The sequence below is a fragment of the Enterobacter sp. JJBC genome (assembly GCF_036936505.1).
Taxonomy (GTDB): Bacteria; Pseudomonadota; Gammaproteobacteria; order Enterobacterales; family Enterobacteriaceae; genus Enterobacter; species Enterobacter hormaechei_C.
In genome coordinates this window covers 2,748,376-2,806,046 of record NZ_CP136935.1, presented here as the reverse complement: position 1 = coordinate 2,806,046, position 57,671 = coordinate 2,748,376, and the positions used below count along the sequence as shown (strand labels likewise).

At 55.3% G+C, this 57,671-nt stretch carries 49 protein-coding genes (1 of these 49 running past the window's edge); 37 read left to right on the top strand and 12 right to left on the bottom strand.

The window, feature by feature from the left end; genetic code table 11:
• From RY075_RS13575 to RY075_RS13485, 19 genes are all read left to right on the top strand, one after another.
• Positions 1-1,076: the 3' portion of a serine/threonine-protein kinase gene (locus RY075_RS13575; RefSeq protein ID WP_022651404.1), read on the top strand. 358 nt of this gene lie to the left of the window's left edge; only the last 1,076 of its 1,434 coding nucleotides appear in the window; its start codon lies beyond the left edge, outside the window; the stop codon is at positions 1,074-1,076.
• Positions 1,077-1,101: 25 nt separating this feature from the next.
• Entirely contained in the window at positions 1,102-2,568 is a 1,467-nt protein-coding gene (locus RY075_RS13570; protein ID WP_003859977.1) for a hypothetical protein, read from the top strand.
• A gap of 11 nt (positions 2,569-2,579) precedes the next feature.
• Positions 2,580-3,326, top strand: a complete 747-nt coding sequence (locus RY075_RS13565; protein ID WP_045332151.1) for an ankyrin repeat domain-containing protein — start codon at positions 2,580-2,582, stop codon at positions 3,324-3,326.
• Positions 3,327-3,378: 52 nt separating this feature from the next.
• A complete protein-coding gene (locus RY075_RS13560) occupies positions 3,379-3,795 on the top strand; it encodes a hypothetical protein (protein WP_226882826.1) in 417 nt (138 codons plus the stop codon).
• A gap of 83 nt (positions 3,796-3,878) precedes the next feature.
• Entirely contained in the window at positions 3,879-5,837 is a 1,959-nt protein-coding gene (gene tssI, locus RY075_RS13555) for a type VI secretion system tip protein TssI/VgrG (RefSeq protein WP_058659577.1), read from the top strand.
• Positions 5,838-5,858: 21 nt separating this feature from the next.
• Positions 5,859-6,929: a PAAR domain-containing protein gene (locus RY075_RS13550; protein ID WP_023324835.1), complete on the top strand. Its 1,071-nt coding sequence runs from the start codon at positions 5,859-5,861 to the stop codon at positions 6,927-6,929.
• Between the two features lie 24 nt (positions 6,930-6,953).
• Positions 6,954-7,400 carry a hypothetical protein gene (locus RY075_RS13545; protein WP_045332117.1) on the top strand — a complete coding sequence of 149 codons (447 nt, stop codon included), beginning with the start codon at positions 6,954-6,956 and terminating at the stop codon, positions 7,398-7,400.
• 14 nt (positions 7,401-7,414) lie between these two features.
• Complete coding sequence (locus RY075_RS13540; RefSeq protein ID WP_023314297.1) at positions 7,415-8,488, top strand: hypothetical protein; 1,074 nt, start codon at positions 7,415-7,417, stop codon at positions 8,486-8,488.
• Between the two features lie 482 nt (positions 8,489-8,970).
• Positions 8,971-9,054 (top strand): hypothetical protein, encoded by an 84-nt coding sequence (locus RY075_RS13535; RefSeq protein ID WP_230687821.1) that lies wholly within the window; start codon positions 8,971-8,973, stop codon positions 9,052-9,054.
• 209 nt (positions 9,055-9,263) lie between these two features.
• Entirely contained in the window at positions 9,264-10,334 is a 1,071-nt protein-coding gene (gene tri1 / locus RY075_RS13530; RefSeq protein ID WP_045332114.1) for an ADP-ribosylarginine hydrolase Tri1, read from the top strand.
• A gap of 89 nt (positions 10,335-10,423) precedes the next feature.
• A complete protein-coding gene (locus RY075_RS13525) occupies positions 10,424-10,795 on the top strand; it encodes an immunity protein Tsi6 family protein (RefSeq protein ID WP_223237591.1) in 372 nt (123 codons plus the stop codon).
• A gap of 38 nt (positions 10,796-10,833) precedes the next feature.
• Positions 10,834-11,934 carry an ADP-ribosylarginine hydrolase Tri1 gene (gene tri1, locus RY075_RS13520; RefSeq protein ID WP_338627795.1) on the top strand — a complete coding sequence of 367 codons (1,101 nt, stop codon included), beginning with the start codon at positions 10,834-10,836 and terminating at the stop codon, positions 11,932-11,934.
• 159 nt (positions 11,935-12,093) lie between these two features.
• Positions 12,094-14,676 (top strand): type VI secretion system tip protein VgrG, encoded by a 2,583-nt coding sequence (locus RY075_RS13515; protein ID WP_109948709.1) that lies wholly within the window; start codon positions 12,094-12,096, stop codon positions 14,674-14,676.
• Between the two features lies 1 nt (position 14,677).
• Positions 14,678-15,184: a hypothetical protein gene (locus RY075_RS13510; RefSeq protein WP_223831766.1), complete on the top strand. Its 507-nt coding sequence runs from the start codon at positions 14,678-14,680 to the stop codon at positions 15,182-15,184.
• Positions 15,185-15,392: 208 nt separating this feature from the next.
• Positions 15,393-15,833 carry a DcrB-related protein gene (locus tag RY075_RS13505; RefSeq protein ID WP_032658895.1) on the top strand — a complete coding sequence of 147 codons (441 nt, stop codon included), beginning with the start codon at positions 15,393-15,395 and terminating at the stop codon, positions 15,831-15,833.
• A gap of 3 nt (positions 15,834-15,836) precedes the next feature.
• Positions 15,837-20,225, top strand: coding sequence for an RHS repeat-associated core domain-containing protein (locus RY075_RS13500; protein WP_109948710.1), 4,389 nt, complete (start codon positions 15,837-15,839; stop codon positions 20,223-20,225).
• Positions 20,225-20,884, top strand: coding sequence for an Imm43 family immunity protein (locus tag RY075_RS13495; RefSeq protein ID WP_045336435.1), 660 nt, complete (start codon positions 20,225-20,227; stop codon positions 20,882-20,884). The genes RY075_RS13500 and RY075_RS13495 overlap by 1 nt, the downstream gene beginning before the upstream one ends.
• Positions 20,885-21,030: 146 nt before the next feature.
• Complete coding sequence (locus RY075_RS13490) at positions 21,031-21,594, top strand: hypothetical protein (protein WP_045336437.1); 564 nt, start codon at positions 21,031-21,033, stop codon at positions 21,592-21,594.
• 116 nt (positions 21,595-21,710) lie between these two features.
• On the top strand, positions 21,711-22,133 hold the full coding sequence (locus RY075_RS13485) for a hypothetical protein (RefSeq protein WP_008499501.1): 423 nt from the start codon (positions 21,711-21,713) through the stop codon (positions 22,131-22,133).
• Positions 22,134-22,192: 59 nt separating this feature from the next.
• Here RY075_RS13485 and ychF read toward each other — a convergent pair whose 3' ends face one another.
• The gene (gene ychF / locus RY075_RS13480; RefSeq protein ID WP_003856650.1) at positions 22,193-23,287 is read right to left on the bottom strand and encodes a redox-regulated ATPase YchF; all 1,095 of its coding nucleotides are present in this window, start codon (positions 23,285-23,287) and stop codon (positions 22,193-22,195) included.
• A gap of 126 nt (positions 23,288-23,413) precedes the next feature.
• A complete protein-coding gene (gene pth, locus RY075_RS13475; protein WP_006810922.1) occupies positions 23,414-23,998 on the bottom strand; it encodes an aminoacyl-tRNA hydrolase in 585 nt (194 codons plus the stop codon).
• 274 nt (positions 23,999-24,272) lie between these two features.
• Between pth and ychH the strand changes: the two genes are divergently transcribed.
• Together ychH and RY075_RS13465 are read left to right on the top strand one after the other, a co-directional pair.
• Positions 24,273-24,548: a stress-induced protein YchH gene (gene ychH / locus RY075_RS13470; protein ID WP_003856655.1), complete on the top strand. Its 276-nt coding sequence runs from the start codon at positions 24,273-24,275 to the stop codon at positions 24,546-24,548.
• Positions 24,549-24,668: 120 nt separating this feature from the next.
• Positions 24,669-25,727, top strand: coding sequence for a MerR family transcriptional regulator (locus RY075_RS13465; protein WP_022651374.1), 1,059 nt, complete (start codon positions 24,669-24,671; stop codon positions 25,725-25,727).
• Here the strand turns inward: RY075_RS13465 and dauA are convergent.
• The 4 genes from dauA to lolB all read right to left on the bottom strand — a co-directional run bounded on the left by dauA (position 25,713) and on the right by lolB (position 30,067).
• The gene (gene dauA / locus RY075_RS13460; protein WP_003856658.1) at positions 25,713-27,392 is read right to left on the bottom strand and encodes a C4-dicarboxylic acid transporter DauA; all 1,680 of its coding nucleotides are present in this window, start codon (positions 27,390-27,392) and stop codon (positions 25,713-25,715) included. The genes RY075_RS13465 and dauA overlap by 15 nt on opposite strands.
• 124 nt (positions 27,393-27,516) lie before the next feature.
• The gene (prs, locus tag RY075_RS13455; protein ID WP_003856663.1) at positions 27,517-28,464 is read right to left on the bottom strand and encodes a ribose-phosphate diphosphokinase; all 948 of its coding nucleotides are present in this window, start codon (positions 28,462-28,464) and stop codon (positions 27,517-27,519) included.
• 125 nt (positions 28,465-28,589) lie between these two features.
• On the bottom strand, positions 28,590-29,459 hold the full coding sequence (ispE, locus tag RY075_RS13450; protein ID WP_003856664.1) for a 4-(cytidine 5'-diphospho)-2-C-methyl-D-erythritol kinase: 870 nt from the start codon (positions 29,457-29,459) through the stop codon (positions 28,590-28,592).
• A complete protein-coding gene (lolB, locus tag RY075_RS13445) occupies positions 29,456-30,067 on the bottom strand; it encodes a lipoprotein insertase outer membrane protein LolB (RefSeq protein ID WP_003856665.1) in 612 nt (203 codons plus the stop codon). Before lolB ends, ispE begins: the two co-directional genes overlap by 4 nt.
• Before the next feature lie 201 nt (positions 30,068-30,268).
• Between lolB and hemA the strand changes: the two genes are divergently transcribed.
• From hemA to kdsA, 6 genes are read left to right on the top strand one after another with little or no spacing between them, the layout of a single operon-like run.
• Entirely contained in the window at positions 30,269-31,525 is a 1,257-nt protein-coding gene (gene hemA, locus RY075_RS13440; RefSeq protein WP_003856666.1) for a glutamyl-tRNA reductase, read from the top strand.
• Between the two features lie 41 nt (positions 31,526-31,566).
• Positions 31,567-32,649 carry a peptide chain release factor 1 gene (gene prfA / locus RY075_RS13435; protein WP_003856667.1) on the top strand — a complete coding sequence of 361 codons (1,083 nt, stop codon included), beginning with the start codon at positions 31,567-31,569 and terminating at the stop codon, positions 32,647-32,649.
• Complete coding sequence (prmC, locus tag RY075_RS13430; RefSeq protein ID WP_045895425.1) at positions 32,649-33,479, top strand: peptide chain release factor N(5)-glutamine methyltransferase; 831 nt, start codon at positions 32,649-32,651, stop codon at positions 33,477-33,479. The genes prfA and prmC overlap by 1 nt, the downstream gene beginning before the upstream one ends.
• The gene (gene sirB2 / locus RY075_RS13425) at positions 33,476-33,868 is read left to right on the top strand and encodes an invasion regulator SirB2 (protein ID WP_003856669.1); all 393 of its coding nucleotides are present in this window, start codon (positions 33,476-33,478) and stop codon (positions 33,866-33,868) included. The genes prmC and sirB2 overlap by 4 nt, the downstream gene beginning before the upstream one ends.
• A gap of 3 nt (positions 33,869-33,871) precedes the next feature.
• A complete protein-coding gene (gene sirB1, locus RY075_RS13420; protein WP_003856670.1) occupies positions 33,872-34,681 on the top strand; it encodes an invasion regulator SirB1 in 810 nt (269 codons plus the stop codon).
• Between the two features lie 36 nt (positions 34,682-34,717).
• Entirely contained in the window at positions 34,718-35,572 is an 855-nt protein-coding gene (kdsA, locus tag RY075_RS13415) for a 3-deoxy-8-phosphooctulonate synthase (protein WP_003856671.1), read from the top strand.
• A gap of 106 nt (positions 35,573-35,678) precedes the next feature.
• On the opposite strand, the gene chaA is transcribed toward kdsA, so the two are convergent.
• A complete protein-coding gene (chaA, locus tag RY075_RS13410) occupies positions 35,679-36,779 on the bottom strand; it encodes a sodium-potassium/proton antiporter ChaA (protein ID WP_003856672.1) in 1,101 nt (366 codons plus the stop codon).
• A 268-nt stretch (positions 36,780-37,047) separates the two neighbouring features.
• Here chaA and chaB point away from each other — a divergent pair, with 268 nt between their 5' ends.
• Both chaB and RY075_RS13400 read left to right on the top strand, forming a co-directional pair.
• Positions 37,048-37,278 (top strand): putative cation transport regulator ChaB, encoded by a 231-nt coding sequence (gene chaB / locus RY075_RS13405; protein ID WP_023314272.1) that lies wholly within the window; start codon positions 37,048-37,050, stop codon positions 37,276-37,278.
• A gap of 176 nt (positions 37,279-37,454) precedes the next feature.
• Positions 37,455-38,150: a gamma-glutamylcyclotransferase gene (locus RY075_RS13400; RefSeq protein ID WP_017384255.1), complete on the top strand. Its 696-nt coding sequence runs from the start codon at positions 37,455-37,457 to the stop codon at positions 38,148-38,150.
• A gap of 30 nt (positions 38,151-38,180) precedes the next feature.
• Here the strand turns inward: RY075_RS13400 and RY075_RS13395 are convergent, their stop codons facing one another.
• The 3 genes from RY075_RS13395 to RY075_RS13385 form a co-directional block, all read right to left on the bottom strand.
• Entirely contained in the window at positions 38,181-38,420 is a 240-nt protein-coding gene (locus tag RY075_RS13395) for a hypothetical protein (protein WP_003856678.1), read from the bottom strand.
• Positions 38,421-38,614: 194 nt separating this feature from the next.
• Positions 38,615-40,399, bottom strand: a complete 1,785-nt coding sequence (locus RY075_RS13390) for a methyl-accepting chemotaxis protein (RefSeq protein ID WP_045351013.1) — start codon at positions 40,397-40,399, stop codon at positions 38,615-38,617.
• 106 nt (positions 40,400-40,505) lie between these two features.
• Complete coding sequence (locus RY075_RS13385) at positions 40,506-40,859, bottom strand: DsrE/DsrF/TusD sulfur relay family protein (protein WP_015570354.1); 354 nt, start codon at positions 40,857-40,859, stop codon at positions 40,506-40,508.
• A gap of 73 nt (positions 40,860-40,932) precedes the next feature.
• Between RY075_RS13385 and nasR the strand changes: the two genes are divergently transcribed.
• The 7 genes from nasR (at position 40,933) to RY075_RS13350 (ending at position 53,325) form a co-directional block, all read left to right on the top strand.
• Entirely contained in the window at positions 40,933-42,105 is a 1,173-nt protein-coding gene (gene nasR, locus RY075_RS13380) for a nitrate regulatory protein NasR (protein WP_109948712.1), read from the top strand.
• A 227-nt stretch (positions 42,106-42,332) separates the two neighbouring features.
• Positions 42,333-43,580, top strand: a complete 1,248-nt coding sequence (locus RY075_RS13375; RefSeq protein ID WP_063944610.1) for a CmpA/NrtA family ABC transporter substrate-binding protein — start codon at positions 42,333-42,335, stop codon at positions 43,578-43,580.
• Between the two features lie 2 nt (positions 43,581-43,582).
• Positions 43,583-44,461: a nitrate ABC transporter permease gene (ntrB, locus tag RY075_RS13370; protein ID WP_003856687.1), complete on the top strand. Its 879-nt coding sequence runs from the start codon at positions 43,583-43,585 to the stop codon at positions 44,459-44,461.
• A gap of 9 nt (positions 44,462-44,470) precedes the next feature.
• The gene (locus RY075_RS13365; protein ID WP_015570359.1) at positions 44,471-45,259 is read left to right on the top strand and encodes an ABC transporter ATP-binding protein; all 789 of its coding nucleotides are present in this window, start codon (positions 44,471-44,473) and stop codon (positions 45,257-45,259) included.
• A 12-nt stretch (positions 45,260-45,271) separates the two neighbouring features.
• Positions 45,272-49,258, top strand: a complete 3,987-nt coding sequence (gene nirB, locus RY075_RS13360; protein WP_109948713.1) for a nitrite reductase large subunit NirB — start codon at positions 45,272-45,274, stop codon at positions 49,256-49,258.
• The gene (locus RY075_RS13355) at positions 49,255-51,732 is read left to right on the top strand and encodes a nitrate reductase (RefSeq protein ID WP_063855740.1); all 2,478 of its coding nucleotides are present in this window, start codon (positions 49,255-49,257) and stop codon (positions 51,730-51,732) included. Before nirB ends, RY075_RS13355 begins: the two co-directional genes overlap by 4 nt.
• A gap of 174 nt (positions 51,733-51,906) precedes the next feature.
• Positions 51,907-53,325 carry a YchO/YchP family invasin gene (locus RY075_RS13350; protein ID WP_045346345.1) on the top strand — a complete coding sequence of 473 codons (1,419 nt, stop codon included), beginning with the start codon at positions 51,907-51,909 and terminating at the stop codon, positions 53,323-53,325.
• A gap of 1 nt (position 53,326) precedes the next feature.
• On the opposite strand, the gene narL is transcribed toward RY075_RS13350, so the two are convergent.
• Together narL and narX are read right to left on the bottom strand one after the other, a co-directional pair.
• Positions 53,327-53,977, bottom strand: coding sequence for a two-component system response regulator NarL (gene narL, locus RY075_RS13345; protein WP_003856701.1), 651 nt, complete (start codon positions 53,975-53,977; stop codon positions 53,327-53,329).
• Positions 53,970-55,766 carry a nitrate/nitrite two-component system sensor histidine kinase NarX gene (gene narX, locus RY075_RS13340; RefSeq protein ID WP_003856703.1) on the bottom strand — a complete coding sequence of 599 codons (1,797 nt, stop codon included), beginning with the start codon at positions 55,764-55,766 and terminating at the stop codon, positions 53,970-53,972. The genes narL and narX overlap by 8 nt, the downstream gene beginning before the upstream one ends.
• A gap of 309 nt (positions 55,767-56,075) precedes the next feature.
• Here narX and RY075_RS13335 point away from each other — a divergent pair, with 309 nt between their 5' ends.
• A complete protein-coding gene (locus RY075_RS13335) occupies positions 56,076-57,473 on the top strand; it encodes a NarK family nitrate/nitrite MFS transporter (protein ID WP_003856705.1) in 1,398 nt (465 codons plus the stop codon).
• Positions 57,474-57,671 lie beyond the last annotated feature (198 nt).

Genomic DNA, 57,671 nt, shown 5'->3' with positions numbered 1-57,671 from the left:
TTTACAGCGGTACCACGCTGTCGCGTCTGCGCGAAGAGAAACCGGAGCTGATTAACGAGGCGTGGATCCGCCGCATGCTGCCAATGCTCTTCGGCGCCATCAAAACGATCCACGACGAGGGTTATCTACACCGCGACATCTCGCTGGATAACATTCAGATTCAGGATAACGGCCTGCCGGTGCTGCTCGATTTCGGATCGGCACGCCGCACCATCGGTAATCTCTCGGATGAGACGGAAACCATGCTGCGTCCGGGCTTCGCGCCTATCGAGCAGTATACCGACGACAATGAAAGCGAGCAGGGGCCGTGGACGGATATCTACGCGCTCGGCGCCGTATTGCGCACCCTCATCGTCGGCTCTCCGCCGCCGGTCAGCGTGGTGCGTTCGATTCAGGACACCTGCAAACCACTGGTGGAGCTGATGCCGCAGGGTTATTCCATTCCGCTGCTTCAGGCCATCGACAAGGCGCTGGCGCTGCATATGGAAGACCGTCCGCAATCCATTGAGGAGTTTGCGGCGCTGATCGAGATGCCCGTCGCCGGTATCGACGAGGTGCTGACTGCGAAGAAGACCGGCACGATGCTGGTGCCGGTGGAAGAGGAGGCATCTGCTTCCGCGCTGGACTGGCGACGTTACAAGCTTCCGGGGCTGGTGGCCGCGGGCGTGCTGGTTGGGGTGGTTGCCGGTGCGATGCTGTTCGGCGGCGGCAGTCAGGAAACGCCAGAGCAGACGGCGCAAACCCCTGCCGTGAGCCCTCCGGCTGAGACCTCATCCCAATCGGAAACCAGACCGGCAACGGCAGACGTGAGCGAGCCGGTAGCGCCACCTGCTACGGCGCAGCAGAGTGCGCCGCCTGTCGACGCCAGCCCGGTCGCGCTGGTCTACATCCGCATGCTTGATGGCGAGACGCTGAAGGTGAACGGCGAGTCTAAAGCGCTGCGTCCGGGGAATAACGGTTACGCATCGCTGAAATTGCCTGCGGGCGAGACCCGCATTGAACTGGAAGGCAATGGAAGAACGCGTACCCAGACGCTGGATATTGCGAAGCCAGGCACCTGGCTGGTGAATCCGTAAGCCTGCGGGTAACAGGACGGAGCGAATGTATAACATCAAGTTTGTCTATCTGTTCCACGAGAACGTCTCGCCAGCGCTGTTTGCGAAAATAATCCGCCCGTCCGTTGCCGGACAGTGGATTATGTCGGTTCCCGACCATTCGCTGCGCTCACTCTTCACGCGCTACGATCTGCTGCGCACGATCACCGGTGCGAATCCTTATCAGTCCGGGCGCGATACCCGTACGCTGATCGCGCAGGATTTAGAGATGGGCAGAGTGGTTGCCATTGACGAAAGTTTTCGTGACTGGTCATCAGTAACGGAAATTTTTTATATCAACGCCAAAGGGCAACTCCAGGCTGCCTCGCTGGTCGGCCTGGGCTGGTATCCGGTGAGTACAATTGTTGACCGCTACGAAACTATGGTGAGAACGTACGGATCTCGCCCTGCGCCAACGGTACTGCCAAAACAGGTGGTGAAATCTAAAACGGCACAGGTGCCGGATGAACCTACTCCGGGCAAGGACGGTAAAACCTATGCCGGGCAGCTTCAGAAGATGACCAAAGCAGAACGCTGGCAGGCGCGTAAAGATCTGATCGCGAAGGGGAGCAATAGCCTTTATCCGGATGCCCAGATCGCCGCGAAACGTCTGGCGGCGAATAATATCGCGGTGGAAAAAGCGAAGCTTGCGGAAAATATTTATAAGACCGTGAACCCGCTGGAAACCACACCGGGCGTGCCGGAGGGATGGACGGATATCAGTAATGACGATGCGCTGTTAGGAAAGTTCGGGCTGAACAAATCCATGCTCTTTGACGATGATACGTCCCCCAATTTTCTGGCGCGCGTCTATCAACCGAAGCCGGAAGTGTTTGGTGCAGATATGAACCCCACGCTGGTATTCAGGGGATCGCGCGAGCCTGGCTTCGCCTCTCTGTCTGAGAATGTCTCCTCTCTACTGACCAAAGGGGAACTGGCGCCGGTGGTAAACGGGGCTGACTGGTCGAATAACTTCTCACAGGGCATGGGTATGGCTTCAGATTATTATAAAAAGGCCGTGAGTATCGGTAAGGAGCTGGCAAGGTCAGGCCAGAATATTGATATTGCCGGTCATTCCCTTGGCGGTGGTCTCGCCTCTGCAACCTCTATGGGCAGCGGGAAAGCGGGGTGGACGTTTAACGCCGCCGGCCTCAATGCCGGAACCGTAGAAAAATACGGCGGTAAGATATTAGGCAGTACGGATAATATCCAGGCGTATCGGGTTGAAGGTGAACTGCTGACGAAGATTCAGGAAGTTAACCCCTGGGAAGATCTGAAAACGATGAAAGGGCATGTCCCTTCGTGGATCCTCAAAGAGGAAATCTCTGCGCTGAGCCCTAATGCTGCCGGAATACCCCATGACCTTCCCGGTGGAACCGGAAGTGCGCTGGACCGCCACGGGATTAATCAGGCGATTGATTGCATAGAGCAACAGAAGGATGAGGATATTTCGATAATCGGGAGTCGATTGTGAAAAAAGGGTTGATGGCTTTTGTCGCGTTATGTTTTTTATTCATGATTCAGGGGTGTAAGCAGGATATGGACCTTAATCCACAGGACTACTTCAGCGGTCAGCAGCTTGAACTGGCGAAAGCGATTGAAGAAGGCGATGTCGACGCGGTGAAGACGCTTGCACCAGACAGCGATCTTAATAAACCGGGAAAGCAGGATATGACCCTGCTTTTTTGGGCCATCGGCAACGCGATTAATGATAAAAAGACATCGCCCCATTTAAAGGTGATTACGTTGCTTGTTAAGGCTGGCGCAGATCCGCTCCAGCCTCGACCGCAGGGAAAAAGCAGTCCTGCCGAATTTGCCCTAAAGGGAGACAGTGCGGACTGGATCGACGCGATGCTGGACGGTGGCCTCTCACCCAACGTGAAAGATAAGGTTTTCCACGAACCGATCGTCTTCCAGTCGCTTAAAGCGAAAAATACAGAGACGCTGGAAGCCATGCTCAATCGCGGTGCTGACGTCAACTCAACCAACTCACTGGGTAAAACGCTGGTGTTTGATGCGCTGGATAACCAGGCTTACGATCATGTCTTGTTGCTGCTCGATCGTGGAGCGGATCCGTCAATTAAGGCCAAAAATGGCTGGTCGATGAGCAATGCGCTCGCGGACGCGCTTAATGGACTTGAGCGAGGCAGTGAGCAATACGAGAAATTAAACGAAATAAAAGAGAAGCTCATCCAGAAGGGGGGCGAATGGCCACCCGCGCCGGTTAAGTGATTGCTCAACTGTCATGAACGCCAGAGATAAGGTTTTCGTTTTCTGGGGATGCATGGATGCCCTGGCCGTTGTCTTATATTGTGCCCAGTCCATGCGGCATGACAAGATCCCTTTTATTTCCGATATACACGCCTTCAGTACGGTTGTGAACGCGCTGTCTGCTGGTGGGTATAGCGCTCTGGTTATTCTTTTCTTTATTCTCGATTTTTTGTTGTTGCTCTCTTTTATTGCCTCAGCATGGTGCTTCTTCGCCCGGAATTTATACGCGAGCAGACTGGCACTCTACCAGGAAATACTGCGTCTGGTTGGGTTTCGCTACTCAGTTTCCCTTTTTCCCCTGGTGTTAAGTTTCACGGGCGTGATGAATGTCTGGCTAAATGGATTTTTATTCATTTTGTCAGAGTTTCTGAAAATCTATTCCCTGTGGATTTATAAATATGAAGGGGAAAGGCCCCCGGTTAAAGAGTAAGACGGCCAATAACCAGAACATTCACGTTTAAAAAGCCTTGCGTTAAAAATATTCTCAGCATAAACCATTACGGAATAAAGATTATGCTCAACCGAATTACCGTTCAGCTCCCGGTTGAGGGGCTGCTTTTCTGGAAACTCTCCGGCCGCGAGGCGATGTCCGAGTCGTTCGCGCTGACGCTGACCCTGCTCGGCACGGATGCGCGCATTGACCGCAGCAGGCTGCTCGGTCAGCCGGTCACGGTGACCATCCCCACGCAGAGCCTGCTTACTCCCCGCTTTATCAACGGCAAGGTGACGCGCGTGGCGGTGAGCGCCGTTGAGCTGACGGGCACCCGCTACGCGGTGTACCAGCTGACGGTGGAGCCGGACCTGTGGCCAATGAAGCGCGACCGCAACCTGCGTATCTTCCAGGGCCAGACGGTGCCGCAGATTGTCAAAACCCTGCTGGGTGAGCATCAGGTTAACCTCGAGGACAAACTCACCGGCAGCTACCGGGTGTGGGACTACTGCGTGCAGTATCAGGAGTCGAGCCTGGACTTCATCAGCCGCCTGATGGAGCTGGAGGGAATTGCGTACTACTTCAGCCACGAGGCCGACAAACACACACTGGTGCTCACCGACGCCGCCCCCCAGCACCAGCCTTTCAGCGGCTATGAGGTCATTCCTTACCACCAGACGCCGTCCGGCGGCAGTACGGACGAAGAGGGCATCAGCCAGTGGGCGCTGGAGGACAGCGTGACGCCGGGGATTTACAGCCTCGACGACTATGACTTCCGCAAGCCGAACGCGTGGCTGTTCCAGGCCCAGCAGAACCCGGCGTCACCGAAACCGGGCAGCATCGACGTGTACGACTGGCCGGGGCGCTTTGTGGAGACGGGCCATGCGGAATTCTACGCCCGCATCCGTCAGGAGCGCTGGCAGGTGGAGCATCAGCAGATTCAGGCGACGGCTACCGCTGCGGGCATTGCGCCGGGCCACATTTTTACCCTCACCAACGCGCCGTTCTTCAGCGATAACGGCGAGTATCTGGTGACGGCGGCGGGCTACCATTTCGAGGAGAACCGCTACGCGAGCGGTGAGGGGGAGACCATTCACCGCACCGATTTCAGCGTCATTCCGGCGTCGGTGTCCTACCGTCCGGCGCAGAGCACGGCGTGGCCGCGCACCTACGGCCCGCAGACGGCGAAAGTGGTGGGGCCGCAGGGGGAGAGTATCTGGACGGACAAATATGGCCGCGTGAAGGTGAAGTTCCACTGGGACCGCCTGGCGAAGGGCGATGACACCAGCTCCTGCTGGGTGCGCGTGTCGAGCGCCTGGGCGGGCCAGGGCTACGGCGGGGTGCAAATCCCGCGCGTCGGCGATGAGGTGGTGGTGGACTTTATCAACGGCGACCCGGACCGTCCGATTATCACCGGTCGCGTGTATAACGACGCGAGCATGCCGCCGTGGGCACTGCCGGCTGCGGCGACGCAGATGGGTTTTATGAGCCGCAGTAAGGATGGCCACAAAGATAATGCCAATGCCCTACGATTCGAGGATAAGGCTGGGCAAGAGCAGATCTGGATTCATGCTGAAAAAAACATGGACACCGAGATTGAGAACTGCGAGACACATGACGTAGGGGTAGACCGTAAAAAAATTATCGGCCGGGATGAGCACGTAACGGTTAAGCGTAACCGGGACGTGAACGTGGGGGCGAATTCAACCAGCAACACGGGTAATCAGCACAAATTCAATGTAGGTAAAAACCAAACCGTATTGACTATGGATAAAGAGGGAAATGCTCTGCTGGAAGCGACAACCTCGATTAAGTTAAAGGTGAATGATAACTACATTCTTATCACGCCATCGACAATTGAAATTATCGTTTCCGAAGGGACACTCAAGGCTGAGAGTATTACTGTGGCATCCTTCAAAGGGACGGAGTTGACGAAGTTAGGCGGCGGAATAAATGCCGAGATGAAAGCTAATGATACTCTTCATCTCAATGGTACAAACCTGACAGATATTAAAGGCGCTGTTGTTAAAATTAACAGCTAATATGTAGAAGGATTTTTGAACATGGGACAGCCTGCCGCCAGAGCGACCATAGATGTCAGCGCACATTCGGGGCCAATACAGTCCGGAAGCCCGGACGTCATCATCGGTGGTTTTCCCGCCGCTCGAAAGGGTGATACGTTATCCTGCTCGACGCACGGCAGCGGTATTATTGTGGGGGGCTCCGGTACTGTCTTCGTTAACGGTATGCCACTTGCACGTCAAGGAGACAAGACGAAGTGTGATGTTAGCGGCTCACCGGCACCTGCCATACCGAAAGCAGCAGCACCTCAATATTGGGGGGGCACGCTGGCGAAAAATGCCGGCGAAGATGGGATGATGCACGGCGAACATTTTGATGCTCGTGTTCTGGGTGCGTACGCCAGCCTCGAAGATAAAAACCTCAACGGTGATTTTGATACCGCTTCAGCTGGTTTTGCGTTGGCAGATATTACAATTGGGAATATGAAAAGTAAGGATCTGCTACGGGCAGAAATGCGTAATAAACTCGCCGTCGCCAATGCGACGGGGTCTCTGTATGGTGGCGGCAACGATATTTATGGCTTGAATGCGAATGCCGCTGCGACAGGTGAACAATACGGTGGTTCGGTTGCTGCGGGTAAAGAAGGAACGTTGTATGGTGGAGTATCAGGGGATGTAACTATTGGTACAGCAGAAGCTAAAGCCGTATTAGAAGTTTATACCGGCAATGATGGGAAGTATGGTTTGACTGCTGACGCCGGTGCGGAAGCGAAAGGAGTGAAAGGCGAAGTTTCGGGTAACCTTGATATTCTGGGCATCGTTTCCGGAGAAGCAAAAATTGACGGTAGCTTTGGGTCTGCTGGTCTCGCGGGAGGTGGAAGCGCTTTCTGGGACACTAAAGATTATTCCGTTAACGTCAGGGTGACTGGTGGGGCTGCAGGGCTTGTAGGGCTTAAGGGTGATGCAAGTCTGAAAGTGGCATTTAAGCCTATACTGGATTTCTTTGACTATTTGTATGGCGAAGAGGATGAGCCAGCCGTCACCTCTGTTCTGACAGAAAGCGGGGATGGGACAATTATTACCGGGTGTGTTACTGTTTTGATAGGCGATTAAGGGATGTGAGAGGACAATGAAATAATGAAATGGGCTGGCTTAACGATTTTTATTTTAATCACTTTGATCTATATCTGGAATGGAAAAGATCTGTATACAAAAGAAGAATGGCGTGGCTTTGGAATAAAATTCATTTCAGTACTGATTGGTGCATTTGTATTGGTCATTGTTTTGGTTGGCTTTTCTAAGTTCATCCCGTTGCTTACCAGAGAAACTGCACGGTCATTATCAGTAATAATACCAGCTTCCTTTATGGCAGTGCTTCTGTCGAAGTTTTTTGTCGTGATGTTGAATAATATTTTCGATATTATTATGCGATTCCACAAGCGCTATAACACTGCAGCAAACTATTCAAAATTATTATCACTATCTGGTAAGTATGGGGCAAAATTACGCCTGGTAGTAAAGTGTCTAGCCTCGTTAGGCTGTATCTTAATGTTCTATGGTATCTGGTTTGGCAGCACTGTCTGAGTTGAAGAGGTTTTATGAACACTGGTAATAATTATGCTTTTCCCATCGTCTCAACCGCAAGCAATGAAGAGATTAAGGCGAACTACTGGAAATGCCTGTATACCTCTGCTGATAAAAAAATGCTTCAGTACTGGGTGATTTTGCCAAATCGTGTTAAGCCAGCTGAACTGACCCCGCAGCACCTTCCTGAGGTCGGCTTGACTAACTTGGGTCGCTATGCCACCGATGATGCGCAACCCTATATGGAAGTTTGGGCCGCTTATGAACGCTGTCAGTGGGAGATGAATCCCTCTGATTGGCTGTTTAATAAACTGGAACTGATGGGCGAAAAAGTGTTGAATCAGCGCTTGATTGCGCATCCTTCCGGTAGTGGCCTTTTTGCAGATGTGCTAACTCTCAAAACGCACTCGTCCGGCGACGAGGTCATTTCACGTTATACCGTACAGAAAGATTACAATCCGCAAGAAGGAGGCGGAAATTATTTCCTGATTAAAGCGGCCTGTGCCGCTCGCGACTACCCTGCGCTGGCGAATGATATTTACTTTACTGTAGTGAACTGGGATTTACTGCATCGTAGTAACTTGGTTCTGGCTGAACTGCTTAAGACCGTGAACCTCAGTGCTAAAAACAGCAGTGGATTTAAAGTACCGGAATCCTGGCAGGTGAATCCCCTTACAGAAACGCGCCTGGTGGTCGAGCACTCGTTTGATGGCATTAACTACGGTGTCATTAATCTTTGCTTTTTTTCGCAGGAGATGTTGTTTACCGCGCAGGATGTTTTTAGCGTTTCGATTAAACGGTTTCACGATCGAGAACCTGCCGTTACGCTTAAGACTGAAGCACTTGCTACTATTCCAAATGAGTTTAATCCATCCCTCGGAAAAACACTGTGGACATGCCGGGGGGAAATGTTCAGCGCAGAGGAAGAAATGCGCGCTGTTTACCAGTGCTATATTTTTAGCGTGGGCAAAGTCTGGTGCTATGCAGAACTGATTGGCAGACACCGTAACTATCATGATTACCACTTCGAGGCGAATAAACGCTGCCTCGAAATCATCCTGTCAACATTCCATATAGAAAATGTCTAATCTTTGACTCGATATTCAGGACAAATTCATGCGTACGCGTAGCTTTTCTTTTTTTAGATGATCGGTGACTTTGTCGGTTTCCCTGCCCTGTCAATATCATCTCCACCATAAACCGTCACTATCAGGAATCGAGCCTGGACTTCATCAGCCGTCTGATGGCGCTGGAGGCATTGCTATGCCGATATCCGTCAGGAGCGCAGGCAAGTAAGTCGGGCATCAGAAAATTCACACCACCACGGCGGCAGTGGTTACGCCAGAGCACGCTTTCAAAGATTCTTTCAAGTGAAAAGGATATATTTAAGTTGGATCATGAATAAAGAAAATTATACCGCGCTGGATTATATCAATGATGCTATTGATGCAATTAATAGTCGATTAGAGCAATATCCTACATTTCTTTATATGTTATGGAGAAGAATCAGTAAGATTATATTAAATCTATTCTTATTGGTGTTGAAAAATATAAAAGTAAATTACACACATTGAATCTCGGAGTGCGTGCGTCCAAAGAGTTTGATACTACTGATGACGAAATTTCTCAGCATTGTCCAATGCTAGGTATATAGCTTCGCAAATGGGACAAGGATTTAAGATTATTCTTCCTCATGAGCAAGGCGTAGAATACTTAAAAAGGCAAAAAAGATATCGCAAGTGATGCGCAGTCTTTGATTACAATCTCCCTTCTTCAAATTAATCAAAGATTTTTTGGTAAGAGAAAAGATGAATAATGGTCTGTCATATGACCCCCCCTGTTGCTCTATTTAAAGGGTGTGTGATGCAAGATCTTCACAGTAAAGACTCAGTAATCAATCATTATGCCGATCGTTATCAATGTTATATGCCAATTGATGTCCGTAATGGATTAAGAAGCAATAGTATAGATGCGTCGAATTCATCTCTCCCATGGGATGTAACATTACCTTTAGTCACGACTGAAGATGTTTCACGTGATAAAGCGCTTGGGGCGTTTGTGGGATTGGCTGTTGGGGACGCCGTCGGCACCACTCTTGAGTTTAAGAAAAGAGACAGTGAACATGTAGCAGATATGATTGGTGGGGGACCTTTTCAATTAAAACCTGGTGAATGGACAGATGATACGTCCATGGCATTATGTCTGGCAGAGACTTATCTTTCAGAAAACAGAATGCACACCGATGTGCTTAGAAAATATCTCCTGAAATGGTATCTTGACGGAGAGAATAGCAGTAATGGTCGGTGCTTCGATATCGGCAATACGACGCGGTTCGCGCTTGAACAGTATATGCGTGTCGGACCTTCCTGGTATGGTAATACAGAGAAACACACTGCTGGTAATGCTGGGGTTATTCGTCAAGCACCGGTATCTATCTTTCGTCGAAAATCACTGCGTGCGATTTACTTCGAATCACAGGCTCAGAGTCGAGCAACGCATGGCGCGGTAGAATCAATTAACGCATGCCAATTTCTCGGATTGGTATTGCACTATTTAATCAACGGTTATCAAAAAGAAGGAGCTTTTTCGCCTCATGTTTTCCCACTGTGCGCGCGTGTAATGATCATAAACGCGGGTGAGTATAAGCAAAAAACTCGCGACCAGATTCGTTCAAGTGGTTATGTTATCGATACGCTTGAGGCTGCGATGTGGTCCGTATGGAATACGGATAATTTCCGTGATGCCATTCTGCTGGCAGCCAACCTTGCCGATGATGCTGACAGCGTTGCGGCGACGGCGGGACAAATAGCGGGGGCGTTGTATGGTTATTCCGCTATCCCGCAGGACTGGAAAGATAAACTCGTACAACACGAACGTATTGCCACAATGGCGGGTAAACTATTCGATAGAGCACCTGAGGATAATTTTTTATAGTTAGAATTACCAAGGGTAAGCGAGGGCATATGATGACTTGCGATCAGGTATGGAATTTTTAGTTAACTGAATCTACTGCAATGAATGAAATGACAATGTTTGGTTACGTTGATAGAGCATTAACTTTAGCACAGAAAAGATATGCAGACGTCAAGAATCGTGATCCCCAATCCCCGCTTTTGCAAATGTACGACTCTATTGTACAACAATTATTATTTCTACGGGATTTAATCGAAGGCAAGGAAAAGGATAGAGCGAAATTATGGGATATGACGTTCGGTATGTATGCAGGGAAGGAGTTTGATCATTCTGATGAGTTGTTTTTTGAAAGGTTGTCAGATGCCTGGTTTATTGTGGATCAAATCCGCCGAGGGTTAAAGGTTAGGCTGCCGCATGAGGTCGATACCAACTATAATAAAAAGAAACAAAACCTCATGAAGAAATTCCCTGATGAATTTTAGTATTTCATATGAATAATATTTTTTATTATGGGTGAAAGGTGATTGACTTACATGCTGATTTAAATGCCTTGTTAACATATGTTGATAGATATCGTAAATACTTACCCATTAGCAGACCTTCAGTCCAGCGAAGGATGCAGTATACGTATGATAATAAGCCATTAGAGTCATCCTCAAATAGTGATGTACAAAAACAATGGGATTTACCACCACCATGTAATATCTCACTAGCGCAATCACGGGATCGTGCGGTAGGTACGCTTATTGGTCTTGCTGTTGGAGATGCTGTAGGTACGACGCTCGAATTTTTGCCTCGTGACAGAGCATACGTCAAAGATATGACAGGAGGTGGGCCATTTCAACTTCGTGCAGGCGAATGGACGGATGATACATCCATGGCATTATGTCTTGCGGAAACGCTTCTTGAGAAAGGCGATGCTGATACTATAGGTTTCAGGAATAAGCTTCTGGAATGGTATCAGCATGGTTATAACAGTTCAAATGGCGTCTGTTTTGATATAGGTAATACAACGCGATTTGCTTTAGAGCAATATTTAACAATTGGCCCAGGATGGAGCGGCAATACTGCTCCAGTAACTGCGGGTAATGCTTCCATTATCAGACAAGCCCCTGTCTCTATTTTTTTTAGAAAGTCATTAAGCAAAGCGTTTTATGAAGCTAAAAAACAATGTATCGCAACACACGGTGCCGCGGAAGCAATCAATAGCACGCAGTATTTAAGTTATTTGCTTGTGCATATGATTAACGGTAGCAATAAAGATTTTGTTTTTTCTCCGCACGTTATGCCGCTTCAGCCACGCGTAATGATTATCAACGCGGGTGAATATAAGCAAAAAACTCGCGATCAGATTCGTTCAAGTGGTTATGTTATCGATACGCTTGAAGCCGCGATGTGGTCCGTATGGAATACGGATAATTTCCGTGATGCCATTCTGCTGGCAGCCAACCTTGCCGATGATGCTGACAGCGTTGCGGCGACGGCGGGACAAATAGCTGGAGCATTATATGGTTATTCCGGTATTCCGCAGGAGTGGAAAAACAATCTTGTACAACATGAACGTATCGCCAAAATGGCTGGTGAATTGTTCGATAGAGCCCCCGAAGACACTTTCTTATAACTGTTTATCTCAATGAAACTACAGGAAAAGTAGTTTTATTTTGTGGCAAGCGAAGTCAATCTTACAGCTACTCATTATCACATCAACGGCGTTTCCGCTTTGCATACTGAGATGAGTTAACTTCTGGCACTGAGATTCGTCCATAGTGGAATAAAGATTATGCTCAACCGAATTACCGTCCAGCTCCCGGCCGAGGGGCTGCTTTTCTGGAAACTCTCCGGCCGCGAGGCGATGTCCGAGTCGTTCGCGCTGACGCTGACCCTGCTTGGTAAGGACGCGCGCATTGACCGCAGCAGGCTGCTCGGTCAGCCGGTCACAGTGACCATCCCCACGCAGAGCCTGCTTACTCCCCGCTTTATCAACGGCAAGGTGACGCGCGTGGCGGTGAGCGCCGTTGAGCTGACGGGCACCCGCTATGCGGTGTACCAGCTGACGGTGGAGCCGGACCTGTGGCCGATGAAGCGCGACCGCAACCTGCGTATCTTCCAGGGCCAGACGGTACCGCAGATTGTCAAAACCCTGCTGGGTGAGCATCAGGTTAACCTCGAAGACAAACTCACCGGCAGCTACCGGGTGTGGGACTACTGCGTGCAGTATCAGGAATCGAGCCTGGACTTCATCAGCCGCCTGATGGAGCTGGAGGGGATTGCGTACTACTTCAGCCACGAGGCCGACAAACACACCCTGGTGCTCACCGACGCCGCCACCCAGCACCAGCCGTTCAGCGGCTATGAGGTCATTCCTTACCATCAGACGCCGTCCGGCGGCAGTACGGATGAAGAGGGCATCAGCCAGTGGGCGCTGGAGGACAGCGTGACGCCGGGGATTTACAGCCTCGACGACTATGACTTCCGCAAGCCGAACGCGTGGCTGTTCCAGGCCCAGCAGAACCCGGCGTCCCCGAAACCGGGCAGTATCGACGTGTACGACTGGCCGGGGCGCTTTGTGGAGACGGGCCATGCGGAATTCTACGCCCGCATCCGTCAGGAGCGCTGGCAGGTTGAGCATCAGCAGATTCAGGCCACCGCCACGGCGGCGGGCATTGCGCCGGGCCACATCTTCACCCTGACCAACGCGCCGTTCTTCAGCGACAACGGCGAGTATCTGGTGACGGCGGCGGGCTACCACTTCGAGGAGAACCGCTACGCGAGCGGCGAGGGGGAAACCATTCACCGCACCGATTTCACCGTTATCCCGGCGTCGGTGTCGTACCGTCCGGCGCAGAGCACGGCGTGGCCGCGCACCTACGGCCCGCAAACGGCGAAAGTCGTGGGACCGCAGGGTGAAAGTATCTGGACGGACAAATACGGCCGCGTGAAGGTGAAGTTCCACTGGGACCGTCTGGCGAAGGGCGATGACACCAGCTCCTGCTGGGTGCGCGTGTCGAGCGCCTGGGCGGGCCAGGGCTACGGCGGGGTGCAGATCCCGCGCGTCGGCGATGAGGTGGTGGTGGACTTTATCAACGGCGACCCGGACCGTCCGATTATCACTGGTCGCGTGTATAACGAAGCCAGCATGCCGCCGTGGGCGCTGCCTGCTGCCGCGACGCAGATGGGCTTTATGAGCCGCACCAAGGACGGTTCCGTGGACAACGCCAACGCCCTGCGCTTTGAGGACAAGGCGGGCGCAGAGCAGGTGTGGATCCAGGCCGAGCGCAACATGGACACCAGCGTTAAAAATGATGAAACGCACACCGTTGGCGGCGCGCGCAGCCATTACGTGAAGAAAAATGAGCTGCATCGCGTGGAGGCTAATCAGATCCAGGCCGTGAAAGGCGGAACCGAGATCCTGACGGGTAAAGGCAAGCTGGATGCGGCGGTAGAGCAGTACGTCATTGCTTCCGGGACGAAGCTGCGGCTGGTCTCGGGCGAGAGTGCTATTGAGCTTAACGCTAACGGCAAAATTAACCTGATCGGCAAAGAGTTTAACTTCTTTGTGGAAGGGGATGGGTATATCACCACAGGCGGTAAGCTGCATCTGAATACGTCGGGCACCAAGCCGGGCACAACGGCGCCGGGATCGGGGCATAAAGGGGATATTGATGCGGCGGTGCAGGAGAAGTTTTCTCCGAATAAAAGTGCTAAGAATCCGGCTCCCGCAGCTTCAGCGCCAGCAGCAACCAGACCAAAACCAACAACAAAATTTGCATCAGCGCCACCATTAAAAGGGAGTTACGTCTATCAAAATAATTCCTACAACTCTGATGTGATGCCCTTCAGTGAAGATGTAGTTAAGGAAATCAATAAGTCACCAACGCTTCAGACACAATTAAAAGATCTAAAAGATAAAGGGTGGGCTATTCAGCCGGGAGCAGCAGGAGGGGGGAGTTACGCTGATACGAATAACAAATTGATTGTCATGGACCCTGAACACATGGAAGATACAGCCACAACGGTGCAAACTCTGGCACATGAGGCAGGGCATGCAACTTATCCTGTTGCGGTAGATTCTTCGAGTAAGGAAAGCTTCATCAACAGCCAGCTTATGGATGAAGGTGGAGCAACGCTGAATAACATTAAAATACAACGCGAGATCCTTGCAAACGGCGGTATTGATATTGATATAGCGGGAAGTGCCGAAAACCTAAAAGCATATAATTCTGCCTATGATAAAATGGTAAGTGGTGAGTTATCTCGCATTGATGCAGCCAAAGCAATAGGAAAAGTGTATGGTAAAGGCGAAATAGCCTCAGGGACTAATCTAAATTATAATGATTACTATGGAGGATTCTATGGAAAGTAGGATGATTAAAGCTACATTCCTCATTGTTCTTCCACTATTTTCAATATTTACCTATGCAGGGCATAATAAAATGAATCAAGATTCGTTGTGGCAAATGATTAAAGAAATGAAATCAGTGTGGGGTAAACAAGTTGAGGATGTCAGTAAACTGTTTAACCAACCGCTGATTAATAATACACAGGAGAAAGAAGACCGTTATACTTCAGCTCCCTTTACGTTAACTGATGGCACACGGATCAGTAATGTGGATGTTCGTTTATGGGGAAATGGTGATAACAGCGTATCTTTGGTTTCTTTCGTAGTTAATCAACCATGTATTACTCTTGATCAAGTCAAATCTCATTTTCCGGATCTAAAATTGTCTAATATCCCTCGCGGAAACACGCCGGGACAATCAGTTGGATATCGCACCCCTACCGATGAACGCGGGCTGGCATGGGCATTTAGCTTTCCAGTTCTGAATCAGGAATGCCTGGGCAGGGTAGTTATGTCACGCTACGAACAATAAGTTGCGAGGCAATTTTACGGGCTGTGAAAGAAGATAATTATCAAACGGCCAATAATATCGCTGCCCCTAAAGTTTTTGCGAAAAAAAAGAAAGTGCTAACGTTCTAATGATCATATTTCTCTGAGTCGCTAAGCAGTAATTAATATTGGCGGTATAAATTTTAGCGCTTTTAATTTTATTTTTCTAATAAATCATCCCGAGTTCACTTATGAAATACACCCTCCAGGAAGGTTCCTTTACCCTTTTTCCTGCCGCCTGGCAGGACAACAGCATGAACATCATTCGCGATGACGAAAGCGGGCTGTCCGTGGTGGTCAGCCGCGGCGTTATCCCCGATGACAGCGACTACGAACAAGAGTTTCACCGCCAGTGGGACGTGCTGCGTCCTCAGATGGGGGAAATTGCACAGAGCGAATTTCAGCACGTAAAAGCCGGGCCAGACGGAAACATTAGCGGACTGGAAGTTGAGACCACCTTTGACCGTAACGGCCAGCGCCTGTGGCAAAAACAGCTGGCCGTGCAGACGCCGGGCAAACCGGTACTGATGATTTTTACCCTCTCGGCCTTAAAAGCTTTTACGGAAGAGGACGAGGCGCGCTGGAGCGCACTGAAGCAGAGTCTGACGCTAAACGACAACCGGAATGTGTAAGGCATGAGCGATAACAACGCGGCCCGTAAGGGCGACGAGATTATTCACTCCAGCATTTTTGCTGATATTACCAGCATTGTGGCGGAAGGTGCCGCCTATGCGGTGATTGGCGCGGCGGTGGGCGCGGCAGCGACCGTCGCGGCCCCACTGCTGGGAGCCGGGGCCGCAGCAGCAGGCGTGGCGGCGATTGGATCCAGCTGTCTGTTGAGCGGCATTATTGGTGGGGTTCTGGCGAACGTCGCCGGGATCACCGACGATATCAGCAACGCCGCTGAAGGATTAGGCAATGCGCTTTTCCCGCCGTCGCCTGCGGGGAAAATCACCACCGGTTCGAGCAATGTTCTGACAAATAAACTTCCCGCTGCACGCGCAGCCGGGACGTTAACGCCTGCCGATACCCCGTCCCCTGAGCCGCAGTCGCCGGGCAGCTTTGCCGACTACGCGGGCATGCTGCTCTCCGCTGCCGGACAGTTCGGCAGCGAGATGTGGCAGCCCAGCGTCGCCTCTGCCGCCGCGGGGACCTCGCCGCTGGAAGAAGACAAGGTGGCGTGTGATAAACACTCCGGGCCGCAGTATCTGGCGGAAGGCTCGAAAAGCGTCTTCATCAACGGACAGCCTGCGGTGCGCGCAAAAGATCGCACCACCTGCGAGGGCACCGTTTCCGACGACGTCTCCCCTAACGTGATCATCGGCGGTGATACGCTCACGGTCCGCGACATCAAAAGCGGCAAAACGCCGGGTCTGGCGCTGGGGATGATTGCGCTCTCCCTGCTGCGCGGGCGTCCGGGCAAGATCCTGAAAAACATGCCCTGCGCGCTGGCTGCTGCCGGTGGCGGGATGCTGGCGGATATGGCCGTCAACGCCGTGTTCGGCTCCTCGCACCCGGTTCACGCCGCCACTGGCGTGAAGGTGCTGAACGACGACGACGAACTCGATTTCTCGCTGCCGGGGCGCTTTCCGCTGCGCTGGCAGCGCAGCTACAACAGCCTGACCACCCGCGAAGGGCTTTTCGGTCTGGGCTGGGCTACCACCTTTGACAGCTATCTGGCGCTGGAAGAAAACAACGCCACCTGGTTCGATGAAACCGGGCGCGAGCTGAGCTTTGAACTGCCGCCGGTCGACCGCGCGTTTTACAGCATTAGCGAAGGCATCATTATCCGCCGCAATGAGAGCGGCGACGTGGCGATAGCCGACGATGACGGCGCGGTGTGGCGTCTGTATAAACCGACCCGCGCTAACCCAGCCATCATGCGCCTGGCCTCCCTCAGCGACGAATACGGCAACGCGTTGCTGACGGAATGGGATGAGCACGGACGGCTGGTCGGTCTGCACGATGAGCCGCGGGCGATCGATGTCACCCTGCGCTATGACGATGAACGTTTCCCGCAGTGCGTTACCGCTGCCAGCCATTTTGACGGCAACCAGACATGGCCGCTGATGCATTGGGGGTACGACGCGCGCGGTCAGCTGGCCAGCGCAACGGATGCCTCCGGCGTGGTAACCCGTGAATACCGCTACAACGATCACGGCCTGATGGTCTGGCACCGGATGCCGGGCGGTCTGGAGAGCGAATACCGCTGGCAAAAATTCGACCACTGGCGCGTGGTGGAAAACCGCACCAGCACCGGCGACGGCTGTCGCTTTACCTATGATCTAGCCGCCGGGCTGACGACCGTCGAACACTACGACGGTCAGACGCGAAAGCATTACTGGAACGCGCAAAACCTCATTGTTCGCTACGTTGACGAGAGCGGTGAGAACTGGCGCTACGAGTGGGATGACAACGAACTCCTAACGCGTCGCATCGATCCGCTGGGTAATGCCGTTACCTTCGTCTATGACGACATGGGCAACCGGGTGCAGGAGATCGACGCCGACGGCAACACCCGCACCACCACCTGGCTGGAGCACCGCGCGCTTCCCGCGGCCATTATCGAAGCTGACGGCAGCGCCACCCGGTTCTGGTACGACGAACATCACGGGCTGAAGCGCGTGGTGGACCCGATGGGGCAGACCACGCTGCTGCGTCGGGACGAGTTTGGTCAGGTTGTGGAAGAAGTCGATGCCGCCGGGAACAGCCGCTACCAGGAGTACAACGAGGCCGGGCAGATGGTGCGTGCGACGGACTGTTCGGGCCGTGTGACACAATACCGTTATCATCCGCTGGGCTGGCTGGTGGCTGAGACAGCCGCCGACGGTGAAGAGACTCGCTACCGCTACGACGCCGCAGGGCGTCCGGTGCAGCTCGATCGCCCGGAAGGCTGGACGGAATCGCTCAAATGGAACGAACGTGGCCTGCCGGTGAAGCATGCGGGCGCCGACGGGAAAGAGAGCGAGTTCAGATACGACGAAGCGGGGCGCTTAACCGCCACCCGAAATACGCAGGGTGAAGAGGTGCGCCGCCGCTGGGACAGCCGCGGGCGTCTGATTGCCCTGGAAAACGAGAACGGCGAAGCGTATCAGTTCCGCTGGGGGCCAGACTCGCTGCTGCTGGAAGAGGTGGGGCTTGATGGCGTGGCCTCGCAGTATCGCTATGACGCCTGCGGGCGCACGATTGCGCGCACCTTTGCCGCCGGACATCCGGAGGCCATTACCCATTCCTTCGCCTGGAGCGCGAGCGGCCAGCTGGTCGCCCGCACCACGCCGGAGGGGCAGACGCGCTACCACTACACGCCGTCCGGGCTGTTAAGCCGGATTGGACTGCATCCCGCGCTTTCAGCCGATGCCTGGAGTGCCGAGGCCGAGCAGGAGCTTGTGTTTGAGTATGACGCGCTCGGGCGCGTCACGCGCGAAGCTGGCGAGCACGGTGAGCTGGCGTGGGAGTATGACGCGCTGGGCAACCGCACCTCCGTCACGCTGCCCGATGGCCGCGAGCTGAAGCAGTTCTACTACGGCAGCGGGCATCTGCTCAGCATTGCGCTCGATAAGCTGTCGGTCTCCGACTTTACCCGCGACGAACTCCACCGGGAGACCAGCCGCACCCAGGGGCTGCTGACCACCCGCAGCGAATACGATCGTCTTGGCCGACTGCATCGCCGGGACGTCTTTACCGGCAATGCGCAGCGCCCGTCGCCGCGCCGCTGGTCCCGCCGCTGGGATTACGACTATCGCAATAACCTGGTCCGCGAAGAGCGGGACGATAATCCGTTCAGCTGGTACCGCTGGCAGTACGACAGCGCAGGCCGGCTGATGGTTCAGGACGGCACGCTGCCCGGTCAGGAGCAGTGGCGCTGGGATGCAGCCGGTAACCCGCTCGAAGGATCTGTTGAGAAGGTCACGCACAACCGGCTGACGCAGCTGAACGGCATTCGCTGGCGCTATGACGTCCACGGCCGCACCGTGGAGAAAGATAACGGACAGACCCGCTGGCACTACCGCTACGACGGCGAGCACCGCCTGACGGAGGTCATCAGCCAGCCGCGGGACCGCAACAGGCCGCAGACGCAGGTCAGCTTCCGCTACGATCCGCTCGGGCGACGCATCAGCAAAACGCGCCGCCAGATGCTGGGCGGACAGCCAACCGGCAAGCCGGTCACCACCCGGTTTGTCTGGGAAGGGTTCCGGCTGTTGCAGGAGGTGCACGGGGATGTGCCGCTGACCTACGTCTACAGCGATCAGGACAGCTACGATCCGCTGGCACGTATTGACGGCGTTGATGCCCCGGAAATCTTCTGGTTCCACTGTCAGCCCAACGGCACGCCGGAGCGGATGACGGATAGCGAAGGACAGGTGCGCTGGGAAGGTGTGAACAGCGCCTGGGGCAAGCTGCTGCGGGAAAGCGAAACGCAGGTATCAGGATATTCCCAGAACCTGCGCATGCAGGGGCAATACCTGGACCGTGAGACAGGGCTGCACTACAATCTGTTCCGGTATTATGACCCGGACTGCGGAAGGTTTACGCAGCAGGACCCGATAGGGCTGGCGGGGGGGATAAACCTTTACCAGTATGCGCCGAATGCGCTGGGGTGGGTGGATCCGTGGGGGCTATCTAATAGCGGTATATTAGATAAAGCTATGGCTGGTAAAGTTGGTGATAGACTTTCTGCTCACCATGTTATACCCGTTGAGGTGTGGAAAGAGAACCAATCATTCTTCAATAATATTGGTATCGGAAAAGACATGAACTCTGCATTTAATGGTATTCATGTTCCAGGTAGTGCATCAGCGATGAAACAAGATGCAGGGAAAGGTATGGATGTTTTCCATAGTAGTAATCATCATAACTATAGTGACATTGTCCGTCAGCGCATTGCTCGTGTTGAGCAACGATATAATTCTGGAAGATTGGATGCTAAAGGGGCGAGGATAGCTATAAGGCGGATCCAGATTGATATGAAGAATAAAATTTGGATGGGACATGTTCCCACAACAAAATGCAGGAGAATGAATTAATGTCCTATTATGTGATCATGAATGACTTTGAATCATCACTCATGCCAAGAAATTTACAGGGCATGGTTGATGAAAGATTACAGATCAATGAAAACTGGGAAATAGAAGGCTCTGCATTTTCCTTCCCTTATCGAATAACAGACGATGCATGCCCAGACCGTATTTATTTGTTGTGCAATAAAAATGTTGGGGCTTTGAAATTTGACTATTATAAAAAAGACTTTGGACACTTGATGGATAAGTCTTTATTTTCAATTTTTGAAAATTATAAGCACAATGTTTTTTTTGGCCGAGATATAACACCAGTTTCGATTGGGAATGGTCAAGTTCTTCGGGGTGATTTTAAATATGTATATTTTCCAGGCGGCGATGTTATAGATGAGGATAAATCTATTCTCGAAGAGGATAAGTTCGGAGATATCATACCTTTTAAAATTGAATTCAATGATGATGCGCTTGAATATGATATACTTTCGTTGAACGACACATTGTTAGGTGGTTTTATTATTGTTAAACAAGAGGTCAAGGAAGTTATAGAAAGTAAAGGCTTCCGGGGGTTGAAACTTGTTCCACTGGAAAATGCTTTAGACGTTTTCTGTGAAGATTATTTCTACGAAATAGACTCAAATCGTAAAAGAAAGGGCAATAAACTACCTTAATATTGAAGGGTGTCGTGCCATTATTGATTCTTTGTTTTTCTTTTTTAATGGCGCGAAGAAGTTCTTTGGATTATGGGTACATTTTTCAACTATGGGTCATAGTAATTTTAAGAGTAGCCAATAATGTTAACTCTTAAAGAGGAATAATGCATATAAAAAATACTATCCAAGACTTTGTTAACAAATTCAAAATGAATGATTTAAATATGGGAGAGATAGTCTATACAGACGATGAGAATGAAATTTCTTTTCCTGTAAATTTAAATGGTGAAATTCGATTTTTTTATAGCCATTTGATTTTAAATGACCACCCAACATTTGATGGTGCCTTCTTTATACAGATTGTTGAGTCCCAAGAGCTAAAAGAAATGTTATCAGGCTGGAGAGTTCAAAATGATACGGCTTGGCACGATGATTATGTAATCTTTGCTGAAAGAAATGGAGATGTTCTTTTTTGTGATATCAAAAATATAACCTCTCCAGTTTATGGTAGTATCCAAAAAAGAAATTTCATAATTTCCAGTTCCTTAGCTGACTTTTTGGATTCTTTTTGTTCTGCCATTGAGATAGAACAAAGTAAATATGATGGTGATGTTACAGCTGATGATTTTAATTTTAGAGAGGACTTTCTGAAAGATATCGATTTAATGCTAAAAAACAAGCTAAAGGATGTTGAGGCAGAAGGCTTTAAGCAATTCTTTTTTGACTAGGTTAATAATAAAAACTAACACTTTTAGAACCCTCCTTGCTTCTGACAACATTTTTCGCTTAAATCCACTTTTATATAGGCAAGGAGGTCTCTTTTCGATTGATAATGAATAAAAATATGAAAAACGGTTTCGATAAATTTGATGAAAAAGTTACATCTCTTGTACAAAAAGGAAACGAGTTTCACGGCAACCAAAAATACGCCGAGGCTTTAGAGCAATACCAAAAAGCCTGGCAAGCTCTTCCTGAACCAAAGCTCGAATCTGAATTTGCCAACTGGATCTCTGCCTGCATGTACAGCGCATATTTTGATCTCGCGGATTACGCTGAGGCAAAGAAATGGGGAGAGACGACATTACGGACACGTGGATCGGATATAGACACTGCACCCTTAATCGATCTCGGCATGGTCTGTTATGAGTTGAATCAATTCGAGGAAGCGTATAAATATTTTAACGATGCTTATAACTACGGCAAAGAGCGTGCGTTTCAGGATAGACCTAAAAAATATCTAGAGTTCTATCTGCGCAAGAGGGGATAAGTTCGTTACGCAATAAAAAAATCCACGCCAAAGCGTGGATTTTTTTCATTCAAAACAAATCAAACGTTAAACAGGAAGTTCATCACATCGCCATCTTTAACGATGTAATCTTTCCCTTCCGCACGCATCTTGCCTGCTTCTTTCGCGCCTTGCTCACCCTTGTAGGTGATGAAGTCTTCAAACGCGATAGTCTGCGCACGAATAAAGCCTTTCTCGAAGTCGGTATGGATCTTACCGGCCGCCTGAGGCGCAGTCGCACCCACAGGGATGGTCCACGCACGCACTTCCTTCACGCCAGCGGTGAAGTAGGTCTGCAGGTTCAGCAGCTCATAGCCTGCGCGGATCACGCGGTTCAGGCCCGGCTCTTCCAGACCCAGCTCGGCCATGAACTCTTCACGGTCGGCGTCGTCCAGCTCGGCGATGTCGGATTCAACGGCAGCGCACACGGCAACAACCACAGAACCTTCCGCCGCGGCGATTTCACGCACTTTGTCCAGGTACGGGTTGTTCTCGAAACCGTCTTCGTTAACGTTGGCGATGTACATGGTTGGCTTCAGGGTCAGGAAGCTCAGGTATTTGATCGCCGCTTTGTCTTCGTCAGTCAGGTTTTTCAGCGCGCGCAGCATGCCGGCGTTTTCCAGCTGTGGCAGGCATTTTTCCAGCGCAGCCAGTTCCGCTTTCGCGTCCTTGTCGCCGCCTTTGGCTTTCTTCTGCACGCGGTGAATCGCGCGTTCGCAGGTGTCGAGGTCAGAGAGCGCCAGCTCGGTGTTGATGACGTCGATGTCGTCAGCCGGATCCACTTTGTTGTTGACGTGGATGATGTTGTCGTTCTCGAAGCAGCGCACAACGTGGCCGATCGCTTCAGTTTCACGAATGTTGGTCAGGAACTGGTTACCCAGACCTTCGCCTTTGGATGCGCCTTTTACCAGGCCCGCGATGTCCACGAATTCCATGGTGGTTGGCAGAATGCGCTGCGGCTTCACGATTTCCGCGAGCTGGTCCAGACGCGGATCAGGCATTGGCACAACGCCGGTGTTAGGTTCGATGGTACAGAACGGGAAGTTCGCCGCTTCGATACCCGCTTTGGTAAGCGCGTTAAACAGGGTGGATTTGCCCACGTTTGGCAGACCGACGATACCGCATTTGAATCCCATTTCTAAATCACCTTAATCTCTTGATAATCAATCCGTTAACGATAACCGATTGAAGAAAAGTAAATAACTACGCCTATTATACACGTAACCCACGTGCCGCGCGGTAAAAATGCCGCAGGGCCTTGTTTATTGCGCTTTGAAAGCGTGCAGTCGATTGGTGGCTTTCGTCAGGCCGTCCTGAAGCCAAATCTCGGTGCAGCGGGCCGCTTCGTCTACCGCTTCGTCAATCAGCTTCTGCTCAGAAACCGGGGGTTTACCCAGTACGAAACCAACAACTTTGTTTTTATCGCCCGGATGGCCGATTCCCACGCGCAAACGGTGGAAATTAGGGTTATTACCCAGTTTGCTGATGATGTCTTTAAGGCCGTTGTGGCCGCCATGACCGCCGCCCAGTTTGAACTTCGCCACCCCTGGCGGCAGGTCCAGTTCGTCGTGGGCCACCAGGATCTCATCCGGATTGATGCGATAAAACGTTGCCATAGCTGCCACGGCTTTGCCGCTCAGGTTCATAAAGGTGGTTGGCACCAGCAACCGCACGTCAGCACCCGCAAGATTGATGCGTGAGGTATACCCGTAAAACTTGGGTTCTTCACGCAGGGGAGCGCGCAAACGCTCCGCCAGCAGATCAACATACCAGGCACCGGCGTTATGGCGGGTAGCAGCATACTCTGCGCCCGGATTGGCGAGGCCGACAATCAGTTTAATCGTCACGATTTACTTCCTAATGGGTTCCAGATCTGGCGCGTAGTTTACTGTCTGGCGCGCCGCTTGACAAAGTTCTGCCTGCTGTACACCGAAATGCGAATAATTTCTTCTTTGAACAATTAGAATTTCAAGCTGTTCAATGTCTTATTTGTAAATTTTTGTCCGGGAGTTATCAGTAAATGTGATCATTCACGCAACTCATATAAGAGGCGTTGTCTATACTTTACGCACAAGGAGAAGGGGCTTTTCCCCTGACAACCCAAAGTTCCGGAGGTGACATATGAAACGCAAAAACGCTTCAATGCTCGGTAACGTGCTAATGGGGTTGGGACTGTTCGTGATGGTCGCCGGTGTCGGTTATTCAATCTTAAACCAATTACCGCAGCTTGACCTCCCACAATACTTTGCGCATGGCGCGGTGCTGAGTATCTTCCTCGGTGCGGTACTGTGGCTCGCCGGGGCGCGCGTGAGCGGACATGAGGAAGTCTGCGATAAATACTGGTGGGTGCGTCATTACGATAAACGATGCCGCCGCGACCAGCGCAAGCATAGCTAGTGCCCCATAAAGAACACCGAAACGACTTCATCTGAAGTCGTTTTTTTTTGCATGACGCATTGACCCTCACGTAACGTAAGGCTTCAGAGTAACGACACTGGCAGAACAAAAGGAGCCGTTATGTTGATACAGGTGGGAGAACTGGCGAAACGTGCCGGGATCACCGTGCGGACTTTGCATCACTACGAGCAAACAGGGCTGTTGTTACCTTCTGCCAGAAGCGCGGCAGGCTACCGGCTTTATAACCTGGCGGATGTGCAGCGTCTGCATATGATCCAGACGCTGGCAAAAGCCGGGCTGGAGCTTGCCGAAATCAGGGATTTTCTGAAACAGCGTTCGCTGTCATTAGCCGAATTACTCGACGGGCAAATCACTCTGCTGGACAAGCAACTGCGTAGTATCCATACGCTGCGCAACCGGCTGGTGGAATTGCGTACCGGGCTGACCGACGATGCGACGCCGGATCTGGAATCCTGGCTACAGACTCTGGAGTTAATGAATATGTACGATCGCTGGTTTAGCAAAGAAGAGTTGCAGCAACTGCCGTTTGCGGTAGAGAAAGAGGCGCTGGCGGATATCTGGTCGGGGCTGGTGAGGGAGGTTAAACACTTGCTGGAACAGAACGTCAGCGTCACGGACGCGCGGGCGACCGATTTGGCTTCACGGTGGATGGAACGCCTGGAGCAGGATACCGCAGGCAAACCGGAATTTTTGACCCGCCTGAACGAGATGCACAGCGTGGAGCCGCAGATGCAGGAGCAAACCGGCATTACGCCGGAGATAACTGATTACATCACGCGGGCGTTTGCCGAATCAAAGCTCAGCATCTGGGAGAAATATCTCACTGCCGAAGAGATGGCCTTTACCCGGGCGCACTACTTTGACCGGATGATGGAGTGGCCGCCGCTGGTGGCGAAGCTGCATCAGGCGCAGCGAGATAATCTCAGTCCCGCTTCTGACGATGCGCAAAAGCTGGCAGAAAAGTGGCTGGTTTTATTCCAGTCCTATGCGGGAACAAACCCGCAGACCCAGCAAAAATTTCGCCTCGCCATGCAGCAGGAGCCGCATCTGATGAAAGGCACGTGGATGACGCCTGCCGTGCTTGAATGGCTCCAGCAGGCGATCGGGGTGATGATGCAAAGACGCGTCTCTGCATCAGATGACTCACAGATCCGCTAATGCAGCTTCACGGTTAGGGTAGAAGGACAATCGGCCAGGGATCGGCTGCACGCCTGCGCGCGCCATGGTGCGCAGGGGCTGGAATTCGAGGTTACTTATCCGCAGCTCGCAGCCTTCCGGCAGGCGGGCAACAAAGCGCTGGAAGGCATCCAGACCGCCGGCATCCAGCACCGGGACGGCATCCCACTTCAGCACCACAATCCGTTTGCCCGCGATGCGGGATTCCAGATCGCTGAACAAACCTTCCGCTGCGGCGAAGAACAGCGGACCAATCACGCGCAGCACCAGCACATCGTCAGGCACCTCAACGTTAACCGGGGAGAGACGCGTCATCTGCGCGATGCGGCGCATAAACAGCAGCGAGGCCAGCACTATGCCGACGCTGATAGCGATAACCATATCGAACAGCACGGTCAGCGACATGCAGATCAGCATCACGATAATGTCGTCTTTCGGCGCGCGGCGCAGCAGGTTAACCACCTTATGCGCCTCACTCATGTTCCAGGCCACCATCAGCAGCAACGCAGCCATGGCAGAGAGCGGAAGCCATGAAAGCAGCGGGGCAAGGATCAGCAGCGCCATGATCACCAGCAGGGAGTGAATGACCGCCGAAACCGGTGATGTCGCGCCCGCACGTACGTTCGCGGCGGAACGGGCAATCGCAGCCGTAGCCGTAATACCGCCGAAGAACGGTGCAACGATGTTCCCTAAGCCCTGGCCGACCAGCTCGCTATTGGCTTTATGCTTAGTGCCGGTCATGCCGTCGAGCACAACGGCGCACAGTAGAGATTCAATCGCGCCCAGCATTGCCATGGAGAATGCAGCGGGCAGCAGAGCGCGAAGGGAATCCCAGCTCAGGGTGAAGCTGGAGCCCGGCATGTCCCACGGCAGAACCAGCTGCGGCAGCAGCTGCGGAATGCCGCTGCCCTGTGAGCCGTCCGCCAGAACATAGTGGAACTGGGAGCCAATGGTGGCGACCTGTCCACCGAGCAGGTTGACGACGCCCATCACCGCGCAGCCCAGCAGCAGAGCGGGCAGATGCCCCGGGAGACGAATGCCTAAGCGAGGCCAGACGATAAGTGTGCCGAGGGTAACGATGCCAATGGCCGCATCGCCCAGGTTGGCCGTCGGCAACGCCATAAACAGCGCGCCCACTTTCTGTAAATAGTGCTCCGGAACATGGGCCATTTGCAGGCCGAGGAAATCCTTGATCTGCATGGTCCCGATGGTAATCCCTATCCCCGAGGTGAACCCCAGCGTTACGGAAAGGGGAATATATTCAATCAGGCGACCAAAGCGGGCCAGACCAAACAGAATTAAAAAGATGCCGGACATCAGGGTGGCAACCAGCAGGCCTGCCAGACCAAACTGTTGGGAAACCGGGTAGAGGATCACCACAAAGGCGGCCGTCGGGCCGGAGACGCTGAAGCGGGACCCGCCCGTCAGCGCAATCACAATCCCCGCAACGGCCGAGGTGTACAGCCCGTACTGCGGCGCGACGCCGCTACCAATCGCCAGCGCCATCGCCAGCGGGATGGCAATAATCCCGACGGTGATCCCGGCTATCAGGTCACGAACAAAGCGTGACGACGTGTATTTCTCTTTCCAGCAGGCGTCGATGAGGGCGCGAAAGGGCAGAACATGTGAGGAGGTTACTTTTTTCACAATTATCTATCATCCGTGTGCGCATCATCTGTCATATGAATGGCAGGTGAAGGAGGCATAAGTCATACAAATAAATACTATAAACAAAAAAACCCGCCGTAGCGGGTTTTTTGGCCGTGTTCGATCAGTGTTCGAACATTGCAGAGATGGATTCTTCGTTGCTGATACGACGAATCGCTTCGGCCAGCATCCCGGACAGAGTCAACGTACGCACGTTTGGCAGCGCTTTGATCTCGTCGCTCAGTGGAATGGTATCGCACACCACAACTTCGTCAATGACGGAGTTACGGAGGTTGTTTACTGCATTGCCGGAGAAGATCGGGTGAGTGGCGTAAGCGAATACGCGTTTCGCACCACGCTCTTTCAGCGCTTCAGCGGCTTTACACAGCGTACCGCCGGTATCGATCATGTCGTCCACCAACACGCAGTCACGGCCAGCCACGTCACCGATGATGTGCATCACCTGAGAAACGTTAGCGCGCGGACGGCGTTTGTCGATGATCGCCATGTCGGTATCGTTCAGCAGCTTCGCGATAGCACGCGCACGTACCACGCCGCCGATGTCCGGAGAAACCACAATCGGGTTGTCCAGATTCAGTTGCAGCATGTCTTCCAGCAGGATTGGGCTGCCGAATACGTTATCAACCGGCACGTCGAAGAAGCCCTGGATCTGCTCTGCGTGCAGGTCAACCGTCAGTACGCGGTCAACGCCGACGCTGGACAGGAAGTCAGCGACAACTTTAGCGGTGATTGGCACACGCGCGGAACGGACGCGACGGTCCTGACGTGCATAGCCAAAGTAAGGAATAACAGCAGTGATACGGCCAGCAGAAGCACGACGCAGCGCGTCGACCATAACAACCAATTCCATCAGGTTGTCATTCGTTGGAGCACAGGTGGACTGGATGATGAAAATATCACCACCGCGTACATTTTCATTAATTTGTACGCTGACTTCGCCGTCGCTAAAGCGACCTACAGCGGCGTCGCCGAGGGAAGTGTACAGGCGGTTGGCAATACGTTGTGCTAGTTCCGGGGTGGCGTTACCAGCAAAAAGCTTCATATCAGGCACGAGAAGAACCTCAGGCATGCGTCCAGTGGTGGATAGCGTTCGCCGCAAACTGCGGGGCCTAAGCAAACGCTATCCAGGCGGTGTATTAAAGAGCGCGATGCAACGTCTGGAACAGGGTGACGTTGTCACCGAAACTCAGTCTGCGCCAGAATGGCCTGCTGTAGGGGGGAGATGTTCATCCCGCGCGCTACAAAACCATGCAGCCAAACCGGCGCTTGCTCAAGCACCTGACGGGCGGCGGTTTCGGTGTCAAATTCAGCAAAGACACAGGCCCCTGTACCGGTCAGGCGCGACGGCGCGTATTCTAACAGCCAGGAAAGCACCGCATCAACCTCGCGAAAACGTTTTCTTGCGATATCCTCGCAATCGTTGCTGAATTCACAATTTAATAACGTTTTTATTGACCGTACCGGGGTATTTCTTTTCAGGTCAGGATCTTTAAAGATGACCGGGGTAGGAATGCTCACGCCAGGGTGAACGATCAGATACCATTTTTCCGGCGGATCGACCGGCGTGAGGATTTCACCGACACCTTCAGCGAACGCCGCGTGGCCGCGCACAAACACCGGTACATCGGCGCCCAGCGTCAATCCTAACGCTGCCAGTTCGTCCGTCGTCAGACCGCAGTCCCAGAGGTGGTTAAGCGCCACCAGTACGGTCGCGGCGTTCGATGAACCGCCACCAAGACCGCCGCCCATTGGCAGGCGTTTGTCGATACGGATATCCGCACCGCTTCCCGCTGGCAGACGACCCGACGACGACGCCGTTTTCATCAGAAGGCGAGCAGCGCGCACGATCAGGTTATCCTCATGCGCCACGCCGTCGACCGGCGTCAGCAGGTGAATCTGCCCGTCCTGACGCGGTTCGATGGAGATCGTGTCGCCGTAATCGACAAACTGAAACAGCGTTTGCAGGGTGTGATAGCCGTCAGCGCGCTGTCCGGTAATGTAGAGAAACAGGTTCAGTTTTGCGGGAGAGGGCCAGTGGGTCATCATTTAACGATCCAGTTGTCCATTTTCAGCTTGATACGCTGGCTACCCTGCGTCAGCTCCATATTGGACGGCAGCGACGGTTGAGTCTTGCTGTCATACGCGCTGTACACCACTTTCCAGGTTTTACCGCCCTGAGTGTAATTTACCTGGCTCAGACGGTATTGATCGTCGAGCGTGTAGTCGGTTGCGTCACCCGGCAGGCCAAGGATCCACTGGCGCAGACTATTGAGCGGAATCGGCATCCCGGTCAGCTTGCCAATCATCTCTTCGGCGTCGGTTGCCGTGTAGTGCTGGCCTTTGTTATCGGTAATCTGCGCTTCGCCAGGCTTCGCGTTCAGCTCCAGTTCGGTGCTGCCCAGCGGGTTCAGCAGCAGCAGGCGATAGTTGTCCTGACCCGTTTGCTGCCAGAAGAAGCGAGCGTAAACTTTTTGCTCGTCAGAGAGATAAGCAAATGCACCGCGGGTCTGATACTGGCTTAATTTCAGCACGTCCTGCTGGTGCTGGCGCCACTGCGGTGAGTCAGGGCTTTTGCCCGGGCCTTTCGGCTGATGAACGGAACAGGCGGTCAGAACCAGGGCCGCCAGAGGCAGCAGGCGAATCATTCGGGTCATAATGATGACAAATCCTTGAGATACGTTGCAGTTATAACTGTTAATGCTAGCGTTGAAGGGTGCCACCGTCTACGTTCAAATTATCTCAAAGCGTGGCGTAAGCTATTACTCCGAAAGGGGGCAGTCTCTTTTATTGATCTCGCGCATCCTGTATGATGCGTCCTGCTAACCTTATTAACGCTGGTACTACTCCCGCTCAACATGACCCTATTAGCACTCGGTATTAACCACAAAACGGCCCCGGTTTCACTGCGAGAACGCGTTACGTTTTCGCCGGATACGCTCGACCTGGCGCTGGACAGCCTGCTTGCACAGCCGATGGTGCAGGGTGGCGTGGTGCTGTCGACGTGCAACCGTACCGAGCTCTATTTAAGCGTGGAGGAGCAGGACAACCTTCACGAGGCGCTGATCCGCTGGCTATGTGACTACCACAACCTCAACGAAGAAGAGCTGCGCAACAGCCTGTACTGGCATCAGGATAACGATGCGGTCAGCCATCTGATGCGCGTGGCCAGCGGTCTGGATTCGCTGGTGCTGGGCGAGCCGCAGATCCTCGGCCAGGTGAAAAAAGCCTTCGCGGATTCCCAGAAAGGGCATCTGAAAGCCAGCGAACTTGAACGAATGTTCCAGAAGTCATTCTCCGTGGCGAAGCGTGTGCGAACCGAAACCGACATTGGCGCCAGTGCGGTTTCGGTTGCTTTCGCGGCCTGTACCCTTGCCCGTCAAATCTTCGAATCGCTGTCGACCGTCACCGTACTGCTGGTGGGGGCGGGCGAAACCATCGAGCTGGTGGCGCGCCATCTTCGCGAACACAAGGTGAAGAAAATGATCATCGCCAACCGCACCCGCGAACGTGCACAGGTGCTGGCAGATGAAGTGGGCGCTGAGGTGATTGCGTTGAGCGACATCGATGAACGTCTGAAAGAGGCGGACATTATTATCAGCTCTACCGCCAGCCCGCTGCCGATTATCGGGAAAGGGATGGTCGAGCGTGCGCTGAAATCCCGCCGCAATCAGCCGATGCTGCTGGTGGATATCGCCGTTCCGCGTGATGTCGAACCGGAAGTGGGCAAACTGGCGAACGCCTACCTGTACAGCGTGGATGACCTGCAAAGCATCATTTCGCACAACCTTGCCCAGCGTAAGGCGGCGGCTGTGCAGGCGGAAACTATCGTTGAGCAGGAAACCAGCGAATTTATGGCCTGGCTGCGCGCGCAAAGCGTCAGCGAGACCATCCGCGAATACCGCGGTCAGGCGGAGCAGGTGCGTGATGACCTGACGGCCAAAGCGTTAGCGGCCCTTGAACAGGGCGGCGACGCGCAGGCGATTATGCAGGATCTGGCCTGGAAACTGACCAACCGCCTGATCCATGCCCCAACCAAATCTCTTCAGCAGGCTGCCCGTGACGGGGACGATGAACGCCTGACAATTCTGCGCAACAGCCTCGGGCTGGAATAGCGCCCTATACCCATTTTCTAAGACAAGGTGCATTTACGCCTATGAAGCCTTCTATCGTCGCTAAACTGGAAGCTCTGCACGAGCGCCATGAAGAAGTCCAGGCGCTGCTCGGCGATGCCGGGACCATTGCCGACCAGGAACGTTTTCGCGCGCTGTCGCGTGAATACGCGCAGTTAAGTGATGTTTCAAAATGCTTTACCGACTGGCGACAGGTCCAGGAAGATATCGAAACCGCGCAGATGATGCTCGACGATCCTGAGATGCGCGAGATGGCGCAGGAAGAGTTACAGGATGCGAAAGCGCGTTCAGAAGAGATGGAGCAGCAGCTTCAGGTGCTTCTGCTGCCGAAAGATCCGGACGATGAGCGTAACGCCTTTGTGGAAGTCCGCGCCGGTACCGGCGGCGACGAAGCGGCGCTGTTTGCCGGGGATCTGTTCCGTATGTACAGCCGTTATGCCGAATCCCGTCGCTGGCGCGTGGAGATCATGAGCGCCAACGAAGGCGAGCATGGCGGCTACAAAGAGGTTATCGCCAAGATCAGCGGTGACGGCGTGTACGGTCGACTGAAATTTGAATCCGGCGGTCACCGCGTGCAGCGCGTGCCTGCGACAGAATCGCAGGGGCGCATTCATACCTCGGCCTGTACGGTGGCGGTGATGCCGGAGCTGCCGGAAGCGGAACTGCCGGATATCAACCCGGCGGATCTGCGCATCGACACCTTCCGCTCTTCAGGGGCAGGTGGTCAGCACGTTAACACCACCGACTCCGCTATCCGTATTACTCACCTGCCCACCGGGATTGTGGTTGAGTGTCAGGATGAACGTTCCCAGCACAAGAACAAAGCTAAAGCGTTATCCGTGCTGGGCGCCCGTATCCACGCGGCGGAAATGGCGAAACGCCAGCAGGCGGAAGCCTCTACCCGCCGTAACCTGCTGGGCAGCGGCGATCGTAGCGACCGTAACCGTACCTATAACTTCCCGCAGGGTCGCGTAACCGACCATCGCATCAACCTGACGCTCTACCGTCTGGATGAGGCGATGGAAGGCAAGCTCGATATGCTGATTGAGCCTATCGTGCAGGAATACCAGGCCGACCAGCTGGCGGCACTGTCCGAGCAGGATTAATGGATTTTCAGCGCTGGTTACGCCATGCCGCCAGTGAGCTTTCCACAAGTGAAAGCCCGAAGCGTGACGCCGAAATTCTGCTTGAGCATGTGACGGGTAAAGCCCGCACGTATCTGCTGGCTTTCGGCGAAACCGCGCTGACCGCTGAACAGCAATCGCAGCTGGAGACGCTGCTTGCCCGCCGTAAAACCGGCGAGCCGGTGGCGCATCTGGTTGGCGAGCGCGAGTTCTGGTCCCTTCCACTGTACGTCTCAGCGGCCACGCTGATCCCGCGCCCGGACACCGAGTGTCTGGTGGAGCAGGCGCTGGCGCGGTTACCAGCGCAGCCGTGTCAGATCCTCGATCTCGGCACCGGCACCGGGGCGATTGCGCTGGCGCTTGCCAGCGAGCGGCCAGACTGCACCGTGACGGCGGTAGACGTGATGCCTGATGCGGTCGCCCTCGCGCGGCGCAACGTTGAACGGCTGGGGCTGAACAATGTTTCCGTTCTGCAAAGCAGCTGGTTTGCCGCGCTTGAAAGCCGCATGTTTGAAATGGTTGTCAGCAATCCGCCCTACATCGACGAAGACGATCCGCATCTCGCGCAGGGGGACGTGCGTTTTGAACCCTTGACCGCGCTGGTCGCTGCGAATCAGGGACTTGCGGATCTCGATCACATTGTGACAACGTCACGGCAACATTTGCTTCCCGGTGGCTGGCTGCTGGTGGAACATGGCTGGACGCAGGGAGAGGCGGTGCGAGCGCTGTTTACGCATGCCGGATACGCTGCCGTGGAAACCTGCCGGGATTACGGCGGCAATGAACGTCTGACGCTGGGGCAGCGGTCATGAGCCTGTTTACGCTGCTGATCTCCGTTCACCTGGTTTCCGTTGCCCTGACCATTGGCTTTTTTATTGCCCGCTACTGGTGGCGCTACAACAACAATCCGCTGATTAACGCCCGCTGGGTACGCATCGCCCCACACTGTATCGACACGGTGCTGTTCCTTTCCGGAGCCGGGTTAATGTGGAAGACCGGCTATCTGCCATTTACTGATAAAGGCGCATGGCTGACTGAAAAGCTGTTTGGCGTTATCATCTACATCGTTTTGGGTTTTATCGCGCTTGGGCGTCATCGTCCGCGCAGCCAGCAGACAGGGTTTATCGCCTTTTTGCTGGGTCTGGTGGTGCTGTACATCATCATTAAACTCGCCACCACAAGAATACCGTTACTGGGGTAAGTCATGAGGTCCTTAGCCGATTTCGAATTTAACAAAGTGCCGCTCTGCGATGGTATGATCCTGATTTCAGAGATGATCCGCGACGATTTTACGTCACAGTACGTTTACGCTGAACTGGAGAATCTGGTCAGCCTGGCGCGCGAAGAGATCAATCAGGCACGTCCGCAGGACTGGCAATTAGAGAAGCTGATTGAGCTTTTCTACGGCGAATGGGGTTTCTGCGACACGCGAGGCGTGTACCGCCTGTCTGACGCACTGTGGCTGGACCAGGTGTTGAAAAATCGTCAGGGCAGCGCCGTCGCGTTGGGCGCCATTTTACTGTGGGTTGCGCACGAGCTGGAGATTCCACTGGTGCCGGTCATTTTCCCGACGCAGATGATTTTGCGGGCGGAGTGGCTGGACGGTGAGATGTGGTTAATCAATCCGTTTAACGGCGACACGCTGGATGAGCATACGCTGGATGTCTGGCTGAAAGGCAACATCAGCCCGATAGCTGAGCTGTTCAATGAAGATCTCGATGAAGCCGATAACGCCGAAGTGATCCGCAAGCTCCTGGATACGCTGAAGTCTGCGCTGATGGAAGAGCGTCAGATGGAGCTGGCCCTGCGCGCAAGCGAAGTGCTGTTGCAGTTCAATCCGGAAGATCCGTACGAAATCCGCGACCGCGGCCTGATTTATGCGCAGCTCGACTGCGAGCACGTGGCGCTGAATGATTTAAATTATTTCGTCGAGCAATGTCCGGAAGACCCGATCAGCGAGATGATCCGCGCGCAGATCAACGCGATCGCGCATAAACACATTACACTGCATTAATCTTAATTCCGATTCACACCTGAATAAGGCGATCCTATGAAACAAAAAGTGGTTAGCATTGGTGATATCAACGTGGCAAACGACCTGCCGTTCGTGCTGTTTGGCGGTATGAACGTGCTGGAATCCCGCGATCTCGCTATGCGCATCTGCGAACACTACGTGACCGTGACCCAAAAGCTGGGCATCCCGTACGTGTTTAAAGCCTCTTTTGACAAAGCCAACCGCTCCTCCATTCACTCCTACCGTGGCCCGGGCCTGGAAGAGGGGATGAAGATTTTCCAGGAGCTGAAACAGACGTTTGGCGTGAAAGTGATCACCGACGTGCACGAGGCGTCTCAGGCACAACCCGTGGCTGATGTGGTAGACGTGATTCAGCTTCCGGCGTTCCTCGCTCGCCAGACTGACCTGGTAGAAGCGATGGCGAAAACCGGTGCCGTGATTAACGTAAAAAAACCGCAGTTCGTGAGCCCTGGCCAGATGGGTAACATCGTCGACAAGTTTATCGAAGGCGGTAACGACCAGGTGATCCTCTGCGACCGTGGTTCAAACTTCGGTTATGACAACCTGGTTGTGGATATGCTGGGCTTCAGCGTGATGAAGAACGTCTCTAACCAGTCCCCGGTGATTTTCGACGTGACCCACTCCCTGCAATGCCGCGACCCGTTTGGCGCCGCGTCTGGCGGGCGTCGTGCGCAGGTGACCGAACTGGCGCGCGCCGGTATGGCAACTGGCCTGGCGGGTCTGTTCATTGAAGCGCACCCGGATCCGGCTAACGCGAAATGCGACGGTCCATCCGCGCTGCCGCTGGATAAGCTGGAGCCGTTCCTGAAACAGATCAAAGCGATTGACGATCTGGTGAAGAGCTTCGACGAGCTGGATACCAGCAACTAATAAAAAAACCCGCTTCGGCGGGTTTTTCTTTGCCCGGCGGCGCTACGCTTGCGCGGGCCTACGGGTTTTGTAGGCCGGGTAAGCGCAGCGCCACCCCGCAAAAAAATTACGCAAATATTGTCATCAGATACGCAATAAACAGCGCCATATGCGCCGCGCCGTTCAGCACATTGGTGCGGCCGGTGGAGAAGGAAATCTGGCACAGCAGCAAGGATGCCACCATCACAATCATCTCTGGCGCACCCAGCGCAAACTGCAATTCATTTCCCGTCATAAAGGCAATCAACGTCACCACCGGAACGGTAAGGGAGATGGTCGCCAGAACAGAGCCAAAGAACAGATTCATCGCCCGCTGCACCTGATTATTGAGCACCGCTTTCAGCGCTCCCAGGCCTTCTGGCGACAGGATCAACAGGGCCACCAGGAAACCGGTAAAGGCGACCGGCGCGTTCAGTTCAGTTAACAGCGCCTCCAGCGGGTTCGCATTCATCTTGGTGACCGCAATAACGGCAATCAGATGCACGATCAGCCAAACCGTGTGCCACGCGCTGCTGTGAGCCGACGGCTTACCGTGATGCGGGTCATCGTCGTCACCGTCGTCTTCATGCTCGTAAACAAACAGGCTCTGGTGCGTTTTGGTCTGGATCAGCAGGAACACGCCGTACATCGCCGCGGAAATCAGCGCCACCAGCAGCGCCTGGCCGGTGGTGAAATTTGCACCCGGCAGCGCCATCGGGAATACCAGCACAATAATCGCCAGCGGGAACAGGGCAATCAGGTACTGTTTAATGCCAAAAAGGTTCATGTACTGGGTGGCAAATTTGCGACCACCTAATAAAAGTGAAAAACCGACCAGGCCGCCGGTAACAATCATAATGATGGAATAGAGCGTATCGCGCATTAGCGTTGGCGCGGCGTCGCCGGTGGCCATTAATGCGGAAATGAGACTGACTTCAAGAATCACAACCGAAAGGCTTAAAATTAATGACCCATACGGCTCTCCAAGACGGTGGGCTAAAACATCCGCATGGCGTACCACGCTAAATGCACTGGTTAAAATACCCACCAGAGCCAGAATATTGATCCCCACAACCACTGGCAATGACTGACTGCTTCCCCAGAAGAGCAGCACAGCCAGTGCCAGAACCGGGAAAATGAGAGAGGTCTCCTTGTGGCGGGTTTTCACCGCCTCGTGTGTTGCTGTCATGTGTTTCTCCAACAATGCAGGTGCTTGTAATTATAGATAGATTTTAAAGGTATTAAACTAACAGAAATCTGTTAAATACCCTGTATTTTTTACTTAGTTTTACCCTTTATTATAATTTTTATGCCTGAGGCTTATAATGGCCTATCTCTGTTAAATATTAATTTAATAACAATGACTTGCATTTTTATATTGTTCATTTCTTTCTGTTGGCTGGCACCCTCGCGTATCGTCGTCCACACTTATCTTTTAGCCAAAAGAGAGGTTAACGATGCCATACAAATCGAAAAGCGAATTACCAGATAACGTGCAAAACGTATTGCCTGCCCACGCCCAGGATATCTACAAAGAAGCCTTTAACAGCGCCTGGGATCAGTACAAAGATAAAAAAGATCGCCGGGACGATGCCAGCCGCGAAGAGACGGCCCATAAGGTGGCCTGGGCCGCCGTAAAAAATGACTATGAGAAAGGGGACGATGATAAATGGCACAAAAAGAAATAGCCGCGAATAATACGCTGCCTCCCTTTTGACATTTCAGGCGGTTGACCTGCCGCTGTATTGCATCTGGCCCGCGAATTGCTTATCGTTGCTCAACTGCTGTTAAAATGAACAGCACAGAATGCCAGGAAGGCGAATTACAGATGTCGCAAGGAAGCATGCAGTGGCGGAGGTGGAATGTGTTAACGCGTGATTTCTTGATGAAGGCAGATTGTAAGACGGCATTTGGTGCTATTGAGGAATCGCTTCTGTGGTCGGCTGAACAACGTGCGGCGTCGCTTGCGGCAACGCTTGCCTGCCGCCCGGATGATGGCCCGGTCTGGATTTTTGGTTACGGCTCGCTGATGTGGAACCCGGCGCTCGAATTTGTTGAATCGGCAACCGGAACGCTGCCTGGCTGGCACCGCGCCTTCTGTTTGCGCCTGACCGCCGGACGCGGCAGCGCGTGTCAGCCAGGACGCATGCTTGCACTAAAAGAGGGCGGGCGCACCACGGGCGTGGCATACCGGCTGCCGGATACCACGCTGGAAGATGAGCTGACGCTGCTGTGGAAGCGCGAGATGATCACCGGCTGCTATATGCCCAGCTGGTGCAAGCTGGAACTGGATGACGGCCGCACCGTCAACGCGCTGGTGTTCATTATGGATCCGCGCCACCCGCTGTATGAAGCCGACACCCGAACCCAGGTGATTGCCCCGCTGATTGCCGCCGCCAGTGGACCGCTGGGTACTAACGCCCAGTACCTTTTCTCGCTCGATCAGGAGCTGACGCGTCTCGGTATGCAGGACGACTGTCTGAGTGAGCTGGTGGTGAAGGTGAAAGCGCTGCTGGAAGGGAACCCGCTCAGCAATACGCTGCGGCCAGGTTTTGCCTGATAATACGCCCGGCTGGCCGGGCGTTTATGGTTATGCCGCCACGTAACTTACGGAATGTTCGAGCGACTGGCTGTGGCTGTCGATCAGCACATCCCAGGTGCCGGTGTAAGGCACCGTCAGCCAGGCCTTATCGTCCTGGACGGTAAGGATATCTGCCTGCGATTGTTTCTGTCCTTTCGAACTTATCAGATGGATGCGGCAACGCTCTGAGCAACGCACCACTACCGTATCCCCGCCAAACAGTTTCAGACTTGTTTTCACTCGTGCCATTTTATACCCCGTCGTTTTTGCCCATCCCGAGCGTGATGTTGTTCACAATTCACTCATTGCATAACACCAAAGGGGCAGGGGTGGGATGCTGATTTCGATCAAAAAATGGCGCAACGATTAAACAAAAATGACAAAATCCCTGAAACCTTTCAGCGGACGCACTTTTTCCCTGTTTAACGCGCGCCCGGGAAAAATTATATGCGGAAATGGCCAGCGGTCTCAGCAAGGTCGCCCGCCTGGCTTTGCAGCGCGCTGGCCGCCGCAGCAGACTGTACAACAAGCTCGGCGTTCTGCTGCACCATGCGATCCAGGTGAGTCACCGCGTGGTTAATCTCATGGATCCCTTTCATCTGCTCGCGGGTGGCAATAGATATTTCACGCATAATGCCAGACACGCTCCCGACGCTGGCGCGGATCTCATCCATGCTGTCGCCCGCAAGGTGCACAAACCGGGAGCCGGTTGCTACGCTTTCGGTGGTGGAATCAATAAGGGATTTGATCTCTTTCGCCGCCTGAGCGCTGCGGCTGGCCAGGTTACGTACTTCCCCCGCAACGACCGCGAACCCACGGCCTTGTTCCCCGGCACGCGCCGCTTCCACCGAGGCGTTAAGCGCCAGGATATTGGTCTGGAAGGCGATGCCGTCAATGACGCTGGTGATATCGCCGATTTTCGCGGAAGCCAGTTCGATGGACTGCATGGTGCTGATGGCCTGAGCGACGACGTCGCCGCCGCGGGATGCGGCGGCAGAGGCCTTGCTCGCCTGTTCGTTCGCTTCTGCTGCCGACTCGTTTGACTGCGTAACGGAGGCCGTGATCTCTTCCACGGCGCTGGCGGTTTCGCGAAGGCTTGATGCCGCCTGCTCGGTACGCCCGGAAAGATCCTGATTACCCGCCGCAATCTCATGCGCGGCGTTTTTCACTGAGGCGCTCGCATCACGCAGCTGGACCATCACCACAGAAAGCTTATCGCTGAAGGCGTTAAACGCCTGCGCGATTTGCGCCACTTCATCGCCCCCCTTATCCGGCAGACGCTGCGACAGATCGTTAGTACCGTTGGCAATGTTGTTCATCGCGTCACGGATACCGAACAGCCGCTTAAGCAGGCGGGCAATCAGGAGGTGCATGAGGGCTCCGCTCAGCAGGGCGAGGATTGCCAGCGACAGTGCAGATGCTTTAAGCAATGAGCGCATCCCGGCGGTGGCATCGCCGTTATCAAGCGCCACAACCAGCAGCCAGTGCGTCCCCGGCACGGCGGTGGCCAGGAACGTTTTTTCGCGTCCGTTTGACGTTCCGTCAACCAGGTTGCCGCTTTTCAGAGTGGCAAAATCGGTCCCTTTGATCGTTTCAGTAAACGGCTTAAGCGTCAGCGCAGGATCGCTGCCGGCAATTACGGTGCCGTTGCTGTCCAAAAGCAGTCCACTGCTGGCCGGAGTCGGGTGAATACCGCGCACGTTAGCCACCACGCTGTCCATTGCCACATCGCCCGCCACCACCGCTTTCAGGGCGCCTTGCTCTTTAACGGGTACCGCGAACGTCACCACCAGTTTCCCGGTGCCCGCATCCACATAGGGTGCAGTCACTACCGGGCCATCAGCGCTGACGACCTGCTGATACCACGGGCGAAGGGTGGGATCGTAATCAGCGGGCACCCCGGTTGGGTCAGAAAATTTAGCCGTTTTGCTGGCATAACCCACGTAGACGTTGGTAAATCCACCCGCCAGTGCAAGCTGTTTAAACACCGGAACCGGATCGTCGCTGAGCGCGACCGACTGCGCCGAAGTGATGACGGTTATTTTGCTGTTCACCCAGTCGGCAATCGCCATGTTGTGGCTGGCGCTGGTGCTGGTCAGAATATCGCGCTGCGACTGCTGATTATCCTGGCGCGTGACCTGAAAGTTAATAATGGTATTAAGAAGAAGGGCGACGACCAGACAGCCTGTCGTCGCGGCAATGATGCGGGCGCGAATGGATCTGAACATAAGTGTAATACCTGCTGTGTTGTTTCCATGCCTATCGGCAACGGTGCAGGTAAACTTGATGCTGAAACCGCGTCCATAAGAAAATAATATTTTTAGCGGGTTATTATTAAAAAGTTAATACTTTATCGGCGGAAAGCGTCCATTCAGCCAGCTCCACCAGCGTACCAATTTCCACGCCATCAATCAGCGGCAGCCCGGTAATGCCGCGCCCGTCGGTACAGGTTTTGCACAGTTTGACCGGAACGTTTTGCGCGGTCAGGATCTCCAGCATTTGTTGAATGTTGTAGCCCTCTGCGGGTTTTTGCCCCTTCAGCCCGGCCGTGACGGCGTCGGACATCAAAAAGAGGCGCAGCTCCAGCTCACTCTCCTTATCGCGCAGCGCGATTGCCAGGCGCAGGCTGTTAAAAAGGGATTCACTGCCGTAGGCCGCACCGTTGGCGACGATCACAATCTTCTGCATGTTGACTCCTGTTCTTTGAAAAGGCACGAATATTGCTTCTCGTACCGAAGAATACGTATCGGGGAGAGAAACGATGACGATAGTGGCTGGCAGTTCCCCTGGCGCAACCGAATGGTTCCAGCGTGCGAGAATGTTGCGCGAGGAACAGCTCGGCAGACTGGCGCAGCTGGGCGCACTGGTGAACGGCATCAGTCGACTGGTGCATATGCTACAGTGCGAGCGCGGTGCGTCAAATGTCTGGCTCTGCTCGCAGGGCAAATTGTACGCGCCTGAATGCAAGGCCAGCAGGGCCCTGGTGGATGAAAACCTCGCCGCATTGCACCTTCAGTTTAACGAACCGCTGCCGGGCAGCGCCCTGTGCGAACGTATTGCCAGCGCACTGCACGGCCTTGAGACGCTAACGGCGCTGCGTGATGGCGTTACAGGTCAATGCGTCACCGCGCCGCAGGCGATGGAACATTACAGCCGCATACTGCGTCATTTGCTCAGTATCGTACCCCAACTCAGCGACAGCATTGACGATCCGCACATCGCGGGCCGATTTGTGGCCCTTTACAGCCTGATGCAGGGCAAAGAACTTGTGGGACAAGAGCGGGCGCTGGGGGCTATTGGTTTCACCCAGGGATTCTTTGACGATGAAACCCGCCAGCGGCTGGTGGATCGCATTGATGGCCAGCAGGCCTGCTTTGAGGTTTTTATCTCCCATTGCACTCCAGACGTGCAGGAGTCATTTACCCTCAACTGCCTGCCGGGTCTGGAGACTGAAAAACTCAGGCGTGAAGCGTGCACCCGCCAGCCTCCGGCAGATAACGGTGATACCGCCCTCAAATGGTTTGCCCTGCAAACCGCGCGCCTTGAGCACCTGCGCACGCTGGAGGAGGTGGCAATTGCCGATCTGATGACGGCAGTTGAGGAGCGCCGCTATAGCGAAAACCTGCACGCAGACGATGAACACGACGATATCCTGGCGCGATTTCCGGATAAACCGCTGCTGCCGCTGGTGCGCCAGCAGGCGCGTGAAATTGAGCAACTCTCCCGTCAGCTTGCTTCCCTGCGCGACGCGCTGGAGGAGCGTAAGACCATCGACAAAGCCAAAAGCGTGCTGATGACGCACCAGAACATGAGCGAGGAGCAGGCGTGGACCGCCCTGCGCAAAATGGCGATGGATAAAAACCAACGCATGGTGGATATCGCCCGTGCGCTGCTTACGGTGAAAAATTTGTGGAAGATACCCCCTGGGGAGTAGTTGCACAGTCAGTGGGCAATTCATGCCTGATTGAGGTGCGTAAAACAGCGCTCTCCTTGCAGAAACCCCGTAACGCCGGGGATGAAAAGCTGGCATTACCTTTGCATTAACAGATTAACCATTTTCGACGATGCGCCAACGGCGGTGCATGCGTCTTCAGGATAAAGGCGTCCAGCGGTGCTTCAGCACCGTCGGGCGCTTTTTTTTGCCTTTTTTCAGGAGCAATTATGGCGGATTTGTCGAGACGGCGATTATTGCAGGCCAGCATGCTGGCGAGTGGTGCGATGCTGTTGCCGGGTGTCATGCAGGCCGCATGGGCGGCGGGGTCAGATAAGCCTGAGCAGGATACCGTGCGTATCGGGTTTATCCCCCTGACCGACTGCGCGCCCGTGGTTATCGCGGCCCTGAAAGGGTTCGATAAAAAACACGGCATTACCATTGTACCGACCAAAGAGGCGAGCTGGGCGGCGGTGCGCGACAAGCTGGTGGCGGGTGAACTGGACGCCGCACACATTCTTTACGGCCTGCTTTACGGTCTGGAACTGGGTATTGCGGGCAAGCCGCAGCAGATGGCGAACCTGATGACCCTCAACCAGAACGGTCAGGCCATTACGCTCTCCAGCGATCTGACGGAGAAGGGCGTTCGTGACCTCGACGGGCTGAAAAAGCTGATTGCGCAGCAGGCACCGGGAATCTACACCTTCGCGCATACCTTCCCGACGGGAACGCACGCCATGTGGCTCTACTACTGGCTGGCCAGCGCGGGGATTAACCCGTTTGACGACGTGCGCACCGTGGTGGTGCCGCCGCCGCAGATGGTGATGAACATGCGCATTGGCAACATGGTCGGGTTTTGCGTTGGCGAGCCGTGGAACGCGCGGGCGATTAACGACCGCATCGGGTTTACCGCCGCTACGTCGCAGTCCATCTGGGCCGATCACCCGGAAAAGATCCTCGGCACCCGACGCGACTGGGTGGCGAAAAATCCGCACACCGCACGGGCGCTGGTGAGCGCCGTGATGGAAGCCGCGCGCTGGATCGAGGCGTCAGCGGAAAACAAACGCGAAACCGCGCAGATCCTCTCGCGCCGCGCCTGGCTCAACTGCAAGGAACAGTATCTCACCGGACGCATGCTCGGCGAGTACGACAACGGGGTCGGTCAGCGCTGGCAGGATGCGCACCCGATCCGTTTCTTCAACGAGGGTGCCGTGAGCTACCCGTATCTCTCCGACGGCATGTGGTTCTTAACCCAGTTCCGCCGCTGGGGCTTGCTCAACGCCGCGCCGGATTACGCGGGCATTGCACAGCGCATTAACCAGACCGCGGTCTGGCAGGATGCCGCGACCGCCGTGGGCGGCATGTCCACACCGTCATCACCGTATCGCAGCAGCACCCTGATGGACGGCACCGTCTGGAACGGCACCGATCCGGAAGGGTACGCCAACCGCTTCGCCATTCACCGTAAAGGGGCCTGAGTATGCAGCATCTGCAAAATACAAAACCACAAGAGACGTCAGAGAGCGGGGAAGTGATAGTCCTGCCTCCGTTACAGGTTCGCCGTCGTGCGCCCGCGTTTACGCGTCGGATGAATGATTTTTTACAGCGCGTCATCCCGGCGCTGCTCGGTCTCGGCCTGCTGGTGGTGCTCTGGCAGCTGGCGGCGATAAACAGTAAAGGCTTTCCGACGCCGCTCAGCACGCTCGATTCGGCCATGACCCTGTTTGCCGATCCGTTTTATCGCGACGGGCCAAACGATATGGGCATTGGCTGGAACGTGCTGGCGTCGTTGCAGCGCGTCGCCATCGGCTTCGGTCTGGCGGCGCTGGCGGGCATTCCGCTGGGCTTTTTGATTGGCCGCTTCACCTTTTTCTCCCGCATGTTCAACCCGCTGATCGCGCTACTGCGTCCGGTCAGCCCGCTGGCCTGGCTGCCTATCGGCCTGCTGCTGTTCCAGAAAGCGGAGCCTGCATCGAGCTGGACTATTTTTATCTGCTCCATCTGGCCGATGGTCATTAACACCGCCGAAGGGGTGCGCTGTATTCCGCAGGACTACCTCAACGTGGCCCGGGTGCTGCAACTCTCAGAGTGGACCATCATGCGCCGCATTCTTTTCCCGGCCGTGCTGCCTGCGGTGCTGACCGGGGTACGTCTTTCCATTGGCATTGCCTGGCTGGTGATTGTCGCCGCCGAGATGCTCACCGGAGGTTTAGGCATTGGCTTCTGGATCTGGAATGAGTGGAACAACCTCAACGTCGAAAACATTCTCATCGCCATCGTCATCATTGGCGTGGTCGGGTTGCTGCTGGAGCAGGGGCTGATGCTGATCGCCCGTCGCTTTAGCTGGCAGGAAAAATAAGGAGTGAAGATGAAACCGTTAATTCAGGTCCAGGCCGTGAGCCAGCGTTTTTCCACCGCCAGCGGCGAGTTTCTGGCGCTGCAAAACGTCTCTTTTGATATCCACGAGGGCGAAACCGTCAGTCTGATTGGTCACTCCGGCTGCGGCAAGTCGACGCTGTTAAACCTGATCGCCGGGATCACGCTGCCAACGGAAGGCGGGCTGATTTGCGACAACCGCGAAATCGCCGGGCCGGGGCCAGAGCGCGCGGTGGTGTTTCAGAATCATTCGCTGCTGCCGTGGCTGACCTGCTTCGACAACGTGGCGCTGGCGGTGGATCAGGTCTTCCGTCACACCATGAGTAAGGCCGAGCGCAAAGCGTGGATTGAGCACAATCTCGACCGGGTGCAGATGGGCCACGCGCTGCATAAGCGCCCCGGGGAGATCTCCGGCGGTATGAAGCAGCGCGTCGGGATTGCCCGCGCGCTGGCGATGAAGCCGAAAGTCCTGCTGATGGATGAACCCTTCGGCGCGCTGGATGCGCTGACGCGCGCCCATCTTCAGGACTCGGTGATGCAGATCCAGCAGGCGCTGAACACCACCATCGTGCTCATCACCCACGACGTGGACGAGGCGGTACTACTCTCTGACCGCGTACTGATGATGACCAACGGCCCGGCGGCCACCGTGGGTGAGATCCTGCGCGTCGATCTGCCGCGCCCGCGCAACCGGGTGCAGCTGGCGGACGACAGCCGCTATCACCACATGCGCCAGCAGATCCTCCATTTCCTCTACGAAAAACAGCCGAAAGCGGCGTAATGAGGGGGCACGATGCGACTGGTCATTATCGGTAATGGTATGGCGGCAACCCGGCTGATTGCGTCGCTCACCGGGCGTGTTCCCGGTCGTTTCGCTGTCACCGTCATCGGTGACGAGCCGGAGCAGGCATACAACCGCATCCAGCTTTCGCCAGTGCTGGGTGGCGAAAAGCAGGCGGAGCACATCTGTCTGCACGATGAAGACTGGTACACGGCACGAGGCGTGACGGTGCTGCGAGGAGAAACGGCGCTCGCAGTAGACGTCAACGCGCGTGAAGTGCATACCTCTGCTCGCACGCTGGGCTGGGATGCGCTGGTGTTTGCTACCGGTTCTACCCCTGTTGTGCCGCCGATCCCCGGCGGCGATGCGCCGCATGTGTTCACCTTTCGCACCCTGGCAGAAACCCGCGCCATCCAGAATATCTCCGGGCCGGCGGTAGTGCTGGGCGGCGGAGTACTCGGTGTGGAGGCAGCGGCAGCGCTGGCGCGCAAGGGTGACAACGTCACGCTCGTGCATCGCGGTCCGTGGCTGATGGAACAGCAGCTGGATCAGCAGGCGGGACTGTTGCTGGAAGAGGCGCTGGCGGCGCGGGGCGTTAGCTGTGAACTCGCCTCCGGCATCACCGCCATCGCTGACGATGCCGTGACGTTGCTCGACGGACGCCGCATTGCCGCCACGCGCGTGGTGCTGGCAACCGGCGTGCAGCCCAACGTTGCGCTGGCGAATGCCAGCGGCATTCGCTGCGCGCGCGGCATCGTGGTGGATCAGGAGATGCAAACCTCCGTGCCGGGTATCTACGCCATCGGCGAGTGCTGCGAAATTGACGGCCAGACGTTTGGCCTGGTGGCCCCCTGTCTGGCGCAGGCGGATATTCTTGCCGCGCGGCTGGCCGGGGAGGTCACCGCGCCGTTTACCCTGACCGACAACGGTGTGCGCCTTAAGGTGACCGGCGTGGATCTGTTCAGCCTCGGGCGCGCGACGGCGCAGGCGGACGATGTGGTCTGGAGTTCATGGGATCCGCTGACCCGTCACTATCGACGTTTACTGATCCATCAGGGGGCGCTGGCTGGCGTGCTGCTGCTGGGTGACTGCCGCAGCGCGGCAACCTTTACCGATTTACTGGCAACGGCTGCGCCCGCCCACGCGGACTGGCTGTTCGATCGTTTCACAACGCAACCGCAGGTTGCAGGACAGAACGCTATGACAAAACCTACTCTGGTGGTGGTTGGGCACGGTATGGTCGGCCATCATTTCCTCGAAGACTGCGTTAACCGCAATTTGCATCAGCAGTATCAGATTATTGTTTTTGGCGAAGAGCGCTATGCCGCCTATGACCGCGTGCATCTGTCGGAATATTTTGGCGGACGCAGCGCGGACTCGCTCTCGCTGGTGGCGGGGGAGTTCTTTGCCGATAACGGCATTGAGCTGCGCCTCTCCCAGCAGATCGTTGCTATCGATCGTGATGCACACGTAGTGCGTACCGCCAGTGGCCATGAGACTCACTGGGACAAGCTGGTGCTGGCGACCGGCTCGTACCCGTTCGTACCACCCGTTCCGGGCAACGATCTGCCGGGTTGTTTTGTCTACCGCACCCTCGACGATCTGGACAACATTGCGGCCCATGCGGCAGGCTCTCGCCGCGGTGTGGTGATTGGCGGCGGCCTGCTGGGGCTGGAGGCGGCGAATGCGCTTAAGCAGCTCGGGCTGGAAACCCACGTGGTGGAGTTTGCGCCTAACCTGATGGCGGTGCAGCTCGACAGCGACGGCGCGGCAATGCTGCGTAAGAAAATTGAGGCGCTGGGCGTAGGGGTACACACCAGTAAATCGACGACGGAGATTGCCACCGCAGACGACGGGCTGGTGCTGCGCTTTGCCGATGGTGAACAGCTGGAAACGGACATGGTGGTCTTCTCTGCTGGTATTCGGCCGCAGGACGCGCTGGCGCGCAGCAGCGGGCTGGTTATCGGCGAGCGCGGCGGGATCTGTATTGACGACGGCTGCCGGACTTCCGATCCGGACGTGCTTGCCATCGGCGAATGCGCGCTGTGGGAGGGAAAAATCTTTGGCCTGGTGGCCCCGGGCTACCAGATGGCGCGCGTGGCCGCCGCTGTGCTGGCGGGTGAGGAGAAGCGCTTCACCGGCGCGGATATGAGTACCAAACTCAAGTTGCTGGGCGTGGATGTGGCGTCGTTTGGCGATGCCCATGGGCGCACGCCGGGCGCGCTGAGCTACCAGTGGACGCACGGGCCGCAGCAAATCTACAAAAAAATTGTGGTCAGCCACGACAGCAAAACCCTGCTGGGTGGCGTGCTGGTGGGCGATGCCAGCGAATACGCCACGCTGGTGCAGATGATGCTCAACGGCATCAGCCTGCCAAAAGAGCCGGAAACGCTGATCTTACCCGTATCGTCAGGCAGCGCGCCGAAAGCGCTGGGCGTGGCGGCGCTGCCGGAAAGCGCGCAGATCTGTTCGTGTCATAACGTCAGCAAAGGGGATATCTGCCAGGCGGTAAGCGCGGGCGCAACGGATATCGGCGCCATTAAGCAGTGCACCAAAGCGGCGACCGGCTGCGGAGGCTGTAGCGCGCTGGTGAAGCAGGTGATGGAGTTCCAGCTTGCGGAGCAGGGCGTGGAGGTGAAGAAAGATATCTGCGAACACTTCCCGTACTCGCGTCAGGAGATTTACCACCTGGTGCGCGTCAACCATATCCGCACCTTCGACCAGCTTATCAGCCGCTACGGTCAGGGGCACGGGTGCGAGATCTGTAAGCCGCTGGTGGGATCGGTATTGGCTTCCTGCTGGAACGAGTATCTGCTGAAACCGGCGCATCTGCCGTTGCAGGACACCAACGACCGCTTTTTCGCCAATATTCAGAAGGACGGAACGTACTCCATCGTCCCGCGGATGCCTGCGGGTGAAGTGACCGCCGACGGGCTGATCGCCATCGGCCAGATCGCGAAACGCTATAGCCTTTACAGCAAAATTACCGGCGGGCAGCGTATTGACCTGTTTGGCGCCACGCTCGAACAGTTGCCGGAAATCTGGCAGGCGCTGGTGGAGGCCGGGTTTGAGACCGGACATGCCTACGGGAAATCTCTGCGCACGGTGAAATCCTGCGTCGGGTCGACCTGGTGCCGCTACGGCGTGCAGGATTCCACCGGCCTCGCGGTCAGGCTGGAGCACCGCTACAAGGGCCTGCGCGCGCCGCACAAAATCAAAATGGCGGTCTCCGGCTGTACCCGTGAGTGCGCAGAGGCGCAGAGCAAAGACGTGGGGGTGATTGCCACGGACAAAGGCTGGAACCTCTATCTGTGCGGCAACGGCGGGATGAAGCCGCGCCACGCGGACCTCTTCGCCAGCGATCTGGACGACGAAACGCTGATCCGCACCGTTGACCGTTTCCTGATGTTCTACATTCGCACGGCAGATCGTCTGCAACGTACCAGTACCTGGATGGATAACCTGGAAGGCGGCCTCGACTATCTGCGCGAGGTGATCCTCAACGACAGCCTGGGGATCGCCCACGAGCTGGAGCAGGAGATGGCTCGGGTGGTGGAGACCTACCAGTGCGAATGGCAAACCACCCTAAACGATCCTGACCGCCTGGCGCTTTTTCGCACCGCGGTGAATGTCCCTGCCGCGGCGGAGAGCAAGCGCTGGCAGGAAATTTGTAATATCGATGAGATCCCGGAGCAGGCGGGCATCGGTGCGCATCTTGGGCGCAAACCGATTGCGCTGTTCCGCTTTGGCAAAAACGTTTATGCCCTCGACGATCGGGAGCCGGGTAGCCGCGCGAACGTGCTTTCACGCGGCATCCTCGGCGATGCAGCGGGGGAACCGGTGGTGATCTCGCCGCTCTACAAGCAACGTATTCGTCTGCGCGACGGCTGTCAGGTGGAGAATGGCGAACCCGTGGTGCGCGCCTGGCCGGTAAAAATTGAAAACGGCAAGGTATGGGTTGGAAATGAAGAGCTGGTGATGCGTGCGGAGGCCTCATGACCGAAACCCGGACAACGTGCCCTTACTGCGGGGTGGGCTGCGGCGTGGTCGCCAGCGCAGACGGTGAAAAGGTGAGCATTCGGGGGGATGAAACTCATCCGGCGAATTTCGGTCGTCTGTGTGTAAAAGGATCTGCCCTCGGGGAAACCACGGGGTTGCAGGGACGCCTGCTGCGCCCGGTGGTCGATGGCCGGGAGGTGGCATGGCCGCAGGCGCTGGGCGAAGCGGGCGAGCGGCTACGGAACATCATCAACGAATGGGGGCCGCAGGCGGTGGCGTTTTATGCCTCCGGCCAGCTGTTGACCGAGGATTACTATGCCGCCAACAAGCTGATGAAAGGCTTTATCGGGGCGGCGAACATTGATACCAACTCGCGGCTGTGCATGTCATCGGCGGTGGTGGGCTACAAACGCGCCTTCGGTGAAGACGTGGTGCCGTGCAGCTACGAGGACGTGGAAAACAGCGATCTGGTGGTACTCGTTGGCTCAAACGCGGCCTGGACGCATCCGGTGCTGTATCAGCGGCTGGTGCAGGCAAAGCACAACAATCCGCAGATGAAAGTGGTCGTGATCGATCCGCGTAAAACCGCCACCTGCGATATCGCCGATCTCCACCTCGCGCTCAGACCCGGCAGCGACGCCGGGCTGTTTGTGGGGTTGCTCAATCTGATTCAGGGGCGGGGCGAGTGGCCGATCCCTCGCGTGGCGGCGTTTTGCGATCTGCCTTCAGACGAGATTAGCACCTTCTACGACTGGTTTATCACCGCGCCACGCGCGATCACGCTCTACACCATGGGGATCAACCAGTCCTCCACCGGCAGCGACAAGTGTAACGCCATCATTAACGTGCATCTTGCCAGCGGGAAGTTCAACCGTCCTGGCTGCGGCCCGTTTTCGCTGACCGGACAGCCAAATGCCATGGGCGGGCGGGAAGTGGGCGGGCTGGCGAATCAGCTGGCGGCGCACATGAACTTCGAGCCGGACGATCTTTCGCGCGTGGCGCGTTTCTGGGGAACGGAACGGCTGGCGCAGACCCCGGGCCTGATGGCGGTGGAATTGTTTGACGCCATTGCGCGCGGCGAGGTGAAGGCGGTGTGGATCATGGGCACCAACCCTGCCGTGTCGCTTCCCGACAGCCACGCGGTGTGTCAGGCTCTGGCAGCCTGCCCGCTGGTCATGGTATCTGAGGTGATGCAGGAGACGGACACCAGCCGGTTTGCCCATATCCGTTTTCCCGCCCTGGGCTGGGGCGAGAAAAACGGCACGGTGACCAATTCTGAACGCCGTATCTCCCGCCAGCGTGCCTTTCTGCCTGCGCCGGGCGAGGCCAGACCGGACTGGTGGATCATCGCCCGGATCGCAGAGCAGCTCGGTTATGGCGATGCCTTCGCCTGGGAACACCCTCAGGAGATATTTTGTGAACATGCGGCGCTGACGGCGTTTGAAAATAACGGCGAACGGGCGCTAAACCTGCGCGAACTGGCGTCGCTGTCGCGAGAGGCGTGGGACGCGCTGGCGCCTTATCAGTGGCATGCCGGTGATTTCCCGCAAAGAAATCTTGTACCGGTTGATCCTTCCTCGCATGGGGCAGGCGTCGACGAATTGTACCCCTTGATACTGAATACCGGGCGGATCCGCGATCAGTGGCACACCATGACGCGCACGGGGTATGTTCCGCGCCTGATGCAGCATATCGATGAGCCTTTTGTTGAGATGAACGCAACCGATGCGGCGCGCGCCGGGCTGACTGACGGCCAGCTGGCGCGGGTAAGCTCCCCGCGCGGGGTGATGGTTGCCAGAGTACGTATCTCTACCGCGCAGCGTGCGGGCGAGCTGTTTGCGCCGATGCACTGGAACGCGCAATTTGCACGGCAGGGGAAGGTCAATGCGCTGGTCGAAGGGCGGGTTGATGCCGGTTCCGGCCAGCCGGAGAGTAAACAAACCGCGGTGAAGATCCTGCCCTGGCTACCCGCCTGGCAGGGTGAACTGTATGCCCGCGAGCTACCAGCGCTGCCGCCGTCGGTCTGCTGGTGGCGTAAAGCCTCACGTCTGACGGTGGCGGGGGAGCAGCCGTTGCTGTCGTGGGTCATGGCGTACGCCAGCGTTCGGGGCTGGCAGTTACAGGTGGCACAGACGGGAGAACGCAACAGCGTGCTCGCCTGGCATCACGGCGAGCTGATGCTGGGCTACTGGGAGGGCCATACGCTGCCGGCGCTGGCGCATGCGTTTATTGAAGAAGCCTTTGCTGCTGCACCCGTACAACTCGCTGAACGCCATGCGCTGCTGCACGGACAACGGCCGGGCGAAGATGCCGATCCCGGGCGAATTATCTGTAGCTGCTTCAGCGTGGGTGAAAATACGATACGTAAGGCGATAGCCGGAGGCTGTGATTCTGCCGCAGCGCTGGGCGTGAAGCTGCGCTGCGGCACGAACTGCGGCTCCTGCGTGCCGGAGCTGAAAGCGCTGTTGGGATAATAGTGCAAGGGCGTCGGTTGGCGGCTTCGCATCGGTACGAATTTGTAGGTCGGGTAAGGCGAAGCCGCCACCCGACAAATCTTTTCAGGATATTCCTGAAATTTCTGTTAAGACTGGTTTTCAGGGCTTATGGCGTTAACATAATAAGTGTTTGTTCATAAACACAGGTTCTGATTGACGACGTTGAAGGCTGTATCGTCCCGCATCCGTTTTTTGCTGTTACTCTCCCTTTTTACGGCTGGAGCCGTTCACGGTGCGCCGAAATCCTTCGTGCAGCAGGCGCAGAATCCGTTTGATAATAACGGCGATAGCCTGCCGGATCTCGGTATGGCGCAACCGACCACCGAAGGCGAAAAGCATCTGGCTGAAATGGCAAAGGCCTTCGGTGAAGCCAGTATGACCGATAACGGCCTGACGGCGGGGCAGCAGGCGCGACAGTTCGCGTTTGGCAAAGTGCGGGATGCCGTCAGTGGGGAAGTCAACGAGCAGATTGAATCCTGGCTTTCACCCTGGGGAAACGCCAACGTCAATGTACTGGTGGATGACGACGGCAACTTTAACGGCAGCAGCGGTAGCTGGTTTATCCCCTGGAACGACAACACCCGTTATCTGAGCTGGAGCCAGCTTGGCCTGACGCAGCAGACAGATGGGCTGGTGAGTAATGTCGGGATCGGGCAGCGCTGGGTTGCCGGAAACTGGCTGCTGGGCTACAACACCTTTTACGACAACCTGCTGGAAGACAACCTGCAACGTGCCGGGCTGGGCGCAGAGGCTTGGGGTGAAAACCTGCGCCTGTCGGCCAATTACTACCAGCCGTTCGCTGGCTGGCAGCCGCGTTCCGACATCCGCGAACAGCGCATGGCGCGCGGGTACGACGTAACGGCCAAAGCCTGGCTTCCCTGGTTTCATCACCTGAACACCAGCGTCAGCTTTGAACAGTATTTTGGCGATAACGTCGATCTGTTTAACAGCGGTACGGGGTATCACAATCCGGTTGCGGTCAACCTGGGGCTGAACTATACCCCCGTTCCGCTGGTCACCCTGACGGCTGCCCATAAGCAGGGGGAGAGCGGCGTTAGCCAGAATAACCTCGGGCTGAAGCTCAACTATCGCTTTGGCGTGCCGCTGGCGAAACAGCTTTCCGCCGGGGAAGTGGCGGCGACGCGCTCGCTGCGGGGCAGCCGCTATGATTCACCTGAGCGCGATAATCTGCCCGTGATGGAATTCCGTCAGCGCAAAACCCTCTCGGTATATCTGGCCACGCCGCCGTGGGATCTTAAGCCAGGCGAAACCGTGATGCTGAAGCTGCAAATTCGCAGCAAGCACGGTATCCGGCAGATCCACTGGCTGGGTGATACCCAGGCGCTCAGCCTGACCTCACCGGCAAACGGCAACAGCAGCGATGGCTGGAGTGTGATCATGCCTGCATGGGATGATTCAGAAGGGGCGAAAAACGCATGGCGGCTAACGGCCGTGGTGGAAGATAAGGATGGGCAGCGTGTCTCCTCCAATGAGATCACGCTTTCCGTGGTGCAACCGCTCGTCGCAATGCCTGCCGACGATCCACGGTGGAAGTTGCTGCCGGATGAGTAAGTTAAAAAATGCGCTCCTGATGCACCCAGACGGCGGCTTCGACGCGGGATTTTAACTTCATTTTTTTCAGCATGTGTTTGACATGCACTTTGACCGTGCTCTCGGTGATGTCCAGACGGCGGGCGATCATTTTGTTCGGCAGCCCCTGGGCAATCAGCTTCAGAATGTCACGCTCGCGCGGGGTCAACTGGCTAACGTCGCGGTCAGACGTGGCGCGGTTCGCACGCAGGCTGGCGGCCAGTACCGGCGTTAACGCTTCACTCAGCACCATCTCGCCTGCGGCAGCCTGTTGCAGCGCCTTGAGCAGATCTTCCGGCTCCATATCTTTCAGCAGATAGCCGTCTGCCCCTCGCTTGAGGGCGGTGACCACGTCTTCTTCATGGTTTGAGACGCTGAAGACCACCACCCGGCCAGAGAGGGATTTCTCCCGCAGCTTGTCGAGGGTTTCCAGGCCATTCATGCCCGGCATGTTGAGATCGAGCAAGATCAAATCAGGATCGAGCGATTCGGCAAGTTCAATACCCTGTTCGCCGTTGCTGGCTTCCCCGACGACGGTGATATCTGGCGCCATGCTGACAAGCTGTTTAACGCCAGTGCGCAGCATCGGATGATCGTCAATCAACAGGATAGATGCCGGTTCCTGATTAGTCATGGTTTTCTCCTTGAGCAGTTATGAGGGGCTTTTCGGGTATAAAGGTGACCACTACTTCGGTGCCACCTGACTCTCCCCGGCGAACCTGGCAATCACCGCGCAGGCTTTGCGCGCGGTCTCGCATGATAATTAAACCATAATGGTTCGTTCGTTCGGCATTTTCCGGCACGCCGCGGCCGTTATCCTGAACCCTGAGCTTCACCTGATTATCCTGGCAGCTGACGGTGACCGTAACGGCCGTCGCCTCGGCATGCTTGAGCACGTTGCTCAGGGCTTCACGGGCAATTTGCAGCAAATGGATCGCCTGGTGAGAGGGGACAAAACGCGGTGGCAGCTGGTAATCCAGCTTCACCGGGAAGCCCAGCCGGGCACTAAACTCCTGACAGCTGGACTCCAGCGCAGGGCGCAGCCCCGGCTCGGTGAGCTGCAAACGGAAGGTGGTCAGCAGCTCGCGAAGCTGAACCCACGAGGTGTTAAGCTCGTTGCGGATCTGGCTGAGCAGCTGTTTGCTGCTCTCGGGCATGCCTTCGTCCTGCATTTGCAGGCAGCTCACCTGCATCTTCATGCAGGAGAGGGACTGGGCGATGGAGTCGTGCAGCTCGCGGGCGATGGTGGCACGCTCCTCCATCACGATCAGCTGCTGCTGTTTCTCCTGGTGGCGGTCGAGCGCCAGCGTGGCCGTGAGCTGCTCAACAAGCGTATCGACCAACTGCTGCTGGTCGTGGCTCAGGTGACGTCCGGCGGGCAGGGTGGCCAGCAAAATACCGTACTGGGTATGGCTGTCCATCAGCCGCCACTTGAGGGTCGTGCCGCTGGTGGTAAGCGGCGGCAAGCCGCGCGGGCACAGATGACACCCTTTATCGTCGCAGGAGATGTCCGACTGACAGGTAAATTCCTGATGGTTTTCCTCATCTTCAACGTCGTAAACCCGAAGCTCAAGATCGCGGAGCAGAGTCAGGTTTTGCAGGCCGTTCAGTACTGGCGAGAGACGTTCGCAAAGCGGTACCTGCATATGCAGGCGACGGTTCGCCTGCCAGAGGAAAGAGAGGATCTCGTTTTTTTGCTCAAGCCCGGCGGTTTTCTCCTGGACGCGTTGTTCCAGTACCGCGTAGCTCTCTGATAGCTCTGCCGACATGGTATTGAGCGCCTCGCCAAGCATCGCCATTTCGTTGCGCCCGCTGATGTGCGTGCGCTGGGTAAAATCGCGCTGTGTGACGGCGCGGGCCATCGCCAGGAGCTGTTTCCAGGGGTTAAGCAACCGCGCGCGCAGCCAGATAACCGTGAAAATCAGCAGCAAACCCATAAACAGCGCCATTGCGCGGTGAACCATCACCACACGGTCAATGCGTAACTCTGTGGTGCGATCGAATGAGGAGACAAGATGATCGATGCGTGACACAAACCCGGCGACATCCTGGGCGACCGTTTCCCGGTCTTCCGCCCGCTTTAAGCCGGGCTCCAGCTGGGTATGCCAGTAGCCCTGAAGCGCCTTAAGCTGAGATTGCTGACCGTCACGGATGGCGGCTCTTTCCAGTTCAGGGCTGAATGCGGTACGCTCCATTTCGTCGATAAGCGGTTGGTCAGCCTGCGTCAGCGGCACCGACGCCAGTAGCCGGTAACTCTGCATACGTAGCGAGCCTGCCTCGTTGATGGCATGCGCGTTACCCTGTACACCCTGTACCAGCCAGCCAGAAATAGCCATGCCGGTCACACCGATAGCGGTGGACAGCAGAACAATAAGCGCCAGCTGGTTAACCAGCGTCAGCGGAGATAAACATCTTTTTAACATAGAGTTGCCGGGCTCCTGACGTGACCTGATTGCAGGAATGGCGCTATTCTGGTGCATACCCTGGAGTATACCCATACCAATAAAGGATTACCTCTAAATTGCCAGAGAGGTAACGGTTAGTGGGTGGACGAAGCAGGGATGCCTCAGCACCGTGAAAAACCACACCTTTTTTACGTTTTGCATCTACTCATTAAGAGTGATGGCTTTTTTTTTGCCGCAAAACCTCCCACTTTTCCTTTGATTTATATCAACTTACCGCCGCTCTAAAGCCCTAATGTTTGCAGCATCATTCGAGAATCAGAGGTGTCTATGAGTCACTCTTCCGCTCCCGAAAGGGAAACTGGTGCCGTTATTACAGACTGGCGTCCAGAGGATCCGGCGTTCTGGCAACAGCGCGGCCACCGTGTAGCAAGTCGTAATCTGTGGATTTCCGTTCCATGTCTGTTACTGGCGTTTTGCGTCTGGATGTTGTTCAGTGCGGTTGCGGTTAACCTGCCAAAAGTGGGCTTTACCTTTACCACCGACCAGCTGTTTATGTTGACCGCGTTGCCGTCGCTTTCAGGCGCACTGCTGCGCGTTCCTTATGCGTTTATGGTGCCGGTCTTTGGTGGTCGTCGCTGGACGGCTTTCAGTACCGGGATCATGATCATACCGTGCGTGTGGCTCGGTTTTGCGGTGCAGGATACCTCCACACCGTTTAGCGTGTTCGTGATTATCTCTCTGCTGTGCGGTTTTGCGGGGGCGAACTTTGCGTCCAGTATGGCAAACATCAGCTTCTTCTTCCCGAAAGCGAAGCAGGGTGGCGCGCTGGGCATTAACGGCGGTCTGGGTAACATGGGCGTGAGCGTGATGCAGCTGATTGCCCCGCTGGCGATCTCTGTCTCCATCTTTGCGGCCTTTGGCGGCGGCGGTGTGACGCAGCCCGACGGTTCCGTGCTGTTCCTGCAAAACGCCTCCTGGATTTGGGTACCGTTCCTGGTGGTCTTTACCCTGGCGGCGTGGTTCTTCATGAACGATCTGTCCGCGTCCAAAGCGTCACTGAGCGAGCAGCTGCCGGTTCTGAAGCGTGGCCACCTGTGGGTGATGGCGCTGCTGTATCTGGCGACCTTCGGCTCGTTCATCGGTTTCTCCGCAGGCTTTGCCATGCTGTCTAAAACCCAGTTCCCGGACGTGCAGATCCTTCAGTTTGCCTTCTTCGGTCCGTTTATCGGCGCGCTGGCACGTTCGCTGGGCGGGATGATCTCCGACCGTCTGGGCGGGACGCGCGTTACGCTGGTGAACTTTGTTGTAATGGCCATCTTCTGTGCGCTGCTGTTCCTGACGCTGCCTGCGGGTGGTGAGGGGGGTAACTTCTTTGCCTTCTTCGGCGTCTTCATGGTGCTGTTCCTGACCGCCGGGCTGGGCAGTGCATCTACTTTCCAGATGATCTCTGTCATCTTCCGCAAGCTGACCATGGACCGCGTGAAAGCGCAGGGTGGGAGCGACGAGCAGGCAATGCGTGAAGCCGCCACCGATACCGCTGCGGCGCTTGGGTTTATCTCTGCGATAGGCGCGATTGGTGGCTTCTTTATTCCAAAAGCGTTCGGTATCTCACTGGATCTGACCGGCTCTCCGGCGGGTGCGATGAAAGTATTCCTCGTCTTCTATATCGCCTGCGTGGTCATCACCTGGCTGGTATATGGCCGTAATACCAAGAAAAACAAGTAAGCTTGATTATCCGTTTGCGCGGCCTGAGTGCCGCGCTTTTTTTAATCGCTGAATAGTTACAACATACTAATGGCGTTACCCGTGCTCACCCGCAGGTCACGCTGTGATCGCCATCGCTTTACAGGTGTTTCTACCCCTTAATACCTAAGATGTTAAATTTTGCCTCGCTTATTGTACGATAAATAAAATATATCTATA

Bases quoted from the DNA above. Each gene is read 5' to 3' on its own strand.
- RY075_RS13570 (WP_003859977.1), top strand. From the start codon at position 1,102: ATGTATAACATCAAGTTTGTCTATCTGTTCCACGAGAACGTCTCGCCA.
- RY075_RS13565 (WP_045332151.1), top strand. From the start codon at position 2,580: ATGGCTTTTGTCGCGTTATGTTTTTTATTCATGATTCAGGGGTGTAAG.
- RY075_RS13560 (WP_226882826.1), top strand. From the start codon at position 3,379: ATGGATGCCCTGGCCGTTGTCTTATATTGTGCCCAGTCCATGCGGCAT.
- tssI (WP_058659577.1), top strand. From the start codon at position 3,879: ATGCTCAACCGAATTACCGTTCAGCTCCCGGTTGAGGGGCTGCTTTTC.
- RY075_RS13550 (WP_023324835.1), top strand. From the start codon at position 5,859: ATGGGACAGCCTGCCGCCAGAGCGACCATAGATGTCAGCGCACATTCG.
- RY075_RS13545 (WP_045332117.1), top strand. From the start codon at position 6,954: ATGAAATGGGCTGGCTTAACGATTTTTATTTTAATCACTTTGATCTAT.
- RY075_RS13540 (WP_023314297.1), top strand. From the start codon at position 7,415: ATGAACACTGGTAATAATTATGCTTTTCCCATCGTCTCAACCGCAAGC.
- tri1 (WP_045332114.1), top strand. From the start codon at position 9,264: ATGCAAGATCTTCACAGTAAAGACTCAGTAATCAATCATTATGCCGAT.
- RY075_RS13525 (WP_223237591.1), top strand. From the start codon at position 10,424: ATGACAATGTTTGGTTACGTTGATAGAGCATTAACTTTAGCACAGAAA.
- RY075_RS13515 (WP_109948709.1), top strand. From the start codon at position 12,094: ATGCTCAACCGAATTACCGTCCAGCTCCCGGCCGAGGGGCTGCTTTTC.
- RY075_RS13510 (WP_223831766.1), top strand. From the start codon at position 14,678: ATGATTAAAGCTACATTCCTCATTGTTCTTCCACTATTTTCAATATTT.
- RY075_RS13505 (WP_032658895.1), top strand. From the start codon at position 15,393: ATGAAATACACCCTCCAGGAAGGTTCCTTTACCCTTTTTCCTGCCGCC.
- RY075_RS13500 (WP_109948710.1), top strand. From the start codon at position 15,837: ATGAGCGATAACAACGCGGCCCGTAAGGGCGACGAGATTATTCACTCC.
- RY075_RS13495 (WP_045336435.1), top strand. From the start codon at position 20,225: ATGTCCTATTATGTGATCATGAATGACTTTGAATCATCACTCATGCCA.
- RY075_RS13490 (WP_045336437.1), top strand. From the start codon at position 21,031: ATGCATATAAAAAATACTATCCAAGACTTTGTTAACAAATTCAAAATG.
- RY075_RS13485 (WP_008499501.1), top strand. From the start codon at position 21,711: ATGAAAAACGGTTTCGATAAATTTGATGAAAAAGTTACATCTCTTGTA.
- ychF (WP_003856650.1), bottom strand. From the start codon at position 23,287: ATGGGATTCAAATGCGGTATCGTCGGTCTGCCAAACGTGGGCAAATCC.
- ychH (WP_003856655.1), top strand. From the start codon at position 24,273: ATGAAACGCAAAAACGCTTCAATGCTCGGTAACGTGCTAATGGGGTTG.
- RY075_RS13465 (WP_022651374.1), top strand. From the start codon at position 24,669: ATGTTGATACAGGTGGGAGAACTGGCGAAACGTGCCGGGATCACCGTG.
- ispE (WP_003856664.1), bottom strand. From the start codon at position 29,459: ATGATGACCCACTGGCCCTCTCCCGCAAAACTGAACCTGTTTCTCTAC.
- lolB (WP_003856665.1), bottom strand. From the start codon at position 30,067: ATGACCCGAATGATTCGCCTGCTGCCTCTGGCGGCCCTGGTTCTGACC.
- hemA (WP_003856666.1), top strand. From the start codon at position 30,269: ATGACCCTATTAGCACTCGGTATTAACCACAAAACGGCCCCGGTTTCA.
- prfA (WP_003856667.1), top strand. From the start codon at position 31,567: ATGAAGCCTTCTATCGTCGCTAAACTGGAAGCTCTGCACGAGCGCCAT.
- prmC (WP_045895425.1), top strand. From the start codon at position 32,649: ATGGATTTTCAGCGCTGGTTACGCCATGCCGCCAGTGAGCTTTCCACA.
- sirB2 (WP_003856669.1), top strand. From the start codon at position 33,476: ATGAGCCTGTTTACGCTGCTGATCTCCGTTCACCTGGTTTCCGTTGCC.
- sirB1 (WP_003856670.1), top strand. From the start codon at position 33,872: ATGAGGTCCTTAGCCGATTTCGAATTTAACAAAGTGCCGCTCTGCGAT.
- kdsA (WP_003856671.1), top strand. From the start codon at position 34,718: ATGAAACAAAAAGTGGTTAGCATTGGTGATATCAACGTGGCAAACGAC.
- chaA (WP_003856672.1), bottom strand. From the start codon at position 36,779: ATGACAGCAACACACGAGGCGGTGAAAACCCGCCACAAGGAGACCTCT.
- chaB (WP_023314272.1), top strand. From the start codon at position 37,048: ATGCCATACAAATCGAAAAGCGAATTACCAGATAACGTGCAAAACGTA.
- RY075_RS13395 (WP_003856678.1), bottom strand. From the start codon at position 38,420: ATGGCACGAGTGAAAACAAGTCTGAAACTGTTTGGCGGGGATACGGTA.
- RY075_RS13390 (WP_045351013.1), bottom strand. From the start codon at position 40,399: ATGTTCAGATCCATTCGCGCCCGCATCATTGCCGCGACGACAGGCTGT.
- RY075_RS13385 (WP_015570354.1), bottom strand. From the start codon at position 40,859: ATGCAGAAGATTGTGATCGTCGCCAACGGTGCGGCCTACGGCAGTGAA.
- nasR (WP_109948712.1), top strand. From the start codon at position 40,933: ATGACGATAGTGGCTGGCAGTTCCCCTGGCGCAACCGAATGGTTCCAG.
- RY075_RS13375 (WP_063944610.1), top strand. From the start codon at position 42,333: ATGGCGGATTTGTCGAGACGGCGATTATTGCAGGCCAGCATGCTGGCG.
- ntrB (WP_003856687.1), top strand. From the start codon at position 43,583: ATGCAGCATCTGCAAAATACAAAACCACAAGAGACGTCAGAGAGCGGG.
- RY075_RS13365 (WP_015570359.1), top strand. From the start codon at position 44,471: ATGAAACCGTTAATTCAGGTCCAGGCCGTGAGCCAGCGTTTTTCCACC.
- nirB (WP_109948713.1), top strand. From the start codon at position 45,272: ATGCGACTGGTCATTATCGGTAATGGTATGGCGGCAACCCGGCTGATT.
- RY075_RS13355 (WP_063855740.1), top strand. From the start codon at position 49,255: ATGACCGAAACCCGGACAACGTGCCCTTACTGCGGGGTGGGCTGCGGC.
- narL (WP_003856701.1), bottom strand. From the start codon at position 53,977: ATGACTAATCAGGAACCGGCATCTATCCTGTTGATTGACGATCATCCG.
- narX (WP_003856703.1), bottom strand. From the start codon at position 55,766: ATGTTAAAAAGATGTTTATCTCCGCTGACGCTGGTTAACCAGCTGGCG.
- RY075_RS13335 (WP_003856705.1), top strand. From the start codon at position 56,076: ATGAGTCACTCTTCCGCTCCCGAAAGGGAAACTGGTGCCGTTATTACA.